At 38.0% G+C, this 57,671-nt stretch carries 47 protein-coding genes and 1 pseudogene (2 of these 48 cut by a window edge); 19 read left to right on the top strand and 29 right to left on the bottom strand.

Annotated elements, in window-relative coordinates:
- Window positions 1-528: the 5' portion of a DUF3667 domain-containing protein gene (locus tag ACHSBP_RS19725; RefSeq protein WP_010558729.1), read on the bottom strand. Its footprint begins 291 nt before the window's first position; only the first 528 of its 819 coding nucleotides appear in the window; the start codon lies at window positions 526-528; its stop codon lies off the left edge, out of view.
- 269 nt (window positions 529-797) lie between these two features.
- Here ACHSBP_RS19725 and ACHSBP_RS19720 point away from each other — a divergent pair, with 269 nt between their 5' ends.
- Window positions 798-1,286 (top strand): RNA polymerase sigma factor, encoded by a 489-nt coding sequence (locus tag ACHSBP_RS19720; protein ID WP_395390229.1) that lies wholly within the window; start codon window positions 798-800, stop codon window positions 1,284-1,286.
- A 4-nt stretch (window positions 1,287-1,290) separates the two neighbouring features.
- Window positions 1,291-1,935: a hypothetical protein gene (locus tag ACHSBP_RS19715; RefSeq protein ID WP_010558727.1), complete on the top strand. Its 645-nt coding sequence runs from the start codon at window positions 1,291-1,293 to the stop codon at window positions 1,933-1,935.
- A 216-nt stretch (window positions 1,936-2,151) separates the two neighbouring features.
- Here ACHSBP_RS19715 and ACHSBP_RS19710 read toward each other — a convergent pair whose 3' ends face one another.
- Genes ACHSBP_RS19710 through ACHSBP_RS19700 form a run of 3 tightly spaced genes read right to left on the bottom strand, consistent with a single transcriptional unit; the run spans window position 2,152 to window position 5,151 of the window.
- Window positions 2,152-2,793, bottom strand: a complete 642-nt coding sequence (locus ACHSBP_RS19710) for a hypothetical protein (RefSeq protein ID WP_010558726.1) — start codon at window positions 2,791-2,793, stop codon at window positions 2,152-2,154.
- Between the two features lie 8 nt (window positions 2,794-2,801).
- Window positions 2,802-3,392, bottom strand: coding sequence for a sigma-70 family RNA polymerase sigma factor (locus tag ACHSBP_RS19705; RefSeq protein WP_040641876.1), 591 nt, complete (start codon window positions 3,390-3,392; stop codon window positions 2,802-2,804).
- A 43-nt stretch (window positions 3,393-3,435) separates the two neighbouring features.
- Window positions 3,436-5,151, bottom strand: coding sequence for a VWA domain-containing protein (locus tag ACHSBP_RS19700; protein WP_010558724.1), 1,716 nt, complete (start codon window positions 5,149-5,151; stop codon window positions 3,436-3,438).
- Window positions 5,152-5,537: 386 nt separating this feature from the next.
- On the opposite strand from ACHSBP_RS19700, the gene ACHSBP_RS19695 reads away from it, so the two are divergent.
- Window positions 5,538-8,648, top strand: coding sequence for a peptidase M36 (locus ACHSBP_RS19695; RefSeq protein ID WP_010558723.1), 3,111 nt, complete (start codon window positions 5,538-5,540; stop codon window positions 8,646-8,648).
- Window positions 8,649-8,734: 86 nt separating this feature from the next.
- On the opposite strand, the gene ACHSBP_RS19690 is transcribed toward ACHSBP_RS19695, so the two are convergent.
- The 10 genes from ACHSBP_RS19690 to ACHSBP_RS19645 form a co-directional block, all read right to left on the bottom strand.
- Window positions 8,735-9,892 carry a KTSC domain-containing protein gene (locus ACHSBP_RS19690; RefSeq protein WP_395390228.1) on the bottom strand — a complete coding sequence of 386 codons (1,158 nt, stop codon included), beginning with the start codon at window positions 9,890-9,892 and terminating at the stop codon, window positions 8,735-8,737.
- On the bottom strand, window positions 9,892-10,173 hold the full coding sequence (locus ACHSBP_RS19685) for a hypothetical protein (RefSeq protein WP_395390227.1): 282 nt from the start codon (window positions 10,171-10,173) through the stop codon (window positions 9,892-9,894). The genes ACHSBP_RS19690 and ACHSBP_RS19685 overlap by 1 nt, the downstream gene beginning before the upstream one ends.
- 117 nt (window positions 10,174-10,290) lie before the next feature.
- Window positions 10,291-10,746: a hypothetical protein gene (locus ACHSBP_RS19680; RefSeq protein WP_395390226.1), complete on the bottom strand. Its 456-nt coding sequence runs from the start codon at window positions 10,744-10,746 to the stop codon at window positions 10,291-10,293.
- Between the two features lie 249 nt (window positions 10,747-10,995).
- Window positions 10,996-13,314, bottom strand: a complete 2,319-nt coding sequence (locus ACHSBP_RS19675) for a TonB-dependent siderophore receptor (protein ID WP_395390225.1) — start codon at window positions 13,312-13,314, stop codon at window positions 10,996-10,998.
- A 462-nt stretch (window positions 13,315-13,776) separates the two neighbouring features.
- A complete protein-coding gene (locus ACHSBP_RS19670) occupies window positions 13,777-14,958 on the bottom strand; it encodes a glutathionylspermidine synthase family protein (RefSeq protein WP_395390224.1) in 1,182 nt (393 codons plus the stop codon).
- Window position 14,959: 1 nt separating this feature from the next.
- Entirely contained in the window at window positions 14,960-15,583 is a 624-nt protein-coding gene (locus tag ACHSBP_RS19665; protein ID WP_054979598.1) for a DUF1190 domain-containing protein, read from the bottom strand.
- A 13-nt stretch (window positions 15,584-15,596) separates the two neighbouring features.
- On the bottom strand, window positions 15,597-16,013 hold the full coding sequence (locus ACHSBP_RS19660) for a DUF350 domain-containing protein (RefSeq protein ID WP_395390223.1): 417 nt from the start codon (window positions 16,011-16,013) through the stop codon (window positions 15,597-15,599).
- Window positions 16,014-16,025: 12 nt separating this feature from the next.
- Window positions 16,026-16,670 carry a YjfK family protein gene (locus ACHSBP_RS19655; RefSeq protein ID WP_395390222.1) on the bottom strand — a complete coding sequence of 215 codons (645 nt, stop codon included), beginning with the start codon at window positions 16,668-16,670 and terminating at the stop codon, window positions 16,026-16,028.
- Between the two features lie 131 nt (window positions 16,671-16,801).
- Window positions 16,802-17,497: a PspA/IM30 family protein gene (locus tag ACHSBP_RS19650; protein WP_010558715.1), complete on the bottom strand. Its 696-nt coding sequence runs from the start codon at window positions 17,495-17,497 to the stop codon at window positions 16,802-16,804.
- Between the two features lie 11 nt (window positions 17,498-17,508).
- Window positions 17,509-17,898 carry a DUF2170 family protein gene (locus ACHSBP_RS19645; protein ID WP_395390221.1) on the bottom strand — a complete coding sequence of 130 codons (390 nt, stop codon included), beginning with the start codon at window positions 17,896-17,898 and terminating at the stop codon, window positions 17,509-17,511.
- 250 nt (window positions 17,899-18,148) lie between these two features.
- Between ACHSBP_RS19645 and ACHSBP_RS19640 the strand changes: the two genes are divergently transcribed.
- The 4 genes from ACHSBP_RS19640 to ACHSBP_RS19625 all read left to right on the top strand — a co-directional run bounded on the left by ACHSBP_RS19640 (window position 18,149) and on the right by ACHSBP_RS19625 (window position 20,566).
- Window positions 18,149-18,439 (top strand): DUF6471 domain-containing protein, encoded by a 291-nt coding sequence (locus tag ACHSBP_RS19640; protein ID WP_010558713.1) that lies wholly within the window; start codon window positions 18,149-18,151, stop codon window positions 18,437-18,439.
- Window positions 18,440-18,763: 324 nt separating this feature from the next.
- Complete coding sequence (locus ACHSBP_RS19635; RefSeq protein ID WP_395390220.1) at window positions 18,764-19,099, top strand: metalloregulator ArsR/SmtB family transcription factor; 336 nt, start codon at window positions 18,764-18,766, stop codon at window positions 19,097-19,099.
- Window positions 19,100-19,112: 13 nt separating this feature from the next.
- A complete protein-coding gene (gene arsB / locus ACHSBP_RS19630) occupies window positions 19,113-20,132 on the top strand; it encodes an ACR3 family arsenite efflux transporter (RefSeq protein ID WP_395390219.1) in 1,020 nt (339 codons plus the stop codon).
- A 2-nt stretch (window positions 20,133-20,134) separates the two neighbouring features.
- The gene (locus ACHSBP_RS19625; protein ID WP_395390218.1) at window positions 20,135-20,566 is read left to right on the top strand and encodes an arsenate reductase family protein; all 432 of its coding nucleotides are present in this window, start codon (window positions 20,135-20,137) and stop codon (window positions 20,564-20,566) included.
- Between the two features lie 176 nt (window positions 20,567-20,742).
- Here the strand turns inward: ACHSBP_RS19625 and ACHSBP_RS19620 are convergent, their stop codons facing one another.
- Both ACHSBP_RS19620 and ACHSBP_RS19615 read right to left on the bottom strand, forming a co-directional pair.
- Window positions 20,743-21,609, bottom strand: a complete 867-nt coding sequence (locus ACHSBP_RS19620) for a GyrI-like domain-containing protein (RefSeq protein WP_395390217.1) — start codon at window positions 21,607-21,609, stop codon at window positions 20,743-20,745.
- A 199-nt stretch (window positions 21,610-21,808) separates the two neighbouring features.
- Complete coding sequence (locus ACHSBP_RS19615) at window positions 21,809-22,990, bottom strand: helix-turn-helix transcriptional regulator (protein WP_395390216.1); 1,182 nt, start codon at window positions 22,988-22,990, stop codon at window positions 21,809-21,811.
- A 133-nt stretch (window positions 22,991-23,123) separates the two neighbouring features.
- Between ACHSBP_RS19615 and ACHSBP_RS19610 the strand changes: the two genes are divergently transcribed.
- On the top strand, window positions 23,124-24,524 hold the full coding sequence (locus tag ACHSBP_RS19610) for a S41 family peptidase (RefSeq protein ID WP_395390215.1): 1,401 nt from the start codon (window positions 23,124-23,126) through the stop codon (window positions 24,522-24,524).
- 251 nt (window positions 24,525-24,775) lie between these two features.
- On the opposite strand, the gene ACHSBP_RS19605 is transcribed toward ACHSBP_RS19610, so the two are convergent.
- The gene (locus ACHSBP_RS19605) at window positions 24,776-25,648 is read right to left on the bottom strand and encodes a LysR family transcriptional regulator (RefSeq protein ID WP_395390214.1); all 873 of its coding nucleotides are present in this window, start codon (window positions 25,646-25,648) and stop codon (window positions 24,776-24,778) included.
- Between the two features lie 104 nt (window positions 25,649-25,752).
- On the opposite strand from ACHSBP_RS19605, the gene ACHSBP_RS19600 reads away from it, so the two are divergent.
- A complete protein-coding gene (locus ACHSBP_RS19600) occupies window positions 25,753-26,127 on the top strand; it encodes a nuclear transport factor 2 family protein (protein ID WP_395390213.1) in 375 nt (124 codons plus the stop codon).
- Between the two features lie 165 nt (window positions 26,128-26,292).
- On the opposite strand, the gene ACHSBP_RS19595 is transcribed toward ACHSBP_RS19600, so the two are convergent.
- The gene (locus tag ACHSBP_RS19595) at window positions 26,293-27,714 is read right to left on the bottom strand and encodes a S41 family peptidase (RefSeq protein ID WP_010558704.1); all 1,422 of its coding nucleotides are present in this window, start codon (window positions 27,712-27,714) and stop codon (window positions 26,293-26,295) included.
- Window positions 27,715-27,946: 232 nt separating this feature from the next.
- Window positions 27,947-28,840, bottom strand: a complete 894-nt coding sequence (locus ACHSBP_RS19590) for a DUF5050 domain-containing protein (RefSeq protein ID WP_010558703.1) — start codon at window positions 28,838-28,840, stop codon at window positions 27,947-27,949.
- A gap of 309 nt (window positions 28,841-29,149) precedes the next feature.
- Here ACHSBP_RS19590 and ACHSBP_RS19585 point away from each other — a divergent pair, with 309 nt between their 5' ends.
- The 3 genes from ACHSBP_RS19585 to ACHSBP_RS19575 all read left to right on the top strand — a co-directional run bounded on the left by ACHSBP_RS19585 (window position 29,150) and on the right by ACHSBP_RS19575 (window position 32,296).
- A complete protein-coding gene (locus ACHSBP_RS19585) occupies window positions 29,150-29,995 on the top strand; it encodes an alpha/beta hydrolase (protein WP_010558702.1) in 846 nt (281 codons plus the stop codon).
- 289 nt (window positions 29,996-30,284) lie between these two features.
- Window positions 30,285-30,782, top strand: coding sequence for a type III secretion system chaperone (locus ACHSBP_RS19580; protein WP_010558701.1), 498 nt, complete (start codon window positions 30,285-30,287; stop codon window positions 30,780-30,782).
- Window positions 30,783-30,892: 110 nt separating this feature from the next.
- Window positions 30,893-32,296, top strand: coding sequence for a hypothetical protein (locus tag ACHSBP_RS19575; RefSeq protein ID WP_010558700.1), 1,404 nt, complete (start codon window positions 30,893-30,895; stop codon window positions 32,294-32,296).
- 160 nt (window positions 32,297-32,456) lie between these two features.
- Here the strand turns inward: ACHSBP_RS19575 and ACHSBP_RS19570 are convergent, their stop codons facing one another.
- From ACHSBP_RS19570 to ACHSBP_RS19560, 3 genes are all read right to left on the bottom strand, one after another.
- A complete protein-coding gene (locus ACHSBP_RS19570) occupies window positions 32,457-33,335 on the bottom strand; it encodes an aspartyl protease family protein (RefSeq protein ID WP_395390212.1) in 879 nt (292 codons plus the stop codon).
- Window positions 33,336-33,401: 66 nt separating this feature from the next.
- On the bottom strand, window positions 33,402-34,724 hold the full coding sequence (locus ACHSBP_RS19565) for an ATP-binding protein (RefSeq protein WP_395390211.1): 1,323 nt from the start codon (window positions 34,722-34,724) through the stop codon (window positions 33,402-33,404).
- A 65-nt stretch (window positions 34,725-34,789) separates the two neighbouring features.
- Window positions 34,790-35,485 carry a response regulator transcription factor gene (locus ACHSBP_RS19560; RefSeq protein ID WP_395390210.1) on the bottom strand — a complete coding sequence of 232 codons (696 nt, stop codon included), beginning with the start codon at window positions 35,483-35,485 and terminating at the stop codon, window positions 34,790-34,792.
- Window positions 35,486-35,881: 396 nt separating this feature from the next.
- On the opposite strand from ACHSBP_RS19560, the gene ACHSBP_RS19555 reads away from it, so the two are divergent.
- The 6 genes from ACHSBP_RS19555 to ACHSBP_RS19530 all read left to right on the top strand — a co-directional run bounded on the left by ACHSBP_RS19555 (window position 35,882) and on the right by ACHSBP_RS19530 (window position 43,461).
- Window positions 35,882-36,889: a hypothetical protein gene (locus ACHSBP_RS19555; protein WP_395390209.1), complete on the top strand. Its 1,008-nt coding sequence runs from the start codon at window positions 35,882-35,884 to the stop codon at window positions 36,887-36,889.
- A 489-nt stretch (window positions 36,890-37,378) separates the two neighbouring features.
- Window positions 37,379-37,882, top strand: a complete 504-nt coding sequence (locus tag ACHSBP_RS19550; protein WP_395390208.1) for a hypothetical protein — start codon at window positions 37,379-37,381, stop codon at window positions 37,880-37,882.
- The gene (locus tag ACHSBP_RS19545) at window positions 37,875-38,795 is read left to right on the top strand and encodes a DUF2199 domain-containing protein (RefSeq protein WP_395390207.1); all 921 of its coding nucleotides are present in this window, start codon (window positions 37,875-37,877) and stop codon (window positions 38,793-38,795) included. The genes ACHSBP_RS19550 and ACHSBP_RS19545 overlap by 8 nt, the downstream gene beginning before the upstream one ends.
- Before the next feature lie 21 nt (window positions 38,796-38,816).
- On the top strand, window positions 38,817-39,302 hold the full coding sequence (locus ACHSBP_RS19540) for a metal-dependent hydrolase (RefSeq protein WP_395390206.1): 486 nt from the start codon (window positions 38,817-38,819) through the stop codon (window positions 39,300-39,302).
- 25 nt (window positions 39,303-39,327) lie between these two features.
- A complete protein-coding gene (locus ACHSBP_RS19535; RefSeq protein WP_395390205.1) occupies window positions 39,328-40,104 on the top strand; it encodes an NERD domain-containing protein in 777 nt (258 codons plus the stop codon).
- A gap of 807 nt (window positions 40,105-40,911) precedes the next feature.
- Window positions 40,912-43,461: a leucine-rich repeat domain-containing protein gene (locus tag ACHSBP_RS19530; protein WP_395390204.1), complete on the top strand. Its 2,550-nt coding sequence runs from the start codon at window positions 40,912-40,914 to the stop codon at window positions 43,459-43,461.
- Window positions 43,462-43,777: 316 nt separating this feature from the next.
- Here ACHSBP_RS19530 and ACHSBP_RS19525 read toward each other — a convergent pair whose 3' ends face one another.
- Window positions 43,778-44,659 carry a nuclear transport factor 2 family protein gene (locus ACHSBP_RS19525; protein ID WP_395390203.1) on the bottom strand — a complete coding sequence of 294 codons (882 nt, stop codon included), beginning with the start codon at window positions 44,657-44,659 and terminating at the stop codon, window positions 43,778-43,780.
- A 121-nt stretch (window positions 44,660-44,780) separates the two neighbouring features.
- Here ACHSBP_RS19525 and ACHSBP_RS19520 point away from each other — a divergent pair, with 121 nt between their 5' ends.
- On the top strand, window positions 44,781-45,677 hold the full coding sequence (locus tag ACHSBP_RS19520; RefSeq protein WP_395390202.1) for a LysR substrate-binding domain-containing protein: 897 nt from the start codon (window positions 44,781-44,783) through the stop codon (window positions 45,675-45,677).
- 682 nt (window positions 45,678-46,359) lie between these two features.
- Here the strand turns inward: ACHSBP_RS19520 and asnB are convergent.
- The 6 genes and pseudogenes from asnB to ACHSBP_RS19490 form a co-directional block, all read right to left on the bottom strand.
- The gene (asnB, locus tag ACHSBP_RS19515) at window positions 46,360-48,213 is read right to left on the bottom strand and encodes an asparagine synthase (glutamine-hydrolyzing) (RefSeq protein WP_010558687.1); all 1,854 of its coding nucleotides are present in this window, start codon (window positions 48,211-48,213) and stop codon (window positions 46,360-46,362) included.
- A 905-nt stretch (window positions 48,214-49,118) separates the two neighbouring features.
- Window positions 49,119-50,088 (bottom strand): annotated as a pseudogene (locus ACHSBP_RS19510) (transposase).
- Between the two features lie 89 nt (window positions 50,089-50,177).
- On the bottom strand, window positions 50,178-50,948 hold the full coding sequence (locus tag ACHSBP_RS19505) for a class I SAM-dependent methyltransferase (protein WP_395390201.1): 771 nt from the start codon (window positions 50,946-50,948) through the stop codon (window positions 50,178-50,180).
- Window positions 50,949-52,412 (bottom strand): hypothetical protein, encoded by a 1,464-nt coding sequence (locus tag ACHSBP_RS19500; protein ID WP_395390200.1) that lies wholly within the window; start codon window positions 52,410-52,412, stop codon window positions 50,949-50,951.
- A gap of 310 nt (window positions 52,413-52,722) precedes the next feature.
- Window positions 52,723-55,413: a tetratricopeptide repeat protein gene (locus tag ACHSBP_RS19495; protein ID WP_395390199.1), complete on the bottom strand. Its 2,691-nt coding sequence runs from the start codon at window positions 55,411-55,413 to the stop codon at window positions 52,723-52,725.
- A gap of 331 nt (window positions 55,414-55,744) precedes the next feature.
- Window positions 55,745-57,671 carry the 3' portion of an AAA family ATPase gene (locus tag ACHSBP_RS19490; protein WP_395390198.1) on the bottom strand. It continues 569 nt past the right edge of the window, so 1,927 of the gene's 2,496 nt are visible here — the last part of the coding sequence; its start codon lies beyond the right edge, outside the window — the gene reads right to left on this strand; the stop codon is at window positions 55,745-55,747.

Raw genomic sequence — 57,671 nt, 5'->3', positions numbered from 1 at the left:
CTTTTTGGAAAATAAGCGTAGAAAAAGTGCAAACGGAATACATAAGAAAATAAACCCTAAGTAGGTATAACCCTGATTGATAACCGACAAATACAAATCAGCATACTTTTTAGGAGCATTTTCTCCCAATAGACCTTTTAAACTTTCGAGCATTTCGGGAGATTGCTGTACTTGCGCAATCATTTTTTCAGATAAAACGTCTTTAAACACAAACAACATTAGTAATTGCGCTGCCGCGCCAATCAAGTAATAGGTTAACGGATTAGTAAAAATAACCCTTTGCCCTTCTACATGACGCTTTGCAACGGAACCCGGCGATTTAAAATGTTGAAAGAACGTGTAAAAAAATCCCTTATCGAGGTTAAGCCATTGCGATGGAATATCTATCAACAGCATTTTTAACGATAATCGCTCTGCGCGATAACGTTGCCCGCATGAAGGGCAAAATTTATCTTGTAATGGCGTATCACAATTTGCACACGCGCTTAAATGCGCTGAAACTTGATTTGCGTTATGTTCTAAACCCACAGTAGTCGCCTTATTCTTTTTAGGTAAAACGTTACCTAAGCGGCTAATAAATTACAAATAAGTATTTAAAGTAAGGTAAATTGAATAAACGTAGCGAGTTTACTTGGTGATTTGCTTACTAGGCTATTGATAAACGTTAACTTTAGCTGACCTTTGCTCTTAATGTTTTTTCTTCAAATACTTTCCTTCAGAAAAAAAATTCCCATAAGCTGTAATAAACAGCGTCTTTAATCCACTAACTAAAGAAAATACAAAACGGAACAAGGTGAATGGGAAGCGATTTTTATCAGCAATCGATACTGCCCTATGCGGGAATCATCATCAAAATATGCCGGGCATATACACATAGCCAAGAAGATTTTGATGACTATTACCAAGAGGTATGCCTGCAAATATTGCGAAGCAAAGACAGCTTCAACGCAGGTTCACAATGGTCGACTTGGGTTTACAAAGTGGCCTTAAATGTATGCTTAACCAATTTAAAACAGCGTAAGCAGGGCGAAAAACACTTTGTCTCTGATGCGTTACCCGACGAGGTACAAGATGATTTAAAAGCATTTAACTCAGACGACATTAACGTGCTTTACAACGCCATAAAACATCTGTCTGAGATAGACCGAGCAGTAATTTTACTTTATTTAGAAGAAAAATCTTACAGCGAGATTGCAGAAATAATCGGTGCTAACACCAATGGTATTGGCGTGCGCATTACGCGCATTAAAGAAAGATTGAACAAGTTTATAAACGCGCAGGAGTGAACACATGAACAAATCAATTGAAACAATGTGGAAACAAGGCTTTATTAGCGAAGGCGAACTAGTAGTGCCTAAAGTTAACGACTTATATAACAGAAAATCTCAAAACTTAGTTGATAAACTGCAACATATGTTTGCTGTGAACATTAAAGCAATCGTAATTGGGGCCTTGCTGTTACTCGTAGTGATGAGCTTAATCGGCGCTCCTTGGCTTGGCATATATATTTGTGTATTACTGGCTCCGTTGGTGCTGATGGCGAGAAAAGAGTTAGATAAATCGTACAACTTATCGAAAGGGCAAAGTAGTTTAGAGTATTTAGAAAGCTTTAACGCGTGGCTTCAGGATTCAATCACGCGATACGCTATTTACTACAAGTTTTTCTACCCATTATTTTATGTCGGAATGGTGTCACAAGGGCTTGCGAGTGATGCAGGCACTCGCGTAATGGCACGGCTCCTAAAAGCCTACCCAACTGACTATGTTTTTCTAGATATTCCTGGTTATGTGTGGGGTCTAATCACTGTGCTATTACTAGTGGTGATAAAATATTCAGCTGCACTCTATCGCCTAGACTTAAATATGATCTACGGACGACAATTTAAAAAATTAGAAGAGCTAATAAAAGATATGCGAGCATTAAAATCAGAATAACCTATCAAAAACATAATCAACAAAAGTGTAAAACGCAGCCTATTGACTGCGTTTTATGCATAACTTTCAAAACCTCAGCTATATATAGATCTGCGGCACACAATGAACGTTCAAAAGCGAATGAGAAAGTGGAGTTACGTCTTGCCCCAGTCTTGCGTTTAACACGATGCTACTTTTCACTAATGTGTGATTTAAGCCCGCTCTAAAATCCTCTAACTACTCTGGCTTGGCCAATTTACCGTTTTTAAGTAGTTCTTGATATAAACCCTCCAGAGGTTCTGGGATCTTATCGTGAAGATCAGGTTTTGCTACCAATAATTGAATTAGCGCTTGTTCTGCGCCATTTTTGTCATTTTCTTCAAGTTTAGCTAAAACAACGTTGAACTCTGAACGTGGTTCAATGCCTTTTAAATTCGGCATCGCGGACGGTGGCGCTGGAACGGATCGCGCTTTTTGCTCTGGGGCTACGCGTTCAACTCTTGAGCCTGTTACTTCTATTTTTTCTAACTGCACGTCATCTGCTAATAGTTCCATCATTTCAACTTGCTGTTCACGTTTGGCTATTTTCTTGGCTTGCGGTATCGCAGGCTTATCAATTGATTCTACTGATTTTAATTCCGATTCAAAATCTGGCTCTTGATAATACTGCCAAGGTGCAAACACGGCGATAGCAACCATTGCAGCTGCGATGCCTGAATAATGCCACCAGCGGTTTGGCTTTATGATAACGGGCTGCTCTTTGCTAATTGCATCGGACGCGTGGGCTAAAATGGCGTCATCGAGGGCTTTTGGCGGCAGCTCATCATTACCTTGTTGATAAAGCTGAATGATCTCTTTATCGTTAAATTGCTTAATCATACCTGCCTTTAGCCTCCTAATTCAGTTGCACCCGCTTTACGCTCTAAACATTCGCGAAGTTGCGACATAGCGTAGCGTAATCTGGTTTTAACGGTTTCAGGTTTTGCCTCAACAATGTCGCAAACTTGTGCGGGCTCAAACCCTGCTTCGTGGCGTAACAAAAACGCTTCGCGTTGCTGTGGTACAAGTAGCTCAACACAATGCTTAATGGCCTTTTGTAAATAATCATTATGCAAGGTGCTTTCGTGATGCGTTTGGTTTGAGGCAAGAGTAAGGTGATTGCCTTCATGTTGTTCGTCATCAACTAAAGACAAGTGCTCACCTCGTGCTGTTAACTTTCGGTGTTCATCAACCAACAAGTTATGAGCGATGCGATAAAGCCAAGTGCTAAATTTAGCCTCTACTTTGTAACGGGTGCGATTATCGATTACCCTCAGCCACACTTCTTGAAACAATTCTTGTGCTTTATTTTGCTGTTTTGTGCCTAATTGGCGACACACATAACGATACAAGGGCCCTTTATGACGGGCATAAAGGGCACGAAAGGCAGCTTGATCACCTTTTCCATAATCAAGCATAAGTGCCTCGTCCGTATCCATGTGTGGTTCAATTTTTTGAGTCATATAGGCTATAGTGATTCAGCTATAAAGCACTGGCAAGTTCAACCAAGTTAACAAATTCACCGCGATAGTTAAATGGGTCATCTCCCCTATTTGCTCGTGCAATTGTGGCAATATCTTGGTAATTCATACTGCCTAAGTACTGACTCTGCTTTAACTTTTGCGCAAATGCCGCGACTGAGGACGCAAATTTAAAATCCAAACTGGCACTATTGAAATTATTTAACACCTGTTGTTTATTAACTACTTGGCTAATTAATTTACTCTCCGTTTCACCCGGTAATTTATAGCGAATTTTTACCTGTAACAGTTCATCGCTAGCGCTTACCACTTGTTTTTGTTGGTAGCGCAGTGCATCAACTTGCCCTTTATTGCCAGCAAGCGTTAATTCATATAAGGCAGTAACAGTATGACCTGCACCAATTTCGCCGGCATCGACACTATCGTTATTAAAGTCTTCATCTTTCAGTAAGCGATTTTGATAGCCAATCAAACGATACTCTTTAACTTCTGCTGGGTTAAATTCGAGCTGAATTTTGACATCATTCGCAATACTTTGCAGTGTGCCGCTCATTTGCCTTAAAAGTACTTTTTGCGCCTCGTGCAGGGTATCAATATAGGCATGATTGCCATCACCAATATTTGCTAATTGTTCCATCATGGCATCGTTATAGTTACCGCGACCAAAGCCAAGTGTGGTTAACGAAATACCTTGTTTGCGCTTGTCAGCAATCATCTCTTTGAGTGCATCAATATTGGTTGTGCCAACATTAAAGTCACCATCAGTGGCTAAAATTATGCGATTCACCCCGCCTTTAATAAAGGCTTTTTTCGCCGCTTGGTAAGCCATTTTGATACCACTTTCACCATGTGTACCGCCACCTGCTTGTAGTTTTTGCAAAGCATTAATAATAGTTTGCTTTTCATTGCCTTTAGTGGGGCTAAGTACTAACTGTGTATTGCCTGCATAGGTCACCAAACTCACCGTATCGCGTGCCGATAACTGTTTCACCATCATGGTTAAGCTTTGCACCAGTAAAGGCAATTTGTTTTTATCATGCATCGAACCCGATACATCCACTAAAAACACCAAATTAGACGGCTTGCGTTCACTCACTGGTAAATCATAACCTTGCAAACCAATTCGCAAAATATGGCGCTCATCACTCCAAGGCGCTGGCGCTAATTCAGTAAAGGTAGCAAACGGCTGTGATTTATCTTCTGGTACGCGGTAGTTGTAGTCAAAATAATTAATAAAGGCTTCCTCGCGTACGGCATCTTTTGGTGGCTTTTGCCCCATGCTTAAATAACTACGCACATTGGCATAACTTCCGGTATCAACATCAACCGAAAACGTAGAAAGCGGTGTGGTTACAGCTTGAAATACCCCATTACTATCACTCGGCAGGTAGTTATCTTGGTTTTGAGGCTGCGTAAAATATTCAGGTGGTGGCGGTGGTGCTATGCGCTTTCTCATTGCAGGTGCTGCCATTAAGACATGTGGCTGACTGGCCTTCATGTACTTCACAACTCCCCCATCAGTTTGCACATCAGCCAATCGACTACCCGTCACAGTAACCTTTTCAACCTCGGCAGCCTCTTTATTTTCTAAAGCAGTTTGGACTTGTTTTTCATTTTCAGGCTGCTTTGCAATTGTTGTTTCCGATTCTTGATTCGAACAACCAGAAATAAATAGCGTGCCGATTGTTAATGCGATTAAGGTTTTATTTGTTTTCATAATCTGTCTCTTTTATAGATGGTTTAACGCTATAAACGGACGACGATAAGTTTGGGGGTGAATTATTTTTTAGGTTTTTGTTCGTACTCTCTTAGAGCTCTACCCACCACTTTTCACTTTTTAATGGCGTGTCAAATCATATTGGCACTCTTTGAAACAAAGAACACCTTAGAATTTGATTGATTTTCATACACAAATTACAAAGAATAACTACAAAACCAGCCAATGCTTTGCAACCTTTACGTGTTTTGCTAAGAGGATAAACTAAATGTTACAAATCATTTAAATGTCAAAAACAGCTTCATATTGACTGATAGTTTGATTACTGTAAATTTAACGGATTAATGGATAACCACATGTTTTAAAAACAATTACAAGGTTTTATAATGTATCAAAGGACTTTGATTAAGTTTTTCTTATTTATAACTCTATACGGTTTAGTCGCTTGTGGCGGTAGTAGTAAAAAACCAATACAACAGGTAAATAACTCCCCAATTGTTAACGCAGGTGCTGATTTTCATGTTAATGAAACCTATGAGGTAAAATTATTTGCAACAGCTTCTGATCCTGACGGCTCTATTACAACAATTAATTGGCAACAAACCGCAGGCCTTCAAGTAGAACTATTAAACAGTAATAGCCTAACACCATCATTTGTCGCACCTACAGTTGCTGTAGGTGAACAGCAAACTCAAATAACCCTCCAAATAACAGCGGCTGATAATAAAGGAGCTTCGTCCTCCGATAATATCACTATTACAATCAATGCTGTAAATGAAGCACCGATTGTCAATGCTGGTGAAGATATTGAAGTCAATGAAAAACAGTTGGTTGAAATTACAGCTACCGCAAGTGACGATGATAATAAAATAAAATCTATCCTATGGCAGCAAATATCAGGAACACCTGCGTTAATTGATGACATTAATAGTTTAAAACTTTCATTTGTTGTACCTAGCATTCCATTATCTCAGCAGCAAGATAAACTCGTTTTCCAAGTAATGGTAACAGATGAGTTAGGCTTAACAGCGGAAGATGACATTGTTATTACCGTTAATCCTTTAAGTCGTGCACCAATTGCCAATGCTGGAACTGACAAAACTTATTTATCAAGTGAGTTGATCCACCTTGATTGTTCTTTGAGTTCAGATCCTAATAGTTACCAGCTTTCATATGATTGGCAACAAACACAAGGGGATGAAATTTTAATAGAACAGGCCACTAGCTGTAATCCAAGCTTTACTTTACCTAACCAACCCTCTCAAGTAGATGTGATGTTAACTGTTACGAACGAACTAGGATTAGCATCTCAAGATACAGTGAGAATTACAGCGCGAGAATATCAAGGTAATTTAAATGAAATTGGGCACGATAAAGTAATTTTACAGAGTAAATTAAACTCAAATGGTATTTATCACCTTTCATTAAATCCTGAAAAGGACATCGCTTTTGTCTCTGATAGCAATATTTTAACTGCAGTTGATATTTCAGAGCCGTTTGATTTAAAACCTCACCCTTGGCAAGGTACTTCAGGAACCTGCCAATCCAGTTTTAGCCAAGGTAACTTTTTGGTTGCAAGTTGTGTTGACGAGCTTCGCTTTTTTGATATTTCTGATTTAAATAACATTCAATTGGTTAGCACAGTTAGAACAAATACCTCATTTAACAATTTTGAATTGTCAGGAAACCTTCTACTAGCATCAGCTCCAATAAATGTTGGTTCTAACCAAACAGAGCGTATTGTTGCTCTAGATATTTCAAATTTAAACAATGTCCCTTTTATAGATATTTCGACAATTAATAACGTTTTTAATGCTAACGATGCCTGGGTATCTGGTCTTGCAATCAAAGATAAGACCCTTTTCACCGCAGCAAGTGATGGAATGTTAAGGACTTTTGATATCTCAAATATCACAGCGACTAGCCTTATAGCTACATTAGATTTAAAGGTTCCCCTTGGTGAAATAGCTGTAACAGGAACAAGCTTGTCTGTCGCTGCGACAACAAAAGGTGTTGTGCTAGTTGATATAACTGAATCACGTAATCCGATTATCGCAGCAAACATTACAGCCCCTCAAGGAGCATACAACCTATCTCAAAATGCGAATGTGCTGAGTGTTGCCAGTACTAGCTTTAATGAAATCATGTTTTTTGATATTAATAATTTAAATTCACCAATTTTAATTGGTAAAAAAACTGAAGCATTTAGAGGTGTAGGGCTTTTCTTACAGAATGATACTTTATTCTATTTAGATAGCAGCTTAGCAGCATTAATTAGCCAAGATGTATCTAATTTATCTGGATTAGCTGGTGTTGAAATCACGCCTAGCACAGGAGCAAAAATTAGTAGTATTGCTGCCAGTAATAACAAGTTATTTTTTTCAAGTGACGATAACCGGTTAGTATCGGCGAGTATTACGGATAATAATAACCTAGCTATAAAAGCCTCGTTAGATGTTTCTCAAGCAAACAATATTACACTGATGGATGATCAGCTCTTCTTAGCAGCAAACGACAATTCATTGAAACTAGTCGATGTGTCTGATGAAAATAAACTAACTTTAACATCTCAATTGCAAGTTGATGAGGCTATTTCCGCAATAATCCCTCATGGTAATAATGTATTGATTAGTGAAGGTAATAGTAAGCTCCAATTACTCGATGTTTCAAAAGCCGAAGTTATCAAACCAATCTCAGAATTAATTCTGAATTCAGGCCGAACAATCGGAGGTATTGATTCAAATGACTTATCAATTATCACAGCAACTCAAGATAACTCTTCAGTAGTTCAATTAAATTCCAGCGGCGAATTAGAATCAATTGCCAATATTTCTTTTGACTCAGCTCCAGATGAAGATGGATGGGAATATAACTCTGTTGTTATATATAAGAATTATGCCTATCTTTTAGCAAAATACTATGGCCTTCGCATACTTGATATTTCCAATCCAAAATCTCCTCAATCGGTTAAATCAGTTTCAGACATATCGGGAAGTCAATTAAAGTTAATTGATAATAAACTGTTTGTAATTGACCCTTTTAGCGGAGTATCTATTTACGGCTTAGACGCTCCTACTGAACCGCGTCAATTATCAAGCTACTTAACTCGAAATTCTATCTATAAAGTCGCAATTGACAGTGAAAAAGTTTACAACTTAGAGCGAGAACGAGCAACTCATCATGATTGGACATTTTGGCCTCTAAAAGAAACTTTTTCTTTAGTTGACTTTACAAAGTCAATAAAGCTTAAACAGTCATATTCGCTAGTTAATACAGATTCAAATTTATCTTATGACGCAACATGGCAATTAGATGGTCCAGTAAAATTAGTTTGTATAGTAACAGGTGGTAGTTGCTCGGTTGAACAAGATACTACCAGTAAAACAGCTAAGATAATTTGGCAAATACCCAGTGATGCAGGTGATCACCTTATTTCAGTATTACTTGCTAATTCAAACTTTTATGATGTAGCTGAAGACAGTGTTATTGTAGAGTAAATCATAAGGGCAATACTATCACTTTGATTTCAAACCGTTAAACACAAAACACCCACCAATAATTAGGTGGGTGTTTTTTATTAACGTCAATATTCTTTCACAAGAGCTAAGGGTTCATCTCCTGAAACTATCAAATAAGTATTGCTCTCAATATCTAGTTTTTCAAATGAGTATCGTCCCCTGATATGTTCATTGAAAAACCTTCCCATGGATGTTGAATAATAAAAGTCGTCCCACAGCAGAATAGGTATATCAAAGTATCGATAGACTTCTCCAGACTCAAATTTCAAATCAAGCACTTTATTTATTGATGAGTAGCCGATATGTGAAAAAGCACTGGAGCTCACCGGATGTTGCTCAAATAGTGGGAATGGTATTTGATTCAAAACAGAGCCGTTTATTCCTTCACTAATCTTTGCTGCTACATTTGATGAGCGAATATAAGAGTCGATTAAGCCATGTCCTGTAGAATCAAACACTGATGCCATTGAAAAATTAGATGGCAGGCTTCCAAACAAAATTCTTACAGCTCGCATAATTGCATCTTGATCTAATGTTAAGTGAGAAATTAATTGAGAGTATTGATCACCCAAGCTCCCACCCAAAGAACTTGTTGGTGTTGCAATCGACGCTAAGCTTACAAGTGGGTAGTCTGATACAAAGTAACCATCTGAGTATTGGTAGCTAGAGATAACCTCATCAAACAGCGCATTTGTATAGAAGTTCCCTTGAGAATGACCTACTAAGATAATGCGATTACAAGAATGCATTTGAAATAGTAGCTTTTGATATGCATTTCTGTAATCCGTATCGTTTAATCTTGAATAATTTACATCATTAAATACATCTCTAATGACGGACTCTACTAATGCAGTTTCATCTGCTGAAAGCGCATCTATCGTGCCACCAATTATCGCAGTTATAATTCGATACTTTTCTGATGTTGGAGATAAATCTGCATATTTATGCTGTGCAACTTCAAATATTTGAAGATGTAATGCCTCATCTTCGTTGTGACTGCCAGTGGGCACTCTACCCTTTTGAAAATTATTCAAATAGACATCTTGAAAGTTATCTAACCAATATAGATTTTTACGAAATGCATCTGATGTTGTAAACATACCATTTACATAAAAAAGCCTTAATTGATCAATTTGTTTAGTACAATATCTATCTAATATTTGAATATCTGCAAATACCCAATTTGAACTCAGAGAAAGGATAAATACTATTAACCGTATCATTACTTTACTCCTTGTAAAGCAACACAATCTTTATCCGCAGCTAAATGAAAATCATCATCCCATGGAATAAGACGATGAACTTTATTTTGCCCTGTTCGATTAGCAAACGCTCTCTCCAAAGTGTTGAAATAGAGGAGTTTGGGGTTTCTAAAGTGTGGAAAATTAGTCTGTAACACTCTGGTACACATACTAATATTTACAAAATCCAAGATGATTTTTTTGCCTATATCTTCATCTAAATGAGAGAATCTATTTTGTTCAACATCAATCACTAATTGCAAGGTTGGTGCGGCTGCTAAACTAAAGGTGATAAGCTCTGGTGAGTCAAATTTTTCATAAACAACTCGCTCATAATCATCTCGAATACCGTTTGAGTTTTGATCGACGCCGTCTAACGTTTAATAGTCGTCAGGATGTACTGGTGGTAACTTTGGATCAACATAAAAAAGATCACGTATGCGCTGCCAACTATTATTAGTTTTAGGTTCGTGATTTTCATTCCAATAACGGGCAAGAAAATAGTCAGTACCAGATTTAACTAAATCGCCTCCCTGGTAAACCTTAGCAGGTTGCCATTTTTCTATGACTGAGTTTTGCACCCAGATCCACCCATCCCAATTAATATTATTTTTAACTGGTTCGATGCCTTTGACCCAGTGCATTGCCACAAATAGATTTTCGTTATGAGAAACCACATCACCTGCAATATAAACTGAACTTGCATTCCATGGATTATGTTTGGGCTGAATGGTAGCTAAATCAATGTTTTCCTTATAAGAAGCTAACCGTAATAAGTTCGTTGGATGAACGTGCGCGCAAAAAAGTAGACACGCTAACAGTATCATTCTAACCATTTCAAGTTCCTTTTGAATTAGTTGTTATTACTCCTTAACTCAAGTTCATTTTGTCACCAAAAGCAAATATAAAATGACATAATTATTACAACTCTTTGTTAATAATTGAAATTACTTACTCAAGAATAAAACAAAGACATTTTAAATCTGCGACAAGAAGATTTACCCATCACCCCTTTTTAGTAACAGCTCTTCATTTCATAAAAAATTAGCCTCAGATACGAGGCTAATTTAATACGTGAATTGCGATTAGAAACTATATCTCACGCCGACATTCCAGCTTAATGGTTCGCCACGAACAACGGTCGGGCTCCATGTAGCAATTGCTCCGTAGTAATCTTTATCAAGCGCGTTATCGATATTAAAATTAACAGTTAAATCGTCTGTTACATCATAACGCGCCATCAAATTGATTAAAGTTACATCAGACTGTTCTATTCGATATGGGGTGGTAATTGAAGAACCATTACTATCAAACTGCCCCGTTGGACGGCCATGTTCTACATAGTATTTACTTTTATAATTGATACCTAAACCAATTGTTAATCCATCCACTAACTCACTAAAATCATAAGTGGAATATACGTTAAATAACACTTTAGGTATTTCAGTATTAATACGCTCGCCGTCATTATCTTCTGTTTGTGTATAAGAAACACCACTGTAAATATTCCAACCATCGCTAATCGCACCTGAAACTTCCGCTTCAAAACCACTGGTTTCGTCACCATCACCACGTACTCGGTAAGGAGTATTACCCTGCGCAGTTTGGTAATTTTGATCAAAGCGCGGATCGCGCTCCGCAACCCCATTTTCAATGATTCTAAATAGTGCACTTGAGAAATTCAGGGCACCTTCAAGTAATTCAGCTTTTAAGCCAATCTCATAACTTTGGCCTGTAACTGCGTCTAACAAGTTGTCATTTGCGTCATAAACACGTTGCGGACGAAATGCATCAGTGTAGCTGGTGTAAATACTAAAATCTTCATTAAGGTCATAAACTAAACCAGCGTAAGGCGTAATTTCATTATCAATTTCACGATTATCGCGTTGCTTTAAAAATTGGTTAGTAAGTGGGTCGTAGCTATCTGAAGTGTAACGCCAATTAGTTGTTCTTAAGCCTGTAATAAGTTTAAAGTCATCATGCAGATTGACGCGCGTTGCGGCAAAGAAGCCACTTGTATCTGTGGTGTTAACATAACTTCGCCCTAAACGCTTAAAGTCATAACGCGGTAGTTTTCCATCCCATGTAAACCAATTTGGATTATCTGGGATACTAGATGCATTTGAGCTTTTTGTACCAAAACCGACAGATTCTCGGTCGTTCATGCTGTAACCAATAATCACTTCGTGAGTGCGACCGAATAAGTCAACAGGGCCTTGTAGCGTAAAATCAAATGTGACCTGCTCATCTTCACCGCCTGGCATTACCCAATTAGCACCAAATGTGCCTGAGCCATCAGGATTCAAGAAATCGTCGTACCAAAGAAACATTAAATGGCCGCCTTCCATATCAATGGTATTGTAGGTGGCCATTGCATTAAGTAACCAGCCGCTTTCAAAGGAATGATCGATACTTGCAAACGCAGTATGCTCCGTTAAAGGCCAAGCACTCCAAGTTGCAGACATACCTGTTTTACCTGGGCCTACTTTTACTTTACTACCATCATTAAAGAAATAAGGTTGATTATGCGAGTTCATCGCACCGCGCTGGGACGTATCGGCATATTCATAGCCGATACGTAATAGGGTGTAGTCAGTTAAATCTGCCTCGGCAGTCACATAAAGCGACGTTTTCTCTTGGCCATAACGTTCAATGTATGAATCTTTATCATTATAGGCAGCGGCGACACGACCTCGAATACGACCATCGCTGGTAAGTGGTGTTGAAATGTCTGTTTCAACGCGATAGTGATCCCAACGTCCTAGCGACGCTGCTACACTGCCTTGAAACTCTTTGCTCGTAGCACGCTTACGTACAATATTTACTGTCGCCGTTGGCTCGCCTTCACCTGTCATAAGGCCATTCGCACCACGTAATATTTCTACGCGCTCGTACGCAACTGAGTCGCCATCAACATCAGGACGGCGTCCACCACCAAACTGTTGTACACCGTCAATTTGAATACGATTTACTTCGCCGCCTCTAATATTGTATGAGGGGCGATCTAAACTACCTGTACTTGTTGCATGAAAGCCTGTTGAATGCTGTAAAATGTCTGTAATGTTAACTGCTTGCCAATCTTGTAATTGCTGATTAGTAATAACCGATACTGATTGTGGCGTTTCTCGCAAACTTAATACAAATTTGGTCGCAGATTTTGTAGCCGGATCCGAGTAACTGTTTGTGGTGTTGCCGTAAACGTAAATTCGTTCCAGCTCTTGTACGCGATCCGCCTCATTTTCTAGTTCGATTGAAGCGTTATCGCCACTGTCTTCCTGGCTGCTGTCTGCTATTTCGTGTTGTTGAGCCAAAACGTTAAACGAAATACTTTGAGAAATTATGAGTGCGAGTGTTGTTAACTTAAATGCTGGGATTGAAAGCTTAACGCTTTTTAGGGGATTCATTCTATTCCTTTTAAATAAATGTGTGATTGAATTTGCTCTCATGCAATAACAAACCAACATAACAGAAATAGAAATACTTATCATTACCATTGAATTTACAACACAACTTTTGTCACACCTCAAATTGTAACTGAATATTTCAAGCGTAAATCATGTTAATTTTTATAAGTTAAGTTTATGTTTTTGAATAATTTGTGGAAGTATTTAAAGGATTAATCATATTTTTGAAACAATAAAAATACTTCCATTAAATCAAAATAGTTCGGGTGTATTAGTTGTTTGTTTACGAGGAATCGACGACTCGTTAATGCGATTTGGACCCACTAAACTGCCTCTTTTCACAATCAGGAAATAAGACAGCAAATAAAATTTTAAAGCTGAATAATAGAAGTTGAAGAGGATCAATAAATTAAACTATTGATCCACAATATGGTTTACAGTGTTATTAGCAATAAACGGGCATTAGTCGACAATCACATGCGGTAAGTAACGGCTCATATCCTGTGTAATTGCGCTGTCATCTTCTCGAATTGAAATCCCGGCGGCTTGGTCATCCACCAGCCAACTGCCAATAAGTGTGTGGTTTTGGCCGAATTTCGGTAACGCATGTTTGGCTTGAAAGATAAACCCTTCTTCACCGTAAGGGCCATCAGAACCTGATGAGCCGCTAATAGGATTGCCTCGACTATCAACAAATGAAATATTAGCGCCTTCACGAGAGAATATTGGTTTTTTAACCAACACATCACATTCTTGCGCTAAGTGCAGTTCATCATCAAAGAATGCGGGCAATAAATTTGGATGATTTGGGAACAAGCGCCATAACATTGGCAACAATGCTTTGTTAGATAAAATCGCTTTCCATGGCGGCTCCATCCAGCGCATGTTTTGTTTGCCTAACAGGTTGCCAAACTCTTCTTGAAACATAAATTCCCAAGGGTACAGTTTAAACATCCAGTCGATAACCTGATCATCTGAATCTGTGAAGCGGTTATCTGCATCTACACCGATTTCTTCGATGTAAACAAATTTGGTGTTTAATCCAGCCGCGATTGCGCAATCTTCCATGTATTGCACTGTGCCGCGGTCTTCTTCTGAATCTTTACAGCAGGCAAAGTGTAAAGTCCTATCGGGGGTTAAATATTCAACCTCTTTAAAACGATTAACAAGCTTTTCTTGCAACGAGTTAAATTGGTCTGCTTTTTTTACAATTACGCCATTATCAACGTTATCAGCCAACCATAACCACTGCCAAAAAGCGGTTTCGTAGACTGACGTTGGGGTATCTGCGTTATTTTCGTATAGTTTTGCCGAACCATTGCCTGAATAAGCAAAGTCTAATCGGGAATACAAACTTGGGTCACCATTGACCCATGATTGGCGAATAAAATCCCAGTGCTGCTCGGGAATACAAAAACGCTTAAGTAGCGTTTCGTCGTTAATGACCTGGCTAACAACTTCCAAGCACATCTGATGTATCTCTTCAGTCGGCTTTTCCAGGTCGTTTTCTATTTGCTTAAGATTAAATTGATAATAAGCAGACTCATCCCAATAGGTTTCCCCGTACATGGTGTGAAATTTAAAGCCAAATTCTTCGGCTTTTCGCTGCCAGTTTGGTCGTTGCGCTATTGGGAGTCGTAGCATATTAGCCGCCCCAACCGCGAGAAGAAGACTTACCACCGCCCCAGTTAGACTTAGCAGATGCCTGAGCGCCAAACCCGCCTCGCGATATCGTTCGTGTTACCGCCGGTTTTGGTTTGGTTACAGAGCTAGGCACTTTATAGCTGCTTTTACCTGCACTACCTAAAATGGTGCCATCCGCAGTCATTATTTTTTGACGGTGTTTAGAGCCACTTTTTTGATAGGTGTATACAGGGTTGTAACGGCGTCGATGTTTACGCTCAAACGCGTCACCTACTTCATCAATTATCTCAGCGACAATGTAACCGGTAATAAACGGCGTAAAAAACCCTGAGCTGGATTGCTGACACTGACCAAAGTCAGCTTCACATAAATATTGGTGCTGGTAACGCGGCCCTGTGCGCTCTGCTTCTGCCAACGCTTCTTGGTAAGCAGCTTGACATTGCTCAACCGACAATTCAGTTTGGTCAACACAATCATCAACCGATGACACTACTTTAACACGTTCCTGTGGTTCACCTGAACATCCTGCAAGCGCCGCTGCAACACCAACTGAAAGTGGTGCAAGGCTAAATTTTCGTACTTTTTTTCGCAGCAATGATAAGTCAATATGTCTGGTCTTTTTCATCATGACCTCCCTACTAATATGTCATGCTTGCAGCGTTTAATAAGCCTACGGCAATATTGGTCGAAGCGAGAATAACACCAGCACTGATTTCGTTATCTTCAATACGTTTCACGATTTTTGGCATAAAGGCAAAACGCACAATTGCAAACGCGAGTAATTGCGCAATTAACGCGATACCGCCCCAAATTGCAAAGTCTAAAATGCCACCAGAGTTGCTTACCGCGCCAGCGAGTGCCAAAGCAAAACCCACTACCGCACCACCAAAGCCAATGGCAGCCGCTGCGTTTTTGTCTTCTTTGATGAGTTTCCATTCATCGTGTGGCGTTACAAAAGCAAACAGTATTTTGAACACAAAAAGTAATATCAAGCTTATGCCAAACGACATTGCAAAATTAGTGACACCGGTGATCAGATCATAACCGTTTTCCATTATTGGACTCCTTTATCCATGTATTGTTATTTGAGAAGAACTTAATGTTATGCCAGTGCTAATTACCAAACACCGTGAGAGATTGCCTGACGATTCAAGCGATTCTTCTGCTGAAAGAAATAGCGACTCGGTTGTGCCATCGCTTAATTCACGTTCAAACAGCATGGTGAATTGGTCTGTTTCACTGGGTTGAGATTTACCATCGAAGGTTTTTTCGGCCATATGAACTGGGTTGTGATAATCACCCATTGAGGTCCATACGCGATTGTATTGATGCCCGTCCAATGTATAGGTAGGCGTGCCAATTTGTTGGTTAAGTAGTTTTTCCCACTGTGCTTGGTTTTGAATATCCAAGGTATCGAAGTAGTAAAACAACTTCACATCAACCACATTCTCGGCTGTTGGTTGGCCTTCACAAATTACTTGAAGCCATGCTTCATCATCTGTGTAAAACCGAAAAAGATAGGTGCCATCCATATCGACTTTACCAACAGCCTGAATAATCTGGGTGGCGGCAAAATCACCAATTACGAGCTCATCAAGTATCAGCTTAATCGCGAGTTTATCTATTTCAAAACTTGCTCCGAGTCGCAAGCCCATTATTTCTGGCGTTGAGATGGTCGCTTTTGGTTTGTCTTTTTTGAAGAAATTGAACATCAATGTTCCTTAGCTTTGCTTCATAGGTTGCTAACGTTACATGTGGGCTAACCAGTTGTCTACAGTGATGCTTACTGTTTAAAAACTAAAAAAGAGATAACTAAGTTATCTCTTTTTAAATTGGTTACTCACTAACCTGCGTTTTTCTTCGCTAGCAGCTGTGCAAGTTTGTCCTGACCCGATGTTTGACCACCTGGCGTTACACCTGCTGCTTTTAATTTTTCGTCAAGACTGCTGCCAGATTCATCAGCCGCACGCTCTTCAGCAGCTTCTAATTCAGCTGCTCGCATCGCTTGCTTTTGCTTAACACGTTCAAGGCTATCTAGTGCAGTTTTAACTTTGCTATTAGCACCAACATGATGGGTAGATGCTGCTGCTTGGGCCTTTTGCACTGACTCAGTCGCTTTTACCTGGTCGATTTGCTGTTCCATGCGTCGTACATTTGTTTTCGCTTTAGCAATGTTGTCTTTCAGGGTTTTCTCTGACTTTTCGAAACCATCAAGAATCGATTGTTCAGTTGCCATTTGGCTTTCTAAATCAGCAACGCGCTCTGCACATTCTACCGCAAGTTCCATATTGCCTGACTCACTTGCAGACACAGCATGCTCTGAGTATTTATCGATATCTGCCTGAAATGCAGCAACCTTATTCGAGGTTAATTTACGTTTTGCCATGATGCTAGTTAGGCTTTGATCTGAACGTCTTAACTCTTCTTTCGCTTCGCGAAGTTCTTGCTCTAAAATTCGGATGGCTTGCGTATCTGCGGCCGCTTCAAGCCCTTCATTTGTTGCGCCTACTAGCGCAGTCCATAATTTTTTAAGACTCATGTGACTTGCTCCTAATTGATATAATCTTCATACAGTTCAAGGAATTCTGGAATATTGGCAAACAAAGACTCAATTTCCTCAACAAGCACTGAATCTTTACTGTCAACAGACAACGCACCAAACGCCACGTAATATTCTTGCCCAGATATCGAACTAATACCTACAGTAGAAAGTGGAACCAACTGATGACTTTTTAAAATCAGTTCATTCAGTCCTGAAACATCTGTAACGCTACTTACCGGAAACAACACACTTTCAGCCACTACCTGTGTTTCACCCGCATAAACAAACACATCAATTCCTTCATCGTTTGAAATGCTTACACAGTCACCTTCTTGTTCAACAACCCAATCTGGATGTGTTGAAAACACCGTTTTCAGTTGTTCGGTATTAAAAGCCATTTTGATCTCCATATTTCTATTGGTATTAAATTAATGTCACATATAACTAACACTTGCAAGTTTTATATTGCACTAATTATTATTTTGTTACACTTAAAATGTATTTGTGTTATATCAATACAGGTAACTTTTAGCATTTAATATGCCTAGCCCTGTTTGCATTCAGTATTACGCTGTAGCAATACCGGTGCGCAATATAGGCTATTTATCTAATACATTGGCGTGAATGTAAACTACTTAGGTATTTTTTATGGATCAACAAACGAGTATTCAAAATAATCTAGCCCTCGCCCCTTACGGTGAGGCGTTTTCACGCTTTTTAAGCATGAAGCTAAAACAAAAAAAGGTTACGTATCCACAGCTAGCAGAACTGCTTGAACAAAAAGGTATTGTTCTAACCCCCGGCAACCTGCGCAACAAGGTGTCTAACAGACTAATGCCAACAAGCCTATTTCTTATCATTCTTGAAGTATTAAATGTAAAAGGCGACATCTTGTCTGAAATTCTTACCATGGCAAAAGAAATAGAAGACGAAGTGTAAGCGCACTTAGCGTAGGTTGGCAAAATGCGATTTTCTTTGTATTAGCATTAAAAACCAAAGATACCTGCCCCTTTTTTCACAGTGTTCAGTGCTTACTTAAACTTTTAGGTTTTCAATCGATTAGCAGGGCAACTTAATTAGCTTGCTGGTCGATTTATAACAATTCGAGCCAGTGAAGAATAAATCACAGATTAAGCTAAATAATTACTCCCCCCCTCTTTTTGCTTCCCATCAAAAATTACCTATCAAACAAACGCCCAAGTTGCATAACAAATAAACATATGCGAATATTTACATATGTGTTTTTTCATATATATAAAAACTATGGATCCACTTCAATTTTACAAATGCCTAGCAGACGATACCCGTTTGCATATCTTATTGTTATTAACGCAGGTTGAAAAAGCGTGTGTTTGCGACTTTATAAGCGCACTTGAGTTAGATCAGCCAAAAATATCACGTCATCTAGCATCTCTAAGAAAATGCGGTTTGTTAAGGGATGAACGACAGGGAAAATGGGTTTACTACCAAATACACAATGAACTGCCTGATTGGGCAAAGCAGGTACTTACTCTCAGTGCAGCTAATAATAAACCCTATTTTCAAAATACATTAACTCGCCTTAAGTCCGCTCAAACGGACGCGAACACTTGCAAGTAGTCAGGAGCATATTATGGGATTATTTGAACGCTATTTATCAGTTTGGGTAGCACTGGCAATTGTCATCGGAATTGCTGCAGGTAGCTTTCTACCTGATCTATTTACTGTGATAGCTAGTTTAGAATTTGCACATGTGAACATTGTGATTGCGGTACTCATTTGGCTAATGATTTACCCTATGATGGTGCAAGTCGATTTTTCAGCGATTAAAGACGTCGGCAAAAAGCCAAAAGGCCTAGTGTTAACATTAATCGTAAACTGGCTTATTAAACCGTTTAGCATGGCGTTTCTTGGTTGGTTATTTTTTAAAATATTTTTTGTCAGTTGGGTAGACCCACAAACCGCTAATGAATATATCGCCGGTATGATTTTGCTCGGTGTTGCACCGTGCACAGCAATGGTATTTGTTTGGAGCCAACTAACTAAAGGCGATGCCAATTACACTTTGGTACAAGTATCAGTAAATGATTTGATTATGATATTTGCTTTTGCCCCACTCGCTGGATTTTTACTCGGCGTGACGGATGTTACCGTCCCTTGGGATACGCTTGTTTTATCAGTATTGCTGTATGTTGTTATTCCCTTACTCGCGGGCGTTTTTACCCGTAAATTACTAGACAAGAAAGACAACCACATTCAGCTCAATCACTTTATTAGTAAGCTAAAGCCTTGGTCAATTATGGGGCTACTTTCCACCGTGGTATTGCTGTTTGGTTTTCAATCGCAAACCATTTTAGGCAACCCAGTGGCAATTGTATTAATTGCAATTCCCTTATTGCTCCAAACGTATGGGATCTTTGCATTTGCCTATTTACTCGCGAAAAAAATGAAATTACCCCACAACGTGGCAGCTCCCGCTTGCATGATTGGCACCTCAAACTTTTTCGAACTTGCCGTGGCTGTGGCTATTTCCTTATTTGGCCTGCATTCAGGTGCAGCATTAGCAACTGTCGTTGGCGTATTGGTAGAAGTGCCTGTAATGCTGTCTTTGGTTGCATTTGCCAATAAAACCCGGCATTGGTTTAAGGAGTAACTATGATTGTTATTCATCACAACCCCGAGTGTGGTACATCGCGAAATGTGCTGCGTTTTATTCGAGAATCTGGCTATACCCCTGTGGTGATTGAATATTTAAAAGAAGGCTGGACACGGCCACAGCTTTTAGCACTGTTAGCGGCAACAGGGTTAACCCCTCGCCAATTACTACGTGAAACCAAGTCGCCAGCCAAGGCGCTGGGACTGCTAGAGGATGGTGTATCTGATCAACACATTCTAGAACATATGCTAAAGCACCCCATTTTAGTTAACAGGCCAATCGTTGCGACAAAAAATGGCGTGAAGCTATGTCGCCCTAGTGAAACTGTGTTTGATTTACTTGATCGGCTACCTAAAGGACCGTTAACCAAAGAAGATGGTGAACTTGTAATAGACAAAAACGGTAAGCGAGTGACGCTCATAGACACATAATCGTTTCGTGTAAAGCATCTAATTTATTGTCTAATTAGTTTGTTTTTAAGTAACGGATAGCCATATATTACTCATTTATCTGGATACCAAAACGAGCTTTCTAGATCATCACGGTGTATTAGAAATAATTAAAAAATAGTAAAAATAAAAACCTAGCAATCGCTAGGTTCTTAGTCTTAAGCCGTTAAACAGTATATACGGGTTAATAGCTGCTGTGGCGGTGTGTTCTTCGCATCATTTAAATATTCTTCAAACGGTGGAAAGTCCTTAAGTTGGAAATTACTTTGAGGCAAATATTCACCAAACAGCCAATCATAAGGCTTTTCTAGTTCAGGGTAGTCGCCTTCAAATAATAGTGAAACAGCTTGGGATGAGGGTATATTTAACAGTTCAAACTGATGCTCTTCAGGTAGTTGAGTTACATCAACTGAGATACATGCCTTCGCGCTGAGTTTACCTTGTTCAACCGTTTTTGGATCATCATAATAAATGCCAAAAAAGCGTGTATTTTCATTAATAAGACCGAGCTTACTCGCCATCACAGACAGCTTTTCAAACGCTTGGCCTATTTTCATGTAGTCACCCTTGTGCTCAACGCCAATTAAGCTCATGGCAGGCACAGTGTGTTGTTCAACTTGATACATAATGGTGTACTCCTTGTTAGATTTGGGATAGAGCAGGGTTACCCTTTCTTCAACGCGCGTTATTCGGTATTGATGGGGTGTTTCACCATAGTGTTTACTAAACGCACGGTTAAATGCTTCAACACTGCCATAACCAACCTGTTTCGCAATTTGTTGCTGGGTTAAGTTGCTCCGCAATAAAAGCGCCGCAGCCTTCAATAACCTCATTCTCCGCACTGTTACATTGATCGTTTCACCTGCAAATTCACGGTAAATACGATGAAAGTGATAATTCGACATACAGGCAACATCCGCTAGGGCATTGACGTCCAATTCTCCATCGACATGTTCATAGATATAGTCAATGACATTAAGCAACCGATGCTCATACTGATTTTTAGTTACGTGTTTATGCTTCATTATTTTCACTTTAAGTGCGTTGATTCAGTTAACTGACTGCGACAAACAAAGAGTACTTGATGTTAAATTGATAATGTTTGCGAACTTTAAGATTCACTCGATAAGACTACAGCCCATTGTTTTAGCCTCTAAACATAAAACAAAATGCGCTTTTCGTCTTGTACAGTTCAAGATTGGGTTCTATTGATTGCAATCTTCGTCAAATTTCAGATGCGTTAGGTTCAGTAATAAGCTGTTTTCTATATGCACTTGGTGTATTCCCAACGTGCTTTTTAAATGCTTGATTAAACGTGGAGCGAGAATTAAACCCTACTTCAAATGCAACCTCTAAAATAGTGTGTTCAGATTGCTCAATAGATTTGCATGCCGCTTTAATTCGCCAACTGTTAATAAAATCATAAAAGCCGATATTCATGGCTGTGTTTAGCACTTGAGAAATCCTAATTTCAGCTATTCCAGTTAAATCAGACAGTTTCCTTAAGGTAAGGTTAGGATCCTTGTAAAAGCCATCAGCCATGGCTGCGTTCAGTTTGTTTTTGATTCGTTCAATATCGCTTTCTTGCATTGGCGAGTTTTGATATTTCCCTTGCTGTTTATCAGCACAAAATAGCGCTCGCTCTGACTCAACTTCACTTTTGTAGATAGGGCCTTGAGTGATTGATAGTACGCCAACGATCACAAGCCAAAACAGCTCAAAAGTTAAGAATAAGATATTATGCCATCCTTCTTCTGAGAGCCGCTCGGGTAAAAATATGCGGATCGTTGATACAGCGAACGCAATACACAAGGCGATAATTGACCAGCGGATCCATGATAAATCGCGATTATCGATATTAGAAAAATAACTTTTTATAGTATTGAGATGTTGAGCTAACAACTTAACGATGGCGATAACGTAGCAAAGCGAAAACGGCAATAACAACAATAAAACAATGGTTGGCCCTAAAGTTGTTAAACCTAAATGCTCTAACGTACCTGATGGAGCAGATAAGCGGGCGAGTTTAATATCGCTATCGAGCACAAAATAAGGTATACACACCAAGAAACTTAAGATAAACCCAATACCATGCTTTACATTTGCCAATAAACGGTTGTTATAACTAGGATCTGTTAACCCTTTTACATACAGATAAAAACTAGGAGCGATTAAATATAAAATAGGCAGATATGCGTTGGTTAATATGGGTGCTACTTGCCATACACCAAAATGCCAAAACCATTCATCAAGAATATTTGCGATGTTCGCACCATAAAATAGTCCCAAATAACGGACTGATGTCACCCGTTCTTTAAGCCACAAATGCGCAAGAATGAATAGACATACGCCAAAAGATGCACCTACAAGCAAAATTTGAATAGCACTTTCCAGTTTTAATTCCACGTAAATTTCCTTGGGCACATACAAAATCGCAATAAGTAAGTTTATTTAATGTGTACTAATCAGCTTAGACGGACGAAAAAAACAAACAAAATCATAGTATCAAGGTTCTTATGGACAATAAATGAGCGTGACTATGCAAATTTTAAAAACATTAATACTAAGTGGCGTACTCGCATTGGCAGGATGCGATAATCGCCCTAATTTTCCAACATCATCAACCTTTAATATTGCAGAACATTCGGGGGTGTGGCAGTCGCAAGGATATGGCTATCTAATGAAAATTGATGCCAACGGAATGCAACTCTTTGATACAACACGAGTAGGTTGCGTGCAAAAAGCGATGAGCAGTGCCGATATCGCATCTCATATGGCCGTATTCCATACGATAACAGATGAACATATTTGGGTGAGTGAAACTCCAAATTCGACACGCTATTATTTTAATCGGTTACCCAATAAGGATGCGAAAAGCGTCATCGATAAGTGTTTAACGTCACCCAATCACAACCCTACTGACAATTTTATTTACTTTACTCAAACCATGTCAGAACACTATGCCTTTTTTGAGACATACCAGCAGGACTGGCCAAAAATTGTCGAACAGTACGAGTCGAAAGTGAACGACGATATGTCACAAACTGAACTGTTTAATCTCTTTTCAAATATGATAAAGAAATTAGACGATGCTCATGTGTTTTTATCTGCACGTATAAACGATACGTCAAAGCGATTTCAGCCGAATGAATCCCGTATTCTGCGCCCAGCATTATCGCGCGCGTTCAAAGAACAAAATGAAATTAAGGACGAACGCACCTTCCGTTTACATTGGTATGAGTATTACAAACACCAAGTGCGCACCGCTATCTTAAACGAAAGTGCCAACGATATAGGTAAATTCATTATTTGGGGTATGACTGACAATATTGGCTACATCAATCTTCAACGCATGCAGAACTTTTCACAAAGTGGCTCTATTCAAGATGATGTGTTGGCAATCCAGCAAGCTATGGATACCATTATGGCAACACTCGCTACCAGCGACGCGATTATTTTTGATATTACTGCCAATGGTGGTGGACATGATGAAGTTGGCTTAGCCATTGCGCAATACTTCAATGCGAAGCAGCGATTGGCATATTCGAAAACCGCGTTAGGAGGCCCTACCGTGCCGCAAAAATTCTATGTAAACAAAGCAAATGAGCCACCATATATTAAGCCTGTGTATTTAGTAACAAGCGACCATACCGTTAGTGCGGCTGAAACCTTTACCATGGCGATGAGAGCAATTCCTAACGTGATTCATGTTGGTGATACAACACGAGGAAATCACTCCGATGTATTAGATAAAACACTGCTAAATGGCTGGCATTTAGGCCTATCTAATGAAACATATCAAGAAAGTGACGGCAAAATATCTGAAGGTATTGGGCTCAAACCAGCGCAGTCATACCCCATTTTTTCAAACGACAATATATTTGAAAGCCATTCAATTGCTATAAACACCTTAGTTAGAGACGTTAAAGCAAAATTGTAAGCAAGGAGTTTGAGCCAACCGCTTTATCAACCTCAGTAGTTAAATTGGCGTTAAGTTTAATCAAATGCATAGATAAATTACCGGTGATTACTTAAAAGCAGTGACTAGTTGGAGAAATACGGCTAGTCACTTTTATTATTACAATCATGAAATTAAAGGAGGGTAACTCTGTTTAAATTAAAGGTGAGTTAATACTTTTTTCATAGTGTAAAAAAACCTCATGATTGCGCATCCTAAAATTGCCACAAAAATTAGCTATCGCCCACTAAGTTTTGTAAGTGTTTCTGGATACCTTCTACACACACTGCAACGTTAAGTGGTTGGTTTTTACCAAAAGGATGAATTGCAAAAACCGGGTTGCTAGGCAATTTAAGGTTTGAGTCTACCGGTACTAATTCACTATCAAATCGCGACAAATAAAAATCTGGAACAATCCCAATACCCGCACCGGCTTTAATTAATGCCACACACGCGTAAAATGAGTTCGTGGTGCATTGCGCCTCAGTAGAGAAAAGTTGTTCAGAGCCATCTGGCCTCGTAAACATGTGTTTTATGCTGTTCCCCTGCCAAACATTTGCAATGTAGGGCAATGTATCGATGTTTTTCTGCGCAACCCCCGCTGCACCACACAATACATCATTAAACGACCCAATGCGTTTTTGCGTCAAGTTACTGTCTGCAGATCTGCCAACTCTAATCGCCAAATCAATATCGTTTGCCATAAAATCAAGCTGTTCATCCGCGCTTATCAGTTCTGGTTTTAACCCTGGATAGTCTTTCATTAGCTTTGCAATCACTGGCGTTACTAACGTTTCCATTAAGGCATTTGGCGCAGTAATGCGAATACGCCCTTTTGGCTGAGCTAAATAAGCTTGCGCTTGCTCCCATGCATTATCCGCAATCGAGTTAATTGTTTTACACTTGGTGTAAAAACGCTCCCCCGCATCTGTCAGTGACAACCTACGTGTTGTGCGCTTGAGTAAAACAACTCCCAGCGATTGTTCCAGTTGTTTCAAGTTTTGGCTTATCACTGATTTCGATAAGTTGAGTTGTTCACCAGCTGCCGATATCGATCCTGCCTCAACAATATGGGCAAAAATCATCATTTGCTTAAGTCGATTCATATTTATTGTTCTGTATAGAAAAACAGTTATTTCTATTATATCTGTTTTTTAGCGCTTAGTAGCTCGTTAATCTAGCTACTCATTACTAACTAAGAGACAACAAGATGACTGAACAACAGATTTTAAACGCCTGTAAAGATGGTATTACGGCATGGCAAAACGCATTTAACAACCAAGACGCAGCTGGCTGTGCTGCACAATACAGTGAACATGCCATTATGCATGCTCGCCCTTTCGGTACGTTTAAAGGCTCTACAGAAATTGAATCTTTCTGGCAAGGGATCATTGAACAAGGATTTAAAGACGTTGAATACACAGATGTTGCATGGTCAAAGTTCGATGATAAGAGTTTTATTCTCAGCTCAAAATGGACAATGAATAAAGCGTATGGTGTTGTACATCGCGAATTATGGCGCGTTGAAGAAGACGGCAAAGCGCGCTTAATTGACGACGAATTTGAAGTGCAAGGTGAACGTTAATTACAAAACATGTTGTGTTTTAGATTAAGCACAATTCAAAACGCTAAGTTATTAACATTTAGGAAAAAGGTTAACGCGTAAAGCGATAACCTTTTTCAAAATGGCTGGCGTTACAAACCACAGTATCAGATCTCGTCTGAACTAATTCAATTTAGCATAAAAGAATTAACGCGCTTCTAAAATTTTCTGTGTATGATCAATCCATTGGAAAGCTGGCACGCTCGCATCAATGTAAAAGTCGGGTTGAATGCCTTTACTGTCTATCGCCATCTCTGGAATTCTAAAACTCTTTGATAGGCTGTAATAGAGTGTAAAGTGTTTACTGGGCGACTGAACTTGGTACATATTGGAAATATCTAAAACGCCACGGGTTGTTACACCAAACAATTTCACTTTCTTGCTTTGCTTAGCTGCCAATAAAAATTGCTCTGCCGTGCTTCCATTGCGATTATCAATTAATACACCAACATTATTAGGCAGTGGATGCACACGATCGAATGTTTCAACAGTGATCGTATCGTCTTCCAAATTAACAAATTCACCTAACCGGTTTTCTAACTTGTTATAACTCTCCTTTGCCCATTCTTTGTCTTCGTCGCTAAAGTTATCATCTTGCATAAACTGCAGCATTCGCGAGTTATTAAGTGTTGTAGACAAAAACTCTAGGCCGATAGTGCGGATAGGGTTGGTATAAATAATTGGCAATATCTCTTCATAGCTAACATCACTACCACCGCCGTTACCACGTATATCGATAATCAAATTTTCTGTCTGCAAAATGGTATCTAAGTTATCTTTGATAACCTTATCAATCTCTTTTTTAAAACTATGATCAAATGACGGAATTCTAAGCAATGCAGTTTTATTTGATAACACCTCAAATAGTGGTTTGCGCGCCGCAATAAGCTTCACATATTGAGTAACTGATGGTGCGCTCGCAGTTTTTTCATTCTGGCGTGACAACGTTAACCAATTTTTCCCTATCACTAAATGGTTTTTATCTAGGTTACTTACCGAATCGATAGAACGAAAGGAGTGATCTGACATGTAGTAGCTCACTGTATGTGTGCCGTTGCCGCTATCATGAATTGTGAATTTAATTTGCCCTTTTTTCCAACTTTCATTGCTCGACTCAATAACGTAAGCGTTATAGTCCGAACCTTCTTTTTTCAACGCTAGTTTATAGCCTGAAAATGCCCAAATCCCCTCCCAGTCTTCTGTTTGTTTGGTATCAAGATACTGGCTAAAAGCTAATTCATTAAACTCATGAATTTTAGACGTTTTGTTTTGTACTTCTTCACCATCGGTATTAATCCCAATGTGAATATGGCCATCTCGAAAAAATGACAACCAGCCCTTTAGATATTGATGACATTCAGTTGCTGAACCACTGTTTTTAACGGCGCTAAGGTATGCAGCATTGTGGCTTTTATAGCTGCTTTCACCTTTTGTAGAAACAGCATATTCAAATCCAGCATCATTATTTTCAAACGTGGTTTTGAGCCACTCAAACTCGGTTTTACAGTCAAACGGGTTTGCAGTCGCGGTAAATGGCAAAAGAAGTGTAAAAAACGCAATTTTTTTCATTAATATTCAAGTCCTTATTATTATAATTTTTGTGACTTTGACAGTCCATTGAGTAGGCAGACTACCTAATTTAAAACGCCTGTTCAAATAGAAAAAATAAGGCAAAAACAAAAAGCTAGCCCAACGACTAGCTTTTAGTGAGAGAAGTTTAAAAAATTAACGACTCTGATTGCTACTGATTGAGAGAGTGTCTTCGTTATTCCCCGTTAGTAAGGATACGTTACCATTTATTTTACGGTGCCTTAATCCATGATGCTTGTGAAGCGCCGGTAATCAGCTTTTGTAATTCGCTTCCATCACGGTTCATTTTGTATATGTCGGAAAATTGATTTGGCACCTCAGACGTAAATATAATTTCTTTACCATCTGAAGACCAAGATGGGTTCCAATCGTCAACATTGTTATAGGTCAGTCGTTTTTGGTTCGTGCCATCTATGTTCATAGAATAAATTTCTCTATTACCATCTCTATTAGACATAAACACAATTTTTTGTTCATTAGGTGAAAGATCTGGATACCAATTTTCGGCGTCATTATTAGTTAACTGGACCAAGTTAGAGCCGTCTGCGTTGGCGATGTAAATAGCGCTAGTTTTATCCTGAGTGAAAAATAATATTCTATTGTTAGAGATTAATTTAGGCCCTAAGCCTCGAAGCGATTTTAATTGTTGTGTTTTCGAACCATCCGCAGCAGCAATCCAAATTTCATTTTGCCACTCACCTTGCTCATTTTTGTATTCTCGAGCAAAAGTAATATTTTGACTATCGGCAGACCAAGATGGAGCGCTATCCCAAACGCTTGGCGTATTTGTAATTCGGCGAATGTCTGAGCCATCAAGATTAACGATATGGATAGACCAAGTTTTGTTATTATCGTATTTGCCATAAAAAGCCATTTTTGTTCCATCTGGAGAAACCGAAGGGTAGCCTTCTACTTTGATAAAATTGGTCACTTGCTTAGCGTAGTTACCATCTGCATCGGCAAAATGAATGTGACGTTCGTCATTGACTTTGTATGAGAAAGCGATGGAATAAGTTGGTTCTTGCGAAGGAGTGTTTAGTTGACACCCTGATAACAAGGCAATCGATGTTAAAAGTACACTTCCTAAAATCGCTATCCGTTTCATGTAATAATCCTTAAGCTAATACTAATTTTTTACACCAAATATCAATACGATAAACTTAATGAGACATAAACCATAAGAAATAAATGTAACATAATGCTTAAAAGCTCTATTCCACTCAAAAATCAATAGATAAAGATTGAAATTAACTTTGTTCAAAAAATATCTCAATAAAGCAACCACCTTAGTTCTTTGCAACTTAATAACGCCGCACAGAGAATGGTTCAATTTTTTCTTTTTGTAACAAATAAATAACAGCACCTTGCATATCAAAACACAAACAGTTATTGATAAAAAAAGGAGTATTAAAACATGAAGTCTTTAAAAATCTCATTCGCCCTTGTCGCAATTGCTAGTCTGGCATCTATTTATACTTATATTCGTTATCTTGAACACTACACATCTCCCTATCTAGATGTAGTGATTAACTCTCACGTTTTGGGCGAGAGTAGAAAAATTTTTATCCGCTTACCCGATAAATATAATGCGCAAAAAAGTTATCCCCTTGTTATTAAAACCGATGGCAATTTTAATTTAGACAGATGGGCTGAAACAGTTGCCAAGCATGATGACGCTATCGTTCTGGCAATACCAAATCAATTTTGGACAGATACACGAAATCGCGACTTGGTTCCGCCATTTGCGAGAAAAGACGTCAATATTAACGCGCGCCCAACTAATCAAACGGCAAGAGAGCTGTTTGGCCGTGCAGATACGTTTTTAGCCTTTATTGAAACCGAGTTGCTGCCCTACATAGAAAGTCGTTACAAAATATCAGACGACCGTTCACTCAGCGGTTATTCTGCAGGTGGCAGTTTTGTCTTGTACACCATGATCACTCAACCCTCGCTATTTAATGCATATTTTGCGTTTAGCCCAGCAGCGTGGTACGACGACTCAGTGGTTGTAAAAGAATTTAAGAAGAACCTAGTTAAACTTGAAGGTGCTCCTAAGTTTTTTTATTTAAGCTTAGGAGCAAAAGAACCGTCTATTATTACAGGCTCGTTTAAAGGACTGTTAGCAGCGCTCGACGAAAATGCACCTAACAACTTGGTTTGGGCCCATCAATTCACAGAAGGTGCTGATCATGGTACCAACCCCTACATGTCTATACCCACAGCCGTAAATGAGTATTCAGCTTTCAAACAAAAGCTTTAGTCACCACCTTAAACAAGGCCTGCTCAATGGGGAGAGATCTAAACTATCCCCCATTGATTTAAATTGATCATAACGCAATTAGGTCTAAGTAAGTTCCTTTATCGCCTTATCAAACCAGTAGTTAAAACTGTAGATTCACCTTATTAAGTAATACCAATCACAATATCAATACACATTATTGCTCACCCATTACTTTATGACACTGTCCTGATTGAATTGTCTACTCTATAAAAAATCTCAGCTAATTTTTAAATTTTTAGTGTGTTCTATAACCTAAGCTTCGCTGTGAATGGTTATTAAACAAGCAGAGGGAATTATGGATAGTTGCTTTAATTTTATAGCGCTTATTGAGGAATACCAGAAACTTAAAGGCATAGCGCATTTGAATTGGGAGGCTGGAAACAGCTTCTCTCTCAGTAATGAAGAGTTTGAAATTAACATTGGGTTTGATGAGCAATCTCAAACTATTCTTCTCGTTAGCTACGTAGGTGTAATTAACTCAAGTAATAAAGAAGACACCTACTTAAGGCTGCTGTTAGAGAACTATGCAAATCGCTCGGGTAGTAATGCTTTTTGGGGATTCTATTCCACTGACGAAGCCACACTCACAATCAAAAAAGCAGCTCATCACACAGACCAATATGTGTTTTCACAGTGGGTCGAGCAATTATGTTTAGACACTCACAAGGCACGCCAGCTTTTGAAAGAGTTAGCCGAGTCAAATGCGCACACTAATCATACAGATTTGAGCAAAACCTATACACAGAATCAATTTATCACACCTTAATTTATCGGTTTCGCAACAAGTACGTTATACGCTTTTATAACTGCATGCCATTAGCTAACTAAGTGAAGCACATAACGAGATAACTAACAGCCCTACACAAGGAAGATACTATGACGTTTGAACTAACAGCATTTAGAAATATCGCACAAAATAAAGGCCTAAAAGACACTGCTAACCTGATAGACAATCATGGCGGGAAGTTCGGAGATATTTCAGCATTAGGGTCGGGAACAACGCCGTTACGTGCCGAGTTTGTAAAATCATTAGATCAATCAGGCATGATGAAAGGTTTGAGCCAAGAACAGCAAACAACCTTAAAAAATAGCGCATCCCCTCTCACCGTAGGTGAAGTAAGAGCAGTCTTTGAGTCATCTTCTATTGATATTCGAGGTAACGACAAAGTCGCTGCAGCAAAAGAAAGTACTATTGCTCGCCAAGGATTGGTAGGTATGGGAAGTACAGCCTTTGAAGCCGTCAAAGAACACATAAGCGGCCAGTTAGACCGTATTATCGATATGGAAAACAAACTTAATAGTTACAGAGAGCATAAGGCAGCAGGGACCTTAAGTACCTCAGAGTTAACACCTGAACAACAAGAAGTATTGGAAGCAATAGATGAGCTATACACCGAAACACCTATCGAAAAAGCATTAGCGCACAGAAAGGCAAGACTTCTCGATAAAATTGACACTAACAAGATAAATATTGCAGGGATATTTGGTGATTCATATGACGACATGAAAACCCGCCTTGACGCTTTTACCAATTTTTACCTGATTTCAACCGATGCGCATAGTAAGGAACGCTATGATTCAGCCCGTGAAAATGATGTCTTCACAGATAGAGGAAGAGGAGACAACATAGCAAGGCGTGATCGCGCCCCAAGTGCAAAAGACAAAAACTCAGGAATTTCTGCCCAAGAGCATCGCCGTGAGTCACAAGAAAACGTGTTTGCGAAGTCAACTTTTCATGCCAAAGGCAAACTGACAGCCCAAGATGTCGATGCGAGCAATACAGTAAAAGCTTTTCGAGAAAACGGTGCGCCATTTATTGGTGGTGTCTCAGGTTCGCTTCTGTCAGAAATATTAGACATAGAATTTGCAGCTGATGGTAAAGAACCCAAAGTTGCAGATAGTGACGGCATTAGTGACGATGAGCTAGCCAAACGTGAGCTATTGCTCGGCGTTAAAAGCATGGAGCTTATTGCTTTGGGCCATCATAGCTTGTCTGAGTGTTTAATTGCAGCACAAACACTTGGCTATTTCCAACACATCGAAAGCCCGCTGAAAGATTATCCAAAAGCTGTCTCTCAATTTGAACAATTTATGAATGACGCTTTAAAAGATAAACCTGAGGCAGCCCCTGAAGTAGCAATGGTTGCCGCAGAACAAGCTGCGCCTTTGGGCGACATAGCTGATGACGCTGCAGCACCAATTATTGATGAAGTTGCTGTAGCAGCAAATAATGGTAACGAGCCAGCGGTGGCTGTCGCCGCCGTAGAGCCCAAAAAATAGGTGAAAGGGGTTCTGCTCTTGTAAAAGAAAAAAAGTCACCCATTAATTAGCCGATGCAAAATCCTAAACATAGAAAAACACCCAAACTAAACCAAATTAGAATGGGTGTTTTTGGAATTTCCTAATGGGTAAACCGTTGATGATTTTTTAGTGTATTGATTTAAAAATAAATATGCTTGGCTTGATAGTCAATAACCAATTTTCCGCCTTTGAAATCTGCAAGGCCCATTAGTATTACAGGCTTATTTTCATAGCCGAGTTTTTTAAATACTGGCATATCAGAAACCGTTGTTTTAGCGCTAGTTACGGTATGTTCACCAATATTAAAACTTACCTCACCTAACTTTTGTTTTTGTATTGCTTTGCCATGAAGGCCCTTAAGATCTTCTTTGTCTTTTTTCTCAACGTCAAGCTTTGCCAATAAGTGAGAGTTAATGATGTTTATCGGTGCACCTGTATCTAACACCGCATCAACATTGTGGCCATTAAACTCAACGTTAAACTTAATAAATTCTTCATCAAGCCAAAACGCTTGCGATTTTAAACCATGCGTAACTTGCTCTGAACAGGTTTGTGCGTAAAAAGTCACTTCACTTTTAACAAAGTCTAAAACGGTGCAGTGTTTTTCTAAAAATCCATACCCTAAAATACCCGGCACTTTACCTTGTGCGGTTTTAAGCACGGTTAAATCTTGTGTGATGTAAGGTAAATCCATCACCGCAGTATGACCAACACGCGTTTTATTTACATTCGCTTGCGTGAGAGTCATTTTGCTTGTTGCACTGGTCACTTCTTCTTTTTCGAGTGCGCTTTCTGGCAATGCCAACTCATTTAATAGGCTAATTGAAATAACTCCTGAAGTAGCTGCGGTATCCAAAACCATAGGTACTGTGTCGGCATTATTTAACTGAGCATCCACCATAACATGGCCATATTGTGTGAACTGCATTGGCATTGTAACCGGTTTAGTGTTCTCTTGATTTGCATTAGTTGAGAAACTCATAATACCAACAACTACTGTACTTAAAATTGCTTTCATAAATCACCTGCTTTGTTGTTTTTTGTTTTGTTAGGTGTACTTTAAAAAGCAATTGTTAAGCAATTATCAAGATTTTTTAAAAAGCCTTAATGAAAACTTTGCGCCTTTATTTGGTTCACTTACTACCGTCAATGTTGCACTTAAGAGCTCCGCAAGTTGCTTACAAATAGGCAACCCGAGGCCTAAGCTATTGGTATCGTTACGCGACGTTTGTACTCGGTAAAAGCGCTCAAAGATATTGTCTAATTGAGTTTGCGACATCCCCTCACCATGGTCTTCTACGGCAATATCAACATACGTGTCACAAGCGTTTAGACTTACTGCAATAAACTGTCCAGCTGAGCCGTATTTAAACGCATTATCAAGTAAGTTCACCAATATTTGCCTAAGTCTTTTAGCATCGGTGACTAACCTAGTGTTTGGTGCTAAATCTGATGTAAACACAATGCCAAGCGAACTTGCCTGAAGCTGATATTTAGCCATTAAATCAGTAATAAGCTGTGTAATATTAACCTCGTCAAATTGTAAGGTTAGCTGATTTGATTCGGTCAGCGATAACAGGCTTAAGTCATCAATTAACTGACTCAGTGATTCAACCTCTTTACCAAGTACGCTTAGCTGCTCAGGCTCCATCGGTAATATTCCGTCTTCCATCGCTTCAATGCGAGAACGAATGGCATTGAGCGGTGTACGTAGTTCATGAGAAAGATCTGAATTCATTTGTCGATATTGCTGATGTAACCCTTGCAACCAGGCAGCAAGGCGGTTGAAACTGGCTAGGATTTCACCTACCTCATCGTGTTTGGTTACTTCAATACGGGTGTCTAAATTGCCATTTTCAATATCTTTAAAGCTGTGTTTAAGGTGTTTTAGCGGCTTTAAAAAGTACCACGCGCCCAACCAAGACAAAAGTGCAGCAAGCAGAGATAAGCCAAGCAAACTCAGCATAAATTCATCGGCCAAGCGCGACATCAACAAAGACTCTTGATGCTTTCGCTCCAGCGTGTTTTTGGGTAACCAAAATAATGCATATTCACCCGTTTGGTCATTCAGTAGCAACTGTTCTTGGCTGAATTGAATTAATAATGGAGACTGATTGAGCGGCGCTATTTTAAACTGATGGCCGTGCTCCACAGCAATATAGGTAATCCGCAAATCGGTCGCACTTTCTGATGGCAAAATAACGCGCTCATTTTGCACCAAAATAAATAACTGCTCAGTAAAGACATGAGATAGTGCTGTATATTGTTGCTGAACAGAAAAGTTGCGTGGTAACGAAGTAATCTGCGCTTCCACGTTATCATCATCCAGTAACTCAGTGGTCATTTGCACAACACTTTTTTGGTTAAACTCGACAAATGCATTACTTGCTGTGTATACACTTAACAAGTAATAAATTCCCAATAATACAAAAGTGCAACTAGCAACTAAGATCGTAAATTTGGTACGTAATTTCATTGTTTTTTAGCCGCGACAAACTGATAACCTTGACCATAGTGTGTGGCAATATAGGTTGGATCTTTTTTACTATCACCCAACTTTTTACGTAAGTTGGCTAAATGGGTATCGACTGCTCTATCGGTGATATCGCTGCGCCCTTGCCACACGAGATCAATCAATTGTTCGCGCGAGATAATACGCTTTGCATGAGTGACTAAACTAACCAAAATGGCAAACTCAACAGCGGTAAGTTTTAAATGATCGCCAGCCAGTTTTACCAATTTGGCATCGACATCAATTTCTAACTGGCCGAATAACCATACTTGGTGCGCTCCTGTATGCTTATAACTGCGTTTAAGTAATGCTTGAACACGTGATACCACTTCTCTTGGGCTGTAGGGTTTACACACATAATCATCAGCGCCTAAGTCAAAGCCGTGAATGCGGTCGCTTTCAGTTACCTTTGCCGTCACCATAATGCTGGGAATGTCTTTTTTGGTCGCATTTTTTAATAAAGAGAAGCCATCTCCTCCTGGCATCATAACGTCGAAAATAGCTAACTGAAACGCCAAATTATCGAGCGCCCGCTGAGCATCGACTGCATTATCAAAGTGACTAACTCGGTAACCTTGCTTTTCAAGATAAAGGGTTAAAATTTGTGCACTGGCGACATCATCTTCAACGTATAAAATATTAATGGCACTACTCATTGCATTCCTTATGCAGATCACATATCACTTCAAAAGCAACAAACTACAACAGCCAAGTAACTATTGCAAAATCAACGCGCACTAAACCTGCATTTAATAAAGCGTTCTTCACTCAAATCCAAATTGATTTTATGCTTACAAAATGAAATAAGATAGGGTTAACGGATCACCCATTGGCATGCCAGAAAGGTTAATAAATTAGGTGACTTTTTCTTCAATGCACAATTCTAGACCGGACTTCGTGTTTTTAACTTGCCCCCTCATTTGACCCCATTGATTTTCGTTCATTTACAATAAAGTAATAAAAATAGCTCCAAGTAGTTTGTTTTTATTAGATAATTTGCGCGCTATTAAGCAAATTAATTGGATATAAAAACAAACGATATGGAGAGATTAGTGAAATCTTTTAAAATTCCCGCTTCGGCCGTGGCTTTAGGTTTAATGCTTACGCTTACCGGATGTAAAACAACTTACAAGGTAGATCAAAATTTAGTTCAGCAGTTTAAAACTGAACAACCAAAAGAAGATCAAACTTACGTTTACATGATTAGAGGGAGCAATTTTCAAGGAGGCGCTCGTGGCGCATGGATTGCAGTAAATGATAAAGTTGTGGCTGATCTTTCAAATGGCTCGCATACACTCTTGAAGTTGGATTCGGGAATCAATTCACTTCACCTAGTACAAGGACTAGCCGGATTTGGTTATGCGAAGATTGATAACCGACCCGGTGAAACCGTATTCATGTCAATTGACTACTCGACAGGAAAAACAACTGAGATTGACTACGATTTAGGTGCATCAATGGTAATGAGCACTAAGTATAAAGCCGAACTTGAAAGTCCAAGAAAAAATGATGCATATGACAATTTGCTCGCAAACCCTTCACTACTTGGTTTTGATATCATGCAAGATGGCAAAAACCCTATGAAGCCAGACGACGAACATGCTGTAATTAATTTTTTCCGCATGGAAAAACTGATAGGCAGTGTTCCATTTGATATATGGGATGAAGATGGTTTTGTTGCAAGTACGCGAGTGGGACAATATTTTCAAGTTAAAGTCAAACCGGGTAAGCATAAATATATTGCCCTTTCAGAACGTTATTCAGTACTTGAAGCAAATGTAGAAGCTGGCAAAGAGTATTTTGTAGAGTTTGATGTTGATATGGGCTGGAACCAAGCACATGTACAAATTTTACCTTTAGATGCTGAAGAAGACAAAAAAACCATCTCTAAATGGCAAAATAAAGCAAGATTAAAAGTGGTTAATCAAGACGTTTTAAACAGTAATGAATTTAAAACCCGTGTTGAAATGGCAAAAACCTACTTAGCACCAAAATTCAAAGCTGCGAATTCAAAAGAACTAGCGCAACGAGTGATGAATCCGGAAAACGGTAGGTTATAAACTGTCAATATAAAAGCTAGATAGTGTTATCTAGCTTTTAAAAAAAGCGCTTTACGCAACGAAATAAACTGAATCTAAACCGAAAACCAACAACTATGACCCCATTGATTTGCTCGCTGTATACCTGTTAATTCTGATATTTTGATCAGTTGTTGTACTGCTAGCCCTTCAATCCACGTATCAGTAGACGCAATAAGGCTAACGCTTTCAGTAATTTTTGGACGGATGTGCCCATAATACCAACTCCTTAAAATAGGATTTAAAACGAAAAACGTATTGGCAAGTCAAGTGACTGGGGGCGTAGCTTTATCAGAAAGCTAAAGAATTATTGGATGGACAAGACCTGCAAAGGATAAAGATGTATTTGTCATGATTTTTACTCCTTTACAGTTAGTTGATGATTAATTAAGCGGCCGCATAATTATCAAACAATAATCACAAAGCAATAAATAATTGATAAATATTTATACTTCTGCGTTAATAACCACTATGAAATGGACTAAATTAAAACATCTTTCAGAACAAAGGATTGCTTCATCTATCCGCCCTAGGTTTGCTATTAACTGTGCGGTATATGGTGCCTGTTTATGCGGGCATGCTTGGACCACTCTTGATAAAAAAGTTGTTGCCAATTTTTGCATCCGAGTATTTTGGAACATTCCTAGAATGTTTGATGAGTCCAACAAAAAGTGGGTTTCCAAAGATCCTGAACTAACCAATAGAATAGCTTCTGCGAATAGTGACGAACTAAGTAATTACGGAGAGCTTAGTCGTCAAGATGCATATGAAGCATGTTGGGAGTTTGTTCATGACTTAAGGAGTGAACAGGCCTTAAACTCAGAAGACTCTCTTATTCAAACATTAGCAGTTATTGATAAGAGAAGGCTTAAAGAAATTGAAGCAGAAAACCTGCACCCTTTCGCTAAAAAACTGCTACTAGAGCGGTGTATTGCCGAAAACGTCGAAACAAAATTAAAAGAAAAACATGAATGAATTAATTAAATGCTCCTGTTGCGACAAGATGCTGCTAGCAAACCAAATGGAACTGACTTTTGGTTTACCTGACGAAATTTTTGCATTACCTGAAGAAGAAAAGGAAGTCAGAGCCGAAGGAAGCACGGATCTATACGTATTGGATGGAAATCGATTTTTCGTGAGAGGATTAATTCCTCTGCCTGTTAAAAATCAAGAAGACTATTGTTTAGGCGCTTGGGCTGAAGTTTCTGAAAAAGACTTCGAAAGAATAGAAGAATTATGGGATGTAGATGTTCCAGTAGAAGAGCCTCGCATTGACGCAATCCTCGCAAACGCGTTTCCATACACCATATCTAACGGCCTTATTGAATTAGAGATTCAACTTCAAGACAGTAAATCTCGCCCCATGTTTTATATAACATCACATGGCTGCACTCTATTTGACGAGCAATCAAATGGAATTCCTGCTCATAGAGCATTTGAATACACGAGCTATACGAACAAAAATAGGTTTTCAGTCATTGAAGAAGATGAGCTTGAGTCCTCATCATGCAGCTGTTGTGAGAGTGAAATTAAGCTGTTCTGCGGTCGAGTTGAGAACCAACTTGGCGATGTGGAAGCAGATTATTGGATTCGCATACCAACAGGACACCCAAACAAGTTCACCGTTGCCATATCAATTGATAAAAATGATTATCCTCGCGTTGCTGTTTTATATGGAGAGAATGGTGATGAAGGCCTTACTTATTGGATTCAAGAAATTGAGAACTCCCCTTGGGAGGACTTTGGTGACTATGGAAAAGTGATAGGTCGTGACAAAGTTTTAGCAGATCAATATAGAGCTTTTTTCTTCGATGTGGTCGATCAAATTGCGGCACAAGACACAAGGTTGAAAACTCAAATTGGTCGAAATATAGAGGATTTAAATTAGATGCCATTCACGCCAATACATATGGGACCGGGGGTATTAATAAAGTCGCTATTACGAGGCAGCTTCAGTTTAATGGTGTTTGGCTGGACCCAAATTGTAATGGATATACAACCGTTAATCGTGTTGATAACGGGTGAAGGACATTTGCATGGTTTTACCCATACCTATCTTGGCGCAATATTAATTGCTCTTTTTGCAGCATTGTCAGGAAAGTATTTATCAGAGCTTGGCCTAAAAATACTGAGGATTACGGAGAATGACGCATCAATATCAATCACCTGGGGGGTTGTATTACTTAGTGCATTTATCGGTAGTTTCAGCCACGTACTACTAGACAGCATTATGCATGCAGACGTTGAACCTTTTTTTCCCTTCACTCTGAACAACCAGTTTTTAGGAATAATCTCAGTGTCTGTATTACACAAAGTATGTTTATATAGTGGCTTAGTCGGCGCTGTTATTTATTATGGAATTAATTGGAAGTTAAAGAAGACGATTAACCATTAGTTTTCAATAAGGGAATTAGTAAAAGATGGATTTATCAACTTACCTAAATATGGTGATCGGTAGCTTTTGGTACCTGATCCCTCTATTTATATTTGTTGCAATCATAAAATCAGCCTGGTTCAAATGCGTATTTGGTGAATGGCAAGTTAACCAGCTAATCAAATTTTTTCTCGACAAAAACGAATATCACTTAATTAAAGATGTCACCCTACCGACCGAAAATGGCACCACACAGATAGACCATATTATCGTTTCCAAATTTGGTATCTTTGTCGTTGAAACTAAGAACATGAAAGGTTGGATTTTTGGTGGCGATAATCAAAAGCAGTGGACACAAAAGATCTACAAGCATACATCGAAGTTTCAAAACCCGTTGCATCAAAATTATAAACATGTCAAAACGTTAGAAGCTTGTCTCACCACAAAGAAAGAGTGCGTTTTTTCCGTCATTATCTTCATTGGTGATAGTACCTTTAAAACAAAAATGCCTGATAACGTAGCCTTTGCTCGTGGTGGTATTGAATATATTAAAAGTAAGAAAGAAATTGTTTTTACCAACGATGAAGTAGCCAATATTGTTGATCAGATTGAAAGTGGCCGCTTGGAGCGTGGATTCAAGACAAATCGACAACATGTTAAGCATGTAAAAGCGATTGTTGAACAAAAACCTGATACTAAACCATGTAAAAAATGCGGTGCTGAAATGGTGTTACGAAAAGCCACTAAAGGTAAAAATGCAGGTAATGAATTTTGGGGATGTAGTAGCTTCCCTAAGTGCCGCAATATTTTGAAAATCAGTTAGTAAAGTATAGATTTAAGGAAAATAATCAAGCTATTAATTGTATAGTAATCTCTAATTATTCGATGCTGTCAAAATACAAGAAATATAATCGCTAAGAGTGAATTTGATGCCTTTTCTAAAACTACAGTGGTTAAATACTGATCTGGCATTTATGGGCAGTCCCTAAAGCTATTTGGGTAGTTATTAAAAAAGGAATTATTAAAACATGCTGGGCTGAATAATAAAGAAACCCACTTTAATTATTGCTCAGTTGACCGAGCAACTAGAAACACTCCAACAAATGGCACTGCGATTTCATTGCCGAAAATTGAAAGTTTGCAGCGTGTTAATATTAATAAATATGGATTTCATGTAAAAATCTTATCGAGAGATAATATCCTCCCCATAAACCTTTACCTTTTTGGTGAGCATTTTTGTTTACGATGTTGATTGAATTTCGCGATTAATTAAGCAAGTAATTTGCTAGCATTCGCTACATTCGGTCGTCGTTTCTTTTCTAAGGGGGATCATGGGGTCATGGGGGATCATGGGGTCAGGTCTTGCTTTGTGCAACAGCTCGGCTAACTGTGGAGTAATGCACACCAAAATAATTAGCTATTTCTAAAAAGCGAAGGGGTCAGATCTTGCATTGTGCAACAGCTCGGCTAACTGCCCCCAACAATTACCACACTGGTTGCTTTTAAACTTTTAATCTCGATTATAAACTCACCTGTAGCCCCATACATATTGTGTACGCCACCTCCTTTGACGTATTATTCACGTTTTTATCAAATCAAATATACCATATTAAATTTAAAAGGATTTTTTGTGAACAAAACACTCTCTCGCAAGCTAGTTGCATTTGCTCTCTCTTCATTTCTCATAGGTTGTGGCGGTGGCTCCGATAGTAAAAAAGATTCAACTCCTGCTGTCGTAAACGATGCTCCAACTATCTCAGCGTTTTCTCCTGTCGAAGTATACGAACGACAAACGGTTACAGTTACACCTGATGCAAGTGATAATGACGGTAGTATCACGCAGTATTTGTGGCAGCAAACTTCAGGCACAGACATTGTTCAATTTGCTGCAAATGAATCAGAATTACGTTTTGTTGCACCCGACTTACAACAAGATGAAATAGTTACATTTGAATTAACTGTTACCGACAATGATTCAGCAACGGCTAAACAGATAGTTGAAATTACACTAAAAGCGTATCAAAACATTGAAGACCATCTTATTGATAACGCAGGCTTAAACATGTGTATCTCTCAATACGAGAACGCGGACTTAGGCATAGAATCTTTAGAGTGTATAAGCGAATCAATCGAAAGTTTAAAGGGCATTGAACTATTTACGCGATTGGAGAAAATAAACATACAAAGCAACAAGCTAAGTAATATCAGCTGGTTAACTGAATTAAATAACATAAAGGATTTGCAGCTCACACATGCGACAATTGATAATATTAGTAAAGACATAAAAAAAATTAGCTCGTTACAATCACTGTCTCTAAATAGTGCTCCATATACCTATAGCAAAATAGATGCAGACGATATTGCGCAGCTGACTTCACTCACTTCGTTAAGTTTAAATAATTTCGAAATAACTAACTCGGATGAGTTTCATAGATTAGCCAACATTGAAAGCCTTTCACTTACCGATCTAAACTTAACTTCTCTTAGTTTCTTAGTGGACTGGACTAAACTAACAAGCCTGAATGTTTCACATAATTTAAGGCTCTCTGACTTAAGCGCACTTATAAACCAAACTCAATTACTTAAGCTAGATGTGTCTGAAACCGCATTGTCTGATTTTAATCCGATTTCCAAACTTGTAAATTTAAAGCACTTAACACTAAACAGAGCCAATTCAGGCGTACTTGATATCAAAACGCTAGAACCTCTAAAACAGCTAGAAACGCTTGAAATCAATAATCTAAGAATTGAGTCGTTAAATAGTTTAGAAGCTTTAACCCAATTGACCTACCTTAGTGTAGCTTCTTCTAATTTAAGCAACATATCGTTCTTGTCCAAGTTAACTGAAATAAAAGAGTTAGATATAAGTGGTAACGCCCGCCTATCTGATATTAGCCATTTAATTCACTTATCAAAACTCCAAGTTTTAAGGGCTAGCAATAACCAAAACTTAGACGATTTATCACCTTTAGCCGAAGTAACGAGTTTAAAAGAGCTAGAACTAAGCAAATTGTATTATTCGTATGGTAGAGGAATAATTGATATATCACCTTTGAAGAATTTATCATCTTTGGAAAGATTAGACTTAAATAGTAATAGGTTAGAAAATATAGACACGTTATCATACCTAACAAATTTAAAAGAGCTTAATGTATCCTCAGCACAGCTCGATACTTTATTTAATTTTAGTCAACTTCAATCCATTGAAAAGCTTGATGCTAGTGCAAGTGGTTTAACATCAATTGACGAGCTAAACACGGTTGTTAGCCCTTATTTAGAAGAGATAAACCTGACAGGCAACGCTATTGCTGACATTAACGGAATTAAAAATTTAGTAACGCTAAAAAGGTTAGATTTATCAGCCAACGATGTTGAAGACATTAGCCCTATTTCAGAATTGACTGAACTCGAAGTTTTGTCTTTATCTGAAAATCCAATTAAAAATATTGACGCTTTAGATAACCTCACAAACCTAAAAACTTTATCACTACGTGGGCTCACTGAAGTCACAAACATTGATAGCTTATTTAAATTAACAGCATTAAAAACTTTAGAACTTCATGATTCTTATAACATTTTATGTGAGGATATTGCGCGCTTAAAGCTTGAACTTAAAGAAACTAATATTTTAAGTTATAACAACTGTTTATCTAGCCCCGCCGATTTGAATTTAATTGAGGATGTAAACTTATTACATTGTATAACTGTAGGAAAGACAATCGTTGATATTAACGACATTACTTATTTGACTTGTTACGATAACGATATAAGCTCACTGAAAGGCTTAGAGCAATTTGTTAACATAACTGAGCTCAACTTAACTAAAAATAAAGTAACAAACATAAGTCCCTTATCAAGCCTAACATCATTAGAACACCTGAATCTAAATGACAATCAGGGCATAACAGACTTATCTCCTCTAGCAGACCTAACCAATATTTTCGCATTAAGGCTCGCAAATACCGGAGTCTCTGACATTAGTCCCCTATCAGGATTAACGGCTATGAAAATGCTTTTCCTATCACAAAACAACATACTTGATGCATCTCCTCTTATTCCATTAAATAGACTAGGAGCATTGTATCTCAGCGGCAATAACGCTTTAGATTGCTCTACATTAAAAGAAGTTAAAGAACTTGATTCACTTTATCATCTAACTATTCCAGAACATTGTCAGTAATTACTACTAGCAAAACGAAAGGAACATCTTCTAGTCAGCACCTGTTAACTATGCTAACAGGTGCTGACCGGAGGCTGTTATTGCTGTATCTATTAATATTCTATTAATCACGTGAGTTATCGAGTGATATATAGTTATTCTCGAGTATTATCGAGGACACCCACTTTAAATTTTAACTTCGTCATTTTTTTACCCAAATTTGTATGTTCAATTGCATAACATTTCTTTCTTAATGGGTGGCCAAATTAACTATGCCACTACAATGTTAGAAGGTTGAAATACAAATCAACGACTCAGCCCCCATTGACTAGCTGATTTAAAACATCGTATTTGAATGAGCCATTTGAGCAGGTATCTCTTGAATAACATCCCAATGCTCAACGATTTGACCGTCTTTCACGCGGAATAAGTCATAGAATGCCTGAGGCTTTCCATTCCAGCGCCCTTCACTTTGGGTCAATACAAAATTACCTTCGCCAAAAATTCGGTGAACTTTATGGTACTCAAACATATTGTTTTGAGATGCGAGGTAGGCAAGCGCTTCATTCAAACCATCTAAACCGTCTTTAACCATCGGATTGTGTTGGTCATACTGCTTTGCGCTGATGTATTCGGTAATTTTTTGCGGCGCTTTACCGAAGAAAACATCTTGCATAAAGTTAGCAATAAGCTTTTTATTGGCCTCAGTTTTATCAATATCTTCAACCTTTGTTGGCCCATCAAACTGTGACCTACCACTAGCAGTTTCTTTAACAATTGGCGCAATCGCATCCCAATGCTCGGCAACTTGTCCATTTTGCATGCGCCAGATATCAAAAGTGACCACTTCTTTAGCACCAAACGCTTCTGCGTTATTGTAGGTGTTGTGCATAATGATAAATTCACCATCTTGTAACAGGCGATGGTTTGTATAAGTCGTGCCCGCCTCTTTTAATTTAGGTAAAAAGCCTAACACCGGTGCTAACCCCGTGGGAACATGCGGATTATGTTGAATATAATCTTCTCGGAAGTACTTTTTAACGTCTGCTGCATTGTAATCTTTAAAAAATGCGTCTTGTGCTTTAATTGCTATTACTTTCATTGAACTACCTTGGTTTAACGGTTCTAACGGCGTTGAATTGGCGCTCACACTACTCAATATTGACATAGAGGTGATAATTGCAGCCAAGAACTTACTAGTTGAATGTTTGATTTTCATGATTTGCCTTAACGTGATGGCTTGTGATTTCGTGAATTTATAATAATAACTAACCAATCATTTGATTAGATGCTATTAATTGATTACTTTATTAAGCTGTACTTAACAGTTGGTCAGTTTAATGAGCATTTCATCGATTAATCGCCTAAAGCAAATGGCTATTTTTTGTAAGGTTATTGAATGTGGCAGTATGCGAGCAGCATCCGAAGCACTTAGTATGACGCCTTCAGCAGTAAGCCAATACATCACCCAGTTAGAAAATGAGCTTGAAGTTGCGCTAATCTATCGCTCAACACGAAGGCTTAGTTTGTCTGAAGCCGGTAAACGCTACTATCAACACGGAAAGAGAATGTTAATGGCTGCAGAAGATGCAGAAGATGCCATTTACGAAGTAAAGCACTCTTTGGAAGGTGAAATTCGTATTTCTGCAACAGTAGGCATAGCATCTCACCCTTTGGCACAAGGCTTAAAGGAGATCCTAGATAACAATATTGGCTTATCGATTACTGTTATAGCAAATGATAAAAGTATTGATCTGGTTGCAGAGCACATTGATATTGCCGTGAGAGTAGGCGAGCCTGAAGAGTCTAATTTTATTTATCATTCTCTAGGAAAATTAGCTAAAAGCATCTTTGCAAGCACTGAGTATCTCAAAAAGCATAGTAACCCTGTTCTGCCAAGCGATCTGAAAAAACACTATTGGTTAAAACACCTAAGCCAAGGAAAATTTTCGGATATCAGTCTTACTCATTCAAATAACGAAACATTTCATTATCAACCTAAATATAGAATGCGTTTTAATGATATCAATGCGCTCACCAGCCATGTGCAAGCTGGGTACGGTATGGCTATTTTGCCTGATTTAGAAGTCCAGCATTTAATCAAGGCAGGTATGCTAGTAAAAGTGTTACCAGATTGGCAATTAGATCCCCTAGATTTATATGCGTTAACCATTGATAGAAAACAATCGTACAAAGTAAAGGCTGTTCTAAAAACACTTAAAGAGTTTTTTGCTTAAATCAAATTAGAGTGGGTGTCTATGTTAATTGCTTTACCTATCCAACACCACTGATTCCTTTTAATCTCCGGAGTTATCTTCTTCAAAGCATTTGACAAACAAACTTAATGAATAAATTAAAGATATAATTGAGCCTGTAAAAAACAATAAAACTATCGACCAGAATTCAAATGGTTTATCAACAGAGCTGGTATTCTCTCCTCTACTAACAATTTCACCACTATCATAAAAATAATAAGAAACAATAAAGAATACTGCGGAACAAAATAGCATCTTAATTCCATCACGAATAAATTCAGAATTACAATTCATTTGGCACCACCTCAAAGGTAATTGTTTGGACGTTTTTATTGTTAATATAAACGTTAAACCTATAAGCTCCTAATGAACCCGGCCCTTCTAGCCAATAATACTGAACAAAATTAGAACCCCTACGGTGCTCAAACTACTGCCCTGTGACTTTATCTTCGCCACATAAAAAGGCACGCCTTACGCAACGCGAAATACAATGATAGAAAGGAGTATCAACCAGACTTATTTGCAGTTTTCTCGGAACCGCCATGACTTCTCATCCTTAAGAAGTGTTACTTACCCTAAACATAGAAAAACACCCAAACTAAATCAAATTAGAATGGATGTCTTTGTTATTCTATTCAAAAGCTTGCTTGGTTCATTTTATTTATCATGACAAGTGCTCTTCTACCCAAAATGATAATGACATAAAGGTAAATAACTGCCTTGAAAGATCAATTTTACCACTCTTATGCTGATACCAAATTTGATTAACAGCGTCCTTGTTGATGTAGTTGTATAACTTTTCAGAACCAAATAACACATCTTCAGCATTCACCTTCCAATCCGATTTTAGTAACTCTCCAAATGGCACTTCAAAGCCCAATTTAGGTCTATTAATTATTTCACTTGGCAAATACTGTCTAGCAACGTCTCGATGAATTCGCTTATTTTGTCTTTGCGTGAGCCTATAATTAAGAGGTAAAGACTCAATATAGTTAATTAATTCATTATCAAGCGCTGGTACTCTAGCCTCTAAAGAAGCAGACATTGATAACTTATCTCCATATAGCAACAGATCATCGGATAGGTTCATTCTCGTATCTATGAACATCATATCTTCAGCTGATTTCTCTCGCTTGGCAAACTTCAACCAATATTCAATCAATTCAATAGATTCAACTTTGTTAACTTTACCTATTAATTGCTCTATGACGATATCATCAAACATTGAATAAGAGTTGAGGAATCGCTCTGCTGGAGAATTTGCAGATAAGACTTTATGTAATCTCCGCAGCTTGTCATTCCTCGCACCAGCTAATTTTAATAGTGGAGAGCCTAATTTACCTAATAGGTTTAATACAGGTTGCGAAGTTATTTTTTCAGCGCGATACCTTTGATATCCGCCTAGCGGCTCATCACAACCTTGGCCCGTTAACACAACCTTTAAATCACGTGCAACATTATGAGTTAAATGCCACATTGGTAATATTGAAGTCGTACCAAGAGGTTCTTCATTGAATGAAACCGCGCTTTGAAATGAATTCCATAACTCATTATTAGAAACAATGACGCTGTGATGCTTTAGTCCTAATGCATCTGCAGTATGTTTAGCCTGCTTAATTTCGTTTTGCTCACAATCCCCTTCAAAGCCAACCGTGTAAGCTGAAAGGCCAGGCTTTTTTTCAGAAGCAAATTTAGCAATCAATGCCGAATCTATTCCCCCAGATAAGAGAACACCCACTGGTGCATCAGACTGCAATTGCCTCTCAACAGCTTGCTGAAAAAACTCTTTGTATTGGTGACAAGCCTCTTCATAGCTGCCTGAAAACCGAGAAATTGGGTATTTAACAAAAGACGCTAAAGTGTAGTTACTATTTTTAAGGGAAAAAGTGATTACATGACCAGGCTCTAGTCTCTTGATGCCTTCAAATAAAGTGTATGGTGACGGTACATATCTAAACTGTAACAATAGATTTAATGAGACGGAAGATACATGAATTTTAGTTCTCGACACCTTAATGATGGGTTTGATTTCGGAGCCAAAATGAAATGATTGCTTATCAACTTTATAATAAATAGGTTTAACACCAAACCTATCTCTACAGAGGTGAATTTTACTTTCTTGTTTATCGTAAATTGCAAAGCCGAACATGCCATTCAATAAAGGTAAAGTTTTATCAACTCCTAGCACAGAAACTAATTCCACTATTGTTTCTGTATCCGATCTGCCATTAAAACTTTGCCCTGAGAGGTATATTTTTTTTAAATCTAAATGATTATAAATCTCTCCATTAAATGTAATAACATATCGCCCGCATTTAGATTGCATGGGCTGAGCCCCAGACTCAGATGGGTCCAAAATACTCAAACGTGTATGTCCAAACATGACATTACCCATGTCGGTTTCAAATAACATACTGCCATTACCATCTGGTCCGCGATGCTGAATGCTCGACAATGCTTCTTGAGTGACAGAAGGCTTGATAGTAGTGCAAGAAAACTGACCTATAATTCCACACATTATTTAAATACCCATATATAAAAAGTGACTATATCTTGATATAAGAAATAGAAAATAATATAGAAAAAACTTCGATTAAATCGGTAAGCTTACTAGGGGCATTAATCTGATTCCTGACCCATTGATTCCGTTTTCATGTGGTTTTACGGGTCTTCAAGTCGCGATAACATAAAAAGAGCCAAATAGTATTCGCGGCAATTATGTGCAGCCAAAACGACATTGGTGATTCTTCTCGCATGATTGCTTAAACGCTTCGCCCCTGAGGAATCACTACAGTTTCAATAAAATAGATTGAGGGAATTAGAAACAATAACATAATGATTGTAATCCATTCGAGCATTGGGGTTTTGGCATTTTTAATAATCGGTGCCATACGCATCCACTCTTCAACTTGTTAGTATTAAAAAATAATACTGCTCTTTGCTATTTTGACTGATCGAAAATAAATTAGTCCCTTAAATTCATATAACTAAATTAACGAATCAAATAGAAAAAGAAAAGATTTATAAACAAAAAGCTAGTACGACAGCTAGCTTTGCATGAAAAAAGTTTGAGAGGAAATCAGCGACTCTACCCCCCATTGATTATTGTAATTCTCGTTGGTGTCTTTGTAATTCTCATTATCATCGGTGCACAATGCAATGTATGGTTCGCTTCGTCTTGTCTGAGGAAGAGTACTGAGGACACCCACTTTAATTTTCTAATTGCCCGGTTGACCCAGCAATTAGAACCACTCCAACAAATGGCACTGCGATTTCACAATCTGAAATTGAAAGATTGAAGCCGTTTTATATCAATAGTAAATAGTTTTATGTATGAATCTTATCGGGAGGTAATATTTTCCCACAGACCTTCACCTTTTGTGGGCATTGTTATCTACGATGTTGACTAAGTTTCGCGATTAATTAAGCAAGTAATTTGCTAGCATTCGCCACATTAGGTCGTCGTTTCTTTTCTAGGTCCTCGCAGTAATCAATTAAATGCTCTGGTTTGCCGACTGCGCCATGAAATGCTTTGGTAAATTGCGTAGTGAGCTTTAGCCAATTTTCAGTTGTTATTGATAAACGGGTTAATATCTGAGGTGTGTCGCTTGGGATTGCACCGCGTTTATCCTCTCTAAGAATACGTCCAGTTAGCTCAACAAGATCTAAGTAACTTTTTAGTTCAAACGGCAATCCCTTTGACATGTGCTTTCTTGGGTTGCCAATAAATTTCATAAGTGGTTTTGGTTGTTTACCTGTTAACGCTGCTTTTATTCTTTGTTGAATGCTGGTGTATTCTGAACCCTCTGGTGTATTTGAAACCTTTGCTCGTATTGGGTTTAGGTGAACGTATGCCATACAGGCAGCAAGTGCGGCTTCATCTAGTAATGCTTGGGATTTAAAGCGGCCTTCCCAGAAGCGGCCAGTACAGTTATCTTCAAAATTAGCTTTACGCGCAATATCTTCATTAAGCACTCGCATAAACCAGCTAATATCCATTAGCCGATTGCGGAAAACCTGAGTCATTTCATCAAGTGTAAATTGCTCAGATGAGTTTAGCTGCTCACCAGATAGGTATTTTTGTGTAAGCAAATTACCCTTAAACAATTTATGCCAACGAATAATGATGGCTTTTTGCTTTAACCGCTTTGCTTTTTTCTCATCGACACACAATACAATATGAGTATACTTCAGGCGTCCTGCCTTACGCCCTTCGGGCCAGCTTATGCTGTTGTAAAACATTCCAGATGTTTTGCTGGTTGCTCATTACTGCATAAGCACAAACATCAATACAAAACACCTTGGTCAACTCAAGTAGTTTATTTTCAACCCAAGCGCGACGGTGCTCAAACGACTGATTTGCTGTTTTCTTGGAACCGCCATAACTTCTCATCCTTAAGAAGTGGTACTTACCCTAAACATAGAAAAACCCCCAAACTAAATCAAATTAGAGTGGGTGTCTTTGTTATTTTAGTTTTTGTTCTACTCTGGTTTAAGACATTCAACAATTCGATGACTTCCTACTTTATTACTATATGAACTCTTTAAACTAAAAGTTGTTTCTTTACATGTGAAACCTATAACTTTTAACATTTGTAGTATTTTTTTATAATGAGCAGGTTGCTTGTGATGAATATAATCGTTATAAACAAACTTACCGTTCGGTTTCAAGACTCTAAAAAATTCCCTCAATTGAGATTCAAAAACCGGAAAGTGCATTACAAATGAAGAGATTATCGTGTCTACAGTATTATCTAGCTCTTCTAATTTATTGTTTTTATAAAAAAAACGAGTTTTAGTCACACTGTCAGGAAGATTTTTGTTGTACGCTTTTTCTGCTGTTTTTAAAGCGAAACTTGCTAAATCAAGCCCAATAAGAGACTTAACGTTGAATTTTCCCTCTTTCAAAACCTCAGCTAAAATCCCATTTCCGCAACCAAAATCGATTATGGTTGACTCATTTGATGCTTCTACTGAAATACTTAGCAAATAACTTATAACTGCTTTTGTATAGTCATAATCAATAACTTCAGAATCTTTTTCAATTCTGAGTGATGACAACAGCTCAACCTCATCTTTATCCATTTCACTTAGTTCGTTATATGTATAGAAGCAATCCATATATCTATGGTACTTCCTACCATTAAAGCTCAGTGTACTACGCTCTTCTTCACTAACTTGAGCAGCATTTAATCTTGCTAAGTAAATAATTTTTTCTTCTATAGGTATATCTAAAGGTTGCATAGCCAACATCTAATCCCCTTTTTTATAAATATAAAAAGTTTTTATCAAGAACCAGACTACACTAATTAATATAAAGAACCAAACGCAATAAATAAACACTTGATATGCGCATTGAATAGGTTCTGCATGAACATCAAATTTCAGAGTTTCAAATAAGTACCTACTTATGCTTTCACCCAATACCAGATACGGTACAGTTAATAATAGCTCTGGAAATATAGTGACTCCTAATGAATGCTTTTTTACAAGCATCTTATTAAAGAAAGAATCTTTATTCTTTCTATTATAATTTAGTATCTTATCAACTTTAAAATAGAAGAATAGCTTTATTCCAATTCCAACACAGAGCAGCAACCACATAAATGTAATAAAATCAGAACCTAATAAAAAGAGGTTCTGAAAACCTATTAGGTTTTGTCTAGTTGCATCTAAGCCATATGAACAGAATAGAGATAACAGCAAACTATACAACAGCATCTTATATTCACGCTCTTTGGGTTTATTAACATCAATCAAGGCCATATCAATAGAAAGTTCTTCTAACCCATCATCCATTAATTTTTGCGCTTGTTTATTCTCTTGTAATCTAAAAAGGTTAGATTTCTTTATACCACCTTGGATCCATTCATCATAATACTCAATCCTGCTTTGTGAAAAAACTCGCTCTACTCTTGCTTTTGCGCCAAAAAAACTATTATTTGAACTGCTATTTTGTTCTTCAGAATCTTTTTGAGAAAGAAAGTTACGAAGCTTATTTACAACCTTTGAAGATTTTTGATCAGATGCTGTTTTAAGTACTTCAGACGGGGTTATTTCAACTCTCTCGTTGTGTATTTCAAGGGATTTTGGAAACTGAAAATAAACTCTTAAATCAGGTGAAGATGCGTTTATTTTGTCTAATTTAACCTTCGCTTTTACCCCTACGCCGGTACTATTACTATCGATACATGTATTAAACTCGTGATACAACCAATAACCATTAGGAAATTTATCCTTACCAATAGTCAAAGACTGATTGTCTTTAAACTGTTTCACTAACACACAGGACTTCATATGTGATTGATCAATATATACTATTTTGCTCTGCCTTAATATTTCAGATGGAATCTCTCCAACTCCCAACAGAGCCTCTATATCCTGTTTTGATGGTGATTTAACAACAGACCGCTCCCCCCAAAAACCTCTAATATTCGACTCTTCAAGAAAAAAGTGGGAACGGTCTTCTATTTCATCTGTCTCGACGCCATTCACAGTTATAACGCAATTCAAAACAGGGGAGTTGGCATCAGTCAAATCTGCAGTAACATGAGTATCACAACAAGATGAAATTAAACAAGTATAAACGCCTATCTTGGCATTTGACTCAAAACCATCTTCTGCTGGTGTAATATTTGAAACAACAATGAACTGAAAGAATTTATCTAAGCGAACATTTGAACCTGTGTTCGCACTTAATTCCGTTACTATGTTCAATCAAAAGGCTCCTATTTCTATTTTAAAAATTGAAGGTTTGATTTGCCCTAAAATAACAAGAAATAATACCCCAATTCCCCCCATAAAAAAAGCAGCCAACCGGCTGCTTTTTATTACATTCTATAAATAAATCAGTTAATTGAGGATCGTTAATGAAGTTGGTTAACTCACAGACTGATTTTTTGACTATTTTCACCAACATTTACTAATGGAAGTTGGTTAACTTAGCAAAAAAACAAATCTAATAAACCTATCATTATTAATTAAGTGGGTTAATGAGATTATCTTACGTCAAGTATCGGCCAATTATTTAAGCACCCTCTAACTCTATAGATTGAAGTCTATGTTTTAAGTCTTCCAAGTATTTGTCATTTTTACACAACTCAATCGCCTTAGCTAAATCTGCTTTTGCCAATTCATATTCTTTTTTTGCAAGTAGACACTGACTTCTCAACTCATAATAAATAGAAATTCTATCTTTAGCTCTTGTATCTTCTAATGCTTTTTCTAATGCACTTTCCGCACAACTTAAAGCCATAGCCATATGTTCTTCACCATCGGGAAGTGTACTACTTTGACTAAGCCCCAATAAAGCCTGCGATTTCCGATACAAAGTCCAGTGTGACTCTTGCTCTTTTTGCGAAACCTTTGACAATACACCAAGAGCCTCATCATACTTTTTTGTTATAATATAAGATTTGGCTACAGCTCTAGCGTCGAAAGGTTTAAGCTCAGCCCGAGCAGATAACTTATCGGCAAACATTAAGCTAGCATCAGATAATCTCTTTGAAATTATGCTCCTACCTTGACGAATAGCTGCATCAGAAATATTTGCTAATGCTTCACAGGCACTAACCCACTGCCTCTTAGACACGAACTCAGGTGGTAACTCAAGCATGTCCGGAATACTTTCGGCCAAATCTAAACAGATTTCACTATGGTTATAACTAAAAATAGAAGTGAATGAAACAAATGCCTCGTAGAATTGATCTAAGCCTTCCATACTTGACATCGTTATTAAACTAGCTAATTTTTGAACTTTTTCTGGACTATTTGAGATTTCATTTTTAACACTATAGTAAGATCTTATCCTCGCTATTGCAGCCAAAGAGACCCTGAGAGGCACTACTGAAGAGTCTGATAAAATATCCTTTACAAGCAATTTTATAGAAAGCTCTCCTGCATCTTTAACTCGTGAACTAACTTTATACTGACTTCCTAAATGGGCTATTTGACCATGAATTGCATGCCAATTGGGTTTTAACTTAAGCAGCTCTTCAAAGCACTCTAATGACTGTTCGTGCTTTCCGCATCGCCTTAAAGCTTTTCCCCTATGATGCATTAGCTCTGCTTTGATCTCATCACATTGATATATATTTAAGGCTGATTGGTATTCCTTGGCACAGCTTTCGTAGTAGTCAATTCGAGAGTCTTGAGCAATTAAGTAAGAATAAGACTCTTTAGAGTCGATAATGCACATAACTTCTGCCAACGATAGCTCACCTGTAAACTCTTTGTTATACAGCTCATCGTGGATGGTCTTCTTGTAACTATCTTCAATTTGAAGAAGGCTATATGTTAACCAATCAACTTTGCCATTATGATTGTTTTCTACTTCATCCCTTATCTGTTTCTTAGCCAAATGAACTTGGCGAAGAATACTAGGAGTCATTTCACCAGAGGCTTTGCCTACATATTCAGAAATCGAATTTACCATACAACTCTGATCTACATTCTCTCTAACTGCAATCGCTACCAGATCATGTAACCTTAATATACCAGGTGTGTTGGATTGAACAATTATAGACAAACCTTGAAGGTTATGTAGTTCTAACTTATTAACGAAAAACTCTAAGAAATCGGAATCGTAAAAATTTAGATTTGAATTGGCAATTTTCTGTAATGCTTTAAGTGTAGCAGGAGGGACCTTTTTTAAAATATTACTTATTATTGACTCCCCTTTATGATCTATAATGTCACTAGGTACATCCAAAACATCGCGATAAAACTTATCGTTACTATTACTTTCCTTTGAAATTACCTTTCTTGCTAGGGCTAAGACTAGGGGAGAGAAGCTGCATGCTTTCAAAAATTCATCACACGCCTCACTAATATTGCATGGATTTTCACCAAGTATTTCAATAGCTTGCTTTTTAGGGATATTTGGCTTTGAGATATATAAATTATTATTAGGATCACTTAGCTGAGAACTAAGGACAACAACTCCACCTAAGGAAAACCCAACTTGTAAATCCCTAAAATCATTGTCATTCAATATTCGTTCAATACTATCAATAACTAAGATCGTTTTAGACGAATTAAATGTCTTCACAACATTTATTGGTTTACCACCACGTGTTCTATGTATGTCACAAAGAGCATACCCATCTATCCAATCATCCCCATTGATCCATAATTGATTATCAAATTTTTGAGTGGACCTATTAACATAATCAATTAAAGCTTGTGTTTTTCCTGAACCGCTCGCACCAGACAAAATACCAATATTTTTTCCACTTTCGAAGTGCTTTTCTAATACGCTGTAGGTGATAGGGTCATGCACATGGTGTTCACAAAGAGGAGCAACTTTATGCGATGGTTTCACACGAGGTAAGTCATATTCTTTATCTAATTTATGAACAAACTCATCAGCGGTTTTTTCCTGAATATCTTCAAGTTTATTTGACAGTGCAATATCCCCTTCATTTTTACTCTTGACGACTTGAGCAACTGTTTCAACAAGATAAACAAACACACTTAACAATATTAACGACCACCCCCAAACTCCATTTGGTTCTGCAAGCGGAATCTGGTATTGAGGAAAAGAGGATTGATTAACTAATATCCAATTTACTATTTCAATCCATAATGGGGGATTTAATAAACCTAATCCTGTAACTAGCAATGGCCAAATAATGAATTTTGCAAGCGAAGGTCTGAAGTATGCAATGATAAAAGAAAAGATCTGTTTAAGCGCTTTGTTTGTATCAATTTTGAACACTAAACTCTCCTTGAAGGGTGTCCCTATTTTTTAGTCGTGTCACTAGTTACTTTTTAAACTTAGTCATTACTTTACAACAAAATTTATTTATAAAACAGATAAATAAAGGAGTTTCATATTTAGTTCTCTAAGCTAGTACGTTGAAAAAAGGAATCATAAACTAACAATCGTTTTAAAATTACACTTGTGAGATAGTAGAGGAATAATGAATAGGGCTTTCAGCTAAACTGCCTGAAATATACATTTAAGTATATCTATATTCTTACCACTATAAAGTTCAAACTTGAATCACCATCAAGGAAATCCGGGTAATTAATCATTACATTCCACTTTAATTGATAAATAGATTGGTCATCTTTCTCCAGCCATTTTTTTCAGATTCGATCAAATTAAACTTTTCCAAAACCCTAAATGCATCGTTGATATACGCATTCCAAGACTGCCTATTCCACTCGGAGATCTGTGTATTCCATTTACGGGTTGCATCAGTCACATCTTTTATTTTTACTCGACTTTCTCGTTTGTTGTGACGCATATATAAATAACAAAGAGCATAAGCCAAAGCTAATCTATTAAATCCCTTTGTCACGTGGTTTATTGCTGATATTACATCCTCAGAAAACCGTATTACTTGTAACTTATTGAATGCTCCAACAATATATAGTGACGCATCGAGTTTTGCTCTTTCGTCTTTAGTAGTTACTATCTCTTGGGTTAGCACACAGCCTAATTTCTTTAAGTTTTCCTCAAAAAAAGTATCGCGAGTTGCAACATCTTTCGAACATAATAAACATGAATCCCCATTTAAAGTGGCAATAGAATGTGGCGTTAACACTTCGCACGACAGACATGGCTTAAGCTCAAAGAGGTCATCCGAAAACGGGCGATCTAAATCATATTTTTCAGAAGGGATCAGACTTAATGTTCTTCGACTATTTTTACTCCAGGTAAAAATTTCAGGAGTTAATTCTGACCTCAAAAAAATCTCAAACAAAGATTTAGTTACCTCTCTGTTTCCCTGCTCAGGAATTAATACATAACTGTTCCACTCATGGCACCAGCAAACGGGTAGGCCATCATATATAGATATATTATTGAAATTAAGTTCTGCAAAGAACTGACTGGTTAGTGAACGACTAACTTCTTTATCTATGCTGTCAGTGTTATTGCTATATAGATCTGGCCCAACAACTCCATAACTTCCATTTTTGACATGGAAAGCTTCAAATATAGCAATACACTTCGATGTCGCTCTGGAATAAGCGACAAAGAACTCCGTATTAGTCATTTTATGATCTGCATAAATAATGATTATAGGACTCTCTAGCCCTCTAAACTTTCCAATGTTTTCAATATTTACACCAGCAGGAACAAGAGATTCGGGTACCCCTAAAAACGTTGGCTTTAATACTGTAATATATGATGGAGGTATCCCATCAGAAATAAGTCGCTCAATAAGTTGCTTAAGCGAATGCTTTGGCGAAGCTACAACTAGCTCCGACAAGGTATCACTTTCATATTCCCTAGGGTTCTGAACAGTGTAACTAGGTTTAGTAAACAGTTTTAATCTGTCGCATACTTTTTTAGGAACTCTTAAGCTATTAGTAAGTGTAAAAGCTTTGATTGAAAGTATTGATTCTAGCCACTCTAAAGAAACTGGGGATTCATATTCAAAAGCTTGTGTCGCATCACACATAACAATTATCTTTTTAGTGTCAAAAACAGATAACAAAGTTTGCCAAACTTCTTTCCAAATAACCTGCCCTTCATCTACAATCAAACAATCGTATTGGTCAAAGAAACCTCCTTTAACTCCAGCCTCAATGCTCTTTGTTACACCTAAATCAGGACCAGTACTCATTACTTCATATGTGTAACTTCCGTTACTAGAAGTACTATTAAGTTTTTCATCGATTTCCCAAGCTAGTTTATGCAAAGTAAATACGTCACAACTTTTTTTGTGTTCAATAAGTTCAGCCCTTAGTTTGTCAGCTAATAACCTATTGTAAGTAATAGTAAGTACTCTCTTATTTAACGAGGAAAGTTTTCTAGCAGCTTGAACTGCAACTACAGTTTTTCCTGAGCCTGGCCAACCATTAACAATCAGCTTATTGCTTGCTATAGCATCATTTACGCACTCATTTTGTTCGTCTGTTAGCTTTAACCAGAGATAATTATCAGAGTTAATACGAGATATCCAACAAGGTGCGGCATCAACTGTAGGGGCTATCATTTCGATTATCTTTTCTAATTGGTAC

The organism is Pseudoalteromonas sp. XMcav1-K (assembly GCF_044005875.1).
Lineage (GTDB): Bacteria > Pseudomonadota > Gammaproteobacteria > Enterobacterales > Alteromonadaceae > Pseudoalteromonas > Pseudoalteromonas spongiae.
Note: the sequence above shows the minus strand (reverse complement) of the source record. Positions and strands in the feature narration are given on the sequence as shown.

Excerpts from the sequence above, each read along its gene's own strand:
- ACHSBP_RS19700 (WP_010558724.1), bottom strand. The coding sequence starts at position 5,151 with ATGAAAACAAATAAAACCTTAATCGCATTAACAATCGGCACGCTATTT.
- ACHSBP_RS19690 (WP_395390228.1), bottom strand. The coding sequence starts at position 9,892 with ATGATACGGTTAATAGTATTTATCCTTTCTCTGAGTTCAAATTGGGTA.
- ACHSBP_RS19705 (WP_040641876.1), bottom strand. The coding sequence starts at position 3,392 with ATGGATACGGACGAGGCACTTATGCTTGATTATGGAAAAGGTGATCAA.
- ACHSBP_RS19665 (WP_054979598.1), bottom strand. The coding sequence starts at position 15,583 with ATGAAAAAGACCAGACATATTGACTTATCATTGCTGCGAAAAAAAGTA.
- ACHSBP_RS19505 (WP_395390201.1), bottom strand. The coding sequence starts at position 50,948 with ATGTTGGCTATGCAACCTTTAGATATACCTATAGAAGAAAAAATTATT.
- ACHSBP_RS19575 (WP_010558700.1), top strand. The coding sequence starts at position 30,893 with ATGACGTTTGAACTAACAGCATTTAGAAATATCGCACAAAATAAAGGC.
- ACHSBP_RS19710 (WP_010558726.1), bottom strand. The coding sequence starts at position 2,793 with ATGATTAAGCAATTTAACGATAAAGAGATCATTCAGCTTTATCAACAA.
- ACHSBP_RS19645 (WP_395390221.1), bottom strand. The coding sequence starts at position 17,898 with ATGGCTTTTAATACCGAACAACTGAAAACGGTGTTTTCAACACATCCA.
- ACHSBP_RS19610 (WP_395390215.1), top strand. The coding sequence starts at position 23,124 with ATGCAAATTTTAAAAACATTAATACTAAGTGGCGTACTCGCATTGGCA.
- ACHSBP_RS19620 (WP_395390217.1), bottom strand. The coding sequence starts at position 21,609 with ATGAAGCATAAACACGTAACTAAAAATCAGTATGAGCATCGGTTGCTT.
- ACHSBP_RS19650 (WP_010558715.1), bottom strand. The coding sequence starts at position 17,497 with ATGAGTCTTAAAAAATTATGGACTGCGCTAGTAGGCGCAACAAATGAA.
- ACHSBP_RS19670 (WP_395390224.1), bottom strand. The coding sequence starts at position 14,958 with ATGCTACGACTCCCAATAGCGCAACGACCAAACTGGCAGCGAAAAGCC.
- ACHSBP_RS19660 (WP_395390223.1), bottom strand. The coding sequence starts at position 16,013 with ATGGAAAACGGTTATGATCTGATCACCGGTGTCACTAATTTTGCAATG.
- ACHSBP_RS19605 (WP_395390214.1), bottom strand. The coding sequence starts at position 25,648 with ATGAATCGACTTAAGCAAATGATGATTTTTGCCCATATTGTTGAGGCA.
- ACHSBP_RS19655 (WP_395390222.1), bottom strand. The coding sequence starts at position 16,670 with ATGTTCAATTTCTTCAAAAAAGACAAACCAAAAGCGACCATCTCAACG.
- ACHSBP_RS19585 (WP_010558702.1), top strand. The coding sequence starts at position 29,150 with ATGAAGTCTTTAAAAATCTCATTCGCCCTTGTCGCAATTGCTAGTCTG.
- ACHSBP_RS19635 (WP_395390220.1), top strand. The coding sequence starts at position 18,764 with ATGGATCCACTTCAATTTTACAAATGCCTAGCAGACGATACCCGTTTG.
- ACHSBP_RS19590 (WP_010558703.1), bottom strand. The coding sequence starts at position 28,840 with ATGAAACGGATAGCGATTTTAGGAAGTGTACTTTTAACATCGATTGCC.
- asnB (WP_010558687.1), bottom strand. The coding sequence starts at position 48,213 with ATGTGTGGAATTATAGGTCAGTTTTCTTGCACTACTATCAAGCCTTCT.
- ACHSBP_RS19550 (WP_395390208.1), top strand. The coding sequence starts at position 37,379 with ATGAAATGGACTAAATTAAAACATCTTTCAGAACAAAGGATTGCTTCA.
- ACHSBP_RS19520 (WP_395390202.1), top strand. The coding sequence starts at position 44,781 with ATGAGCATTTCATCGATTAATCGCCTAAAGCAAATGGCTATTTTTTGT.
- ACHSBP_RS19695 (WP_010558723.1), top strand. The coding sequence starts at position 5,538 with ATGTATCAAAGGACTTTGATTAAGTTTTTCTTATTTATAACTCTATAC.
- ACHSBP_RS19625 (WP_395390218.1), top strand. The coding sequence starts at position 20,135 with ATGATTGTTATTCATCACAACCCCGAGTGTGGTACATCGCGAAATGTG.
- ACHSBP_RS19640 (WP_010558713.1), top strand. The coding sequence starts at position 18,149 with ATGGATCAACAAACGAGTATTCAAAATAATCTAGCCCTCGCCCCTTAC.
- ACHSBP_RS19720 (WP_395390229.1), top strand. The coding sequence starts at position 798 with ATGGGAAGCGATTTTTATCAGCAATCGATACTGCCCTATGCGGGAATC.
- ACHSBP_RS19580 (WP_010558701.1), top strand. The coding sequence starts at position 30,285 with ATGGTTATTAAACAAGCAGAGGGAATTATGGATAGTTGCTTTAATTTT.
- ACHSBP_RS19570 (WP_395390212.1), bottom strand. The coding sequence starts at position 33,335 with ATGAAAGCAATTTTAAGTACAGTAGTTGTTGGTATTATGAGTTTCTCA.
- ACHSBP_RS19715 (WP_010558727.1), top strand. The coding sequence starts at position 1,291 with ATGAACAAATCAATTGAAACAATGTGGAAACAAGGCTTTATTAGCGAA.
- ACHSBP_RS19595 (WP_010558704.1), bottom strand. The coding sequence starts at position 27,714 with ATGAAAAAAATTGCGTTTTTTACACTTCTTTTGCCATTTACCGCGACT.
- ACHSBP_RS19560 (WP_395390210.1), bottom strand. The coding sequence starts at position 35,485 with ATGAGTAGTGCCATTAATATTTTATACGTTGAAGATGATGTCGCCAGT.
- ACHSBP_RS19535 (WP_395390205.1), top strand. The coding sequence starts at position 39,328 with ATGGATTTATCAACTTACCTAAATATGGTGATCGGTAGCTTTTGGTAC.
- ACHSBP_RS19600 (WP_395390213.1), top strand. The coding sequence starts at position 25,753 with ATGACTGAACAACAGATTTTAAACGCCTGTAAAGATGGTATTACGGCA.
- ACHSBP_RS19680 (WP_395390226.1), bottom strand. The coding sequence starts at position 10,746 with ATGGTTAGAATGATACTGTTAGCGTGTCTACTTTTTTGCGCGCACGTT.
- ACHSBP_RS19540 (WP_395390206.1), top strand. The coding sequence starts at position 38,817 with ATGGGACCGGGGGTATTAATAAAGTCGCTATTACGAGGCAGCTTCAGT.
- ACHSBP_RS19545 (WP_395390207.1), top strand. The coding sequence starts at position 37,875 with ATGAATGAATTAATTAAATGCTCCTGTTGCGACAAGATGCTGCTAGCA.
- ACHSBP_RS19675 (WP_395390225.1), bottom strand. The coding sequence starts at position 13,314 with ATGAATCCCCTAAAAAGCGTTAAGCTTTCAATCCCAGCATTTAAGTTA.
- ACHSBP_RS19525 (WP_395390203.1), bottom strand. The coding sequence starts at position 44,659 with ATGAAAATCAAACATTCAACTAGTAAGTTCTTGGCTGCAATTATCACC.
- arsB (WP_395390219.1), top strand. The coding sequence starts at position 19,113 with ATGGGATTATTTGAACGCTATTTATCAGTTTGGGTAGCACTGGCAATT.